Source organism: Bradyrhizobium ottawaense (genome assembly GCF_002278135.3).
GTDB classification, from domain to species: Bacteria; Pseudomonadota; Alphaproteobacteria; order Rhizobiales; family Xanthobacteraceae; genus Bradyrhizobium; species Bradyrhizobium ottawaense.
Genome location: NZ_CP029425.2, coordinates 8,211,895 through 8,267,671 on the forward strand (window position 1 = coordinate 8,211,895; position 55,777 = coordinate 8,267,671).

At 65.2% G+C, this 55,777-nt stretch carries 55 protein-coding genes and 1 other RNA gene (2 of these 56 running past the window's edge); 25 read left to right on the plus strand and 31 right to left on the minus strand.

Annotated features, from left to right (window positions below):
* The 3 genes from CIT37_RS38400 to ffs all read right to left on the minus strand — a co-directional run.
* Positions 1–157, minus strand: partial view of a YbaB/EbfC family nucleoid-associated protein gene (locus CIT37_RS38400; protein WP_028140843.1) — the 5' end (the start) only. The gene continues 164 nt to the left of window position 1, outside the view; only the first 157 of its 321 coding nucleotides appear in the window; the start codon lies at positions 155–157; its stop codon lies beyond the left edge, outside the window.
* A 28-nt stretch (positions 158–185) separates the two neighbouring features.
* A complete protein-coding gene (locus CIT37_RS38405; RefSeq protein ID WP_095425065.1) occupies positions 186–2,003 on the minus strand; it encodes a DNA polymerase III subunit gamma/tau in 1,818 nt (605 codons plus the stop codon).
* A gap of 95 nt (positions 2,004–2,098) precedes the next feature.
* Positions 2,099–2,195, minus strand: an RNA gene (gene ffs, locus CIT37_RS38410) — signal recognition particle sRNA small type.
* A gap of 182 nt (positions 2,196–2,377) precedes the next feature.
* Between ffs and CIT37_RS38415 the strand changes: the two genes are divergently transcribed.
* The 9 genes from CIT37_RS38415 (at position 2,378) to CIT37_RS38455 (ending at position 9,845) form a co-directional block, all read left to right on the plus strand.
* Complete coding sequence (locus tag CIT37_RS38415; RefSeq protein WP_028140845.1) at positions 2,378–3,223, plus strand: transporter substrate-binding domain-containing protein; 846 nt, start codon at positions 2,378–2,380, stop codon at positions 3,221–3,223.
* A 128-nt stretch (positions 3,224–3,351) separates the two neighbouring features.
* Positions 3,352–4,014 (plus strand): amino acid ABC transporter permease, encoded by a 663-nt coding sequence (locus tag CIT37_RS38420; protein ID WP_028140846.1) that lies wholly within the window; start codon positions 3,352–3,354, stop codon positions 4,012–4,014.
* Positions 4,011–4,805, plus strand: a complete 795-nt coding sequence (locus CIT37_RS38425) for an amino acid ABC transporter ATP-binding protein (protein ID WP_095425064.1) — start codon at positions 4,011–4,013, stop codon at positions 4,803–4,805. The genes CIT37_RS38420 and CIT37_RS38425 overlap by 4 nt, the downstream gene beginning before the upstream one ends.
* Positions 4,805–5,560: an SDR family NAD(P)-dependent oxidoreductase gene (locus CIT37_RS38430; protein ID WP_095425063.1), complete on the plus strand. Its 756-nt coding sequence runs from the start codon at positions 4,805–4,807 to the stop codon at positions 5,558–5,560. The genes CIT37_RS38425 and CIT37_RS38430 overlap by 1 nt, the downstream gene beginning before the upstream one ends.
* Positions 5,557–6,684, plus strand: a complete 1,128-nt coding sequence (locus tag CIT37_RS38435) for a muconate cycloisomerase family protein (RefSeq protein ID WP_095425062.1) — start codon at positions 5,557–5,559, stop codon at positions 6,682–6,684. The genes CIT37_RS38430 and CIT37_RS38435 overlap by 4 nt, the downstream gene beginning before the upstream one ends.
* Before the next feature lie 255 nt (positions 6,685–6,939).
* Complete coding sequence (locus tag CIT37_RS38440; protein WP_028140850.1) at positions 6,940–7,359, plus strand: HIT domain-containing protein; 420 nt, start codon at positions 6,940–6,942, stop codon at positions 7,357–7,359.
* Positions 7,360–7,369: 10 nt separating this feature from the next.
* Entirely contained in the window at positions 7,370–8,308 is a 939-nt protein-coding gene (nudC, locus tag CIT37_RS38445; protein ID WP_028140851.1) for an NAD(+) diphosphatase, read from the plus strand.
* A gap of 6 nt (positions 8,309–8,314) precedes the next feature.
* The gene (locus CIT37_RS38450) at positions 8,315–9,238 is read left to right on the plus strand and encodes a sugar kinase (protein ID WP_095425061.1); all 924 of its coding nucleotides are present in this window, start codon (positions 8,315–8,317) and stop codon (positions 9,236–9,238) included.
* A 97-nt stretch (positions 9,239–9,335) separates the two neighbouring features.
* Positions 9,336–9,845, plus strand: coding sequence for an Lrp/AsnC family transcriptional regulator (locus CIT37_RS38455; RefSeq protein ID WP_011090847.1), 510 nt, complete (start codon positions 9,336–9,338; stop codon positions 9,843–9,845).
* 158 nt (positions 9,846–10,003) lie between these two features.
* Here the strand turns inward: CIT37_RS38455 and CIT37_RS38460 are convergent, their stop codons facing one another.
* The 7 genes from CIT37_RS38460 to CIT37_RS38490 all read right to left on the minus strand — a co-directional run bounded on the left by CIT37_RS38460 (position 10,004) and on the right by CIT37_RS38490 (position 16,910).
* Positions 10,004–11,503 (minus strand): phosphomannomutase/phosphoglucomutase, encoded by a 1,500-nt coding sequence (locus CIT37_RS38460; protein WP_095425060.1) that lies wholly within the window; start codon positions 11,501–11,503, stop codon positions 10,004–10,006.
* Positions 11,504–11,660: 157 nt separating this feature from the next.
* On the minus strand, positions 11,661–11,795 hold the full coding sequence (locus CIT37_RS38465; RefSeq protein WP_259217911.1) for a HepT-like ribonuclease domain-containing protein: 135 nt from the start codon (positions 11,793–11,795) through the stop codon (positions 11,661–11,663).
* Between the two features lie 32 nt (positions 11,796–11,827).
* On the minus strand, positions 11,828–12,016 hold the full coding sequence (locus tag CIT37_RS38470) for a HepT-like ribonuclease domain-containing protein (RefSeq protein WP_333909149.1): 189 nt from the start codon (positions 12,014–12,016) through the stop codon (positions 11,828–11,830).
* Positions 11,997–12,275, minus strand: coding sequence for a nucleotidyltransferase family protein (locus CIT37_RS38475; RefSeq protein ID WP_312015374.1), 279 nt, complete (start codon positions 12,273–12,275; stop codon positions 11,997–11,999). The genes CIT37_RS38470 and CIT37_RS38475 overlap by 20 nt, the downstream gene beginning before the upstream one ends.
* Positions 12,276–12,356: 81 nt before the next feature.
* Complete coding sequence (locus tag CIT37_RS38480) at positions 12,357–12,869, minus strand: TIGR02281 family clan AA aspartic protease (RefSeq protein ID WP_028140855.1); 513 nt, start codon at positions 12,867–12,869, stop codon at positions 12,357–12,359.
* Between the two features lie 119 nt (positions 12,870–12,988).
* On the minus strand, positions 12,989–15,463 hold the full coding sequence (gene hrpB / locus CIT37_RS38485) for an ATP-dependent helicase HrpB (protein WP_038973190.1): 2,475 nt from the start codon (positions 15,461–15,463) through the stop codon (positions 12,989–12,991).
* Positions 15,464–15,593: 130 nt separating this feature from the next.
* Positions 15,594–16,910, minus strand: a complete 1,317-nt coding sequence (locus CIT37_RS38490) for a UDP-glucose dehydrogenase family protein (protein ID WP_028140857.1) — start codon at positions 16,908–16,910, stop codon at positions 15,594–15,596.
* A gap of 195 nt (positions 16,911–17,105) precedes the next feature.
* Here CIT37_RS38490 and CIT37_RS38495 point away from each other — a divergent pair, with 195 nt between their 5' ends.
* From CIT37_RS38495 to CIT37_RS38505, 3 genes are all read left to right on the plus strand, one after another.
* Entirely contained in the window at positions 17,106–18,173 is a 1,068-nt protein-coding gene (locus tag CIT37_RS38495) for an acyltransferase family protein (RefSeq protein ID WP_038973191.1), read from the plus strand.
* Between the two features lie 262 nt (positions 18,174–18,435).
* Entirely contained in the window at positions 18,436–21,483 is a 3,048-nt protein-coding gene (polA, locus tag CIT37_RS38500) for a DNA polymerase I (RefSeq protein WP_038973192.1), read from the plus strand.
* A gap of 275 nt (positions 21,484–21,758) precedes the next feature.
* A complete protein-coding gene (locus CIT37_RS38505; RefSeq protein WP_038947327.1) occupies positions 21,759–22,394 on the plus strand; it encodes a LysE family translocator in 636 nt (211 codons plus the stop codon).
* Between the two features lie 162 nt (positions 22,395–22,556).
* On the opposite strand, the gene CIT37_RS38510 is transcribed toward CIT37_RS38505, so the two are convergent.
* The gene (locus tag CIT37_RS38510; RefSeq protein WP_095425059.1) at positions 22,557–23,183 is read right to left on the minus strand and encodes a glutathione S-transferase family protein; all 627 of its coding nucleotides are present in this window, start codon (positions 23,181–23,183) and stop codon (positions 22,557–22,559) included.
* A gap of 173 nt (positions 23,184–23,356) precedes the next feature.
* Between CIT37_RS38510 and pyrE the strand changes: the two genes are divergently transcribed.
* Both pyrE and CIT37_RS38520 read left to right on the plus strand, forming a co-directional pair.
* On the plus strand, positions 23,357–23,920 hold the full coding sequence (gene pyrE / locus CIT37_RS38515; protein ID WP_008136514.1) for an orotate phosphoribosyltransferase: 564 nt from the start codon (positions 23,357–23,359) through the stop codon (positions 23,918–23,920).
* A gap of 249 nt (positions 23,921–24,169) precedes the next feature.
* Entirely contained in the window at positions 24,170–24,943 is a 774-nt protein-coding gene (locus CIT37_RS38520; RefSeq protein WP_161966515.1) for a DUF2865 domain-containing protein, read from the plus strand.
* 129 nt (positions 24,944–25,072) lie between these two features.
* Here the strand turns inward: CIT37_RS38520 and CIT37_RS38525 are convergent, their stop codons facing one another.
* The 7 genes from CIT37_RS38525 to CIT37_RS38555 form a co-directional block, all read right to left on the minus strand.
* Entirely contained in the window at positions 25,073–25,504 is a 432-nt protein-coding gene (locus tag CIT37_RS38525; protein ID WP_095425058.1) for a hypothetical protein, read from the minus strand.
* A gap of 290 nt (positions 25,505–25,794) precedes the next feature.
* A complete protein-coding gene (pdeM, locus tag CIT37_RS38530) occupies positions 25,795–26,466 on the minus strand; it encodes a ligase-associated DNA damage response endonuclease PdeM (protein ID WP_167456557.1) in 672 nt (223 codons plus the stop codon).
* Positions 26,467–26,519: 53 nt separating this feature from the next.
* The gene (locus tag CIT37_RS38535; RefSeq protein WP_038973196.1) at positions 26,520–29,096 is read right to left on the minus strand and encodes a ligase-associated DNA damage response DEXH box helicase; all 2,577 of its coding nucleotides are present in this window, start codon (positions 29,094–29,096) and stop codon (positions 26,520–26,522) included.
* A gap of 293 nt (positions 29,097–29,389) precedes the next feature.
* On the minus strand, positions 29,390–29,755 hold the full coding sequence (locus CIT37_RS38540) for a nuclear transport factor 2 family protein (RefSeq protein ID WP_038973207.1): 366 nt from the start codon (positions 29,753–29,755) through the stop codon (positions 29,390–29,392).
* Between the two features lie 156 nt (positions 29,756–29,911).
* On the minus strand, positions 29,912–30,262 hold the full coding sequence (locus CIT37_RS38545) for a RidA family protein (RefSeq protein ID WP_018320814.1): 351 nt from the start codon (positions 30,260–30,262) through the stop codon (positions 29,912–29,914).
* Between the two features lie 134 nt (positions 30,263–30,396).
* On the minus strand, positions 30,397–31,314 hold the full coding sequence (locus tag CIT37_RS38550) for a CE1 family esterase (RefSeq protein WP_028140867.1): 918 nt from the start codon (positions 31,312–31,314) through the stop codon (positions 30,397–30,399).
* 3 nt (positions 31,315–31,317) lie between these two features.
* Positions 31,318–32,976 (minus strand): FAD-binding dehydrogenase, encoded by a 1,659-nt coding sequence (locus tag CIT37_RS38555; protein ID WP_038973198.1) that lies wholly within the window; start codon positions 32,974–32,976, stop codon positions 31,318–31,320.
* Positions 32,977–33,255: 279 nt separating this feature from the next.
* On the opposite strand from CIT37_RS38555, the gene CIT37_RS38560 reads away from it, so the two are divergent.
* From CIT37_RS38560 to CIT37_RS38580, 5 genes are all read left to right on the plus strand, one after another.
* Positions 33,256–33,777: a hypothetical protein gene (locus tag CIT37_RS38560; RefSeq protein ID WP_028140869.1), complete on the plus strand. Its 522-nt coding sequence runs from the start codon at positions 33,256–33,258 to the stop codon at positions 33,775–33,777.
* 110 nt (positions 33,778–33,887) lie between these two features.
* Positions 33,888–34,082 carry a hypothetical protein gene (locus CIT37_RS38565; protein WP_028140870.1) on the plus strand — a complete coding sequence of 65 codons (195 nt, stop codon included), beginning with the start codon at positions 33,888–33,890 and terminating at the stop codon, positions 34,080–34,082.
* Positions 34,083–34,106: 24 nt separating this feature from the next.
* The gene (locus CIT37_RS38570) at positions 34,107–34,697 is read left to right on the plus strand and encodes an SCO family protein (protein ID WP_095425056.1); all 591 of its coding nucleotides are present in this window, start codon (positions 34,107–34,109) and stop codon (positions 34,695–34,697) included.
* A gap of 250 nt (positions 34,698–34,947) precedes the next feature.
* Positions 34,948–35,904 (plus strand): ABC transporter substrate-binding protein, encoded by a 957-nt coding sequence (locus tag CIT37_RS38575; RefSeq protein WP_095425089.1) that lies wholly within the window; start codon positions 34,948–34,950, stop codon positions 35,902–35,904.
* A gap of 206 nt (positions 35,905–36,110) precedes the next feature.
* Positions 36,111–37,754 carry a lysine--tRNA ligase gene (locus CIT37_RS38580; protein WP_095425055.1) on the plus strand — a complete coding sequence of 548 codons (1,644 nt, stop codon included), beginning with the start codon at positions 36,111–36,113 and terminating at the stop codon, positions 37,752–37,754.
* 177 nt (positions 37,755–37,931) lie between these two features.
* Here CIT37_RS38580 and CIT37_RS38585 read toward each other — a convergent pair whose 3' ends face one another.
* Positions 37,932–38,684: a carbonic anhydrase gene (locus CIT37_RS38585; protein WP_028140874.1), complete on the minus strand. Its 753-nt coding sequence runs from the start codon at positions 38,682–38,684 to the stop codon at positions 37,932–37,934.
* 107 nt (positions 38,685–38,791) lie between these two features.
* A complete protein-coding gene (locus CIT37_RS38590) occupies positions 38,792–39,403 on the minus strand; it encodes a TetR/AcrR family transcriptional regulator (RefSeq protein ID WP_049801938.1) in 612 nt (203 codons plus the stop codon).
* 93 nt (positions 39,404–39,496) lie between these two features.
* Between CIT37_RS38590 and CIT37_RS38595 the strand changes: the two genes are divergently transcribed.
* Both CIT37_RS38595 and CIT37_RS38600 read left to right on the plus strand, forming a co-directional pair.
* Positions 39,497–39,955 (plus strand): ester cyclase, encoded by a 459-nt coding sequence (locus CIT37_RS38595; RefSeq protein ID WP_095425053.1) that lies wholly within the window; start codon positions 39,497–39,499, stop codon positions 39,953–39,955.
* Between the two features lie 42 nt (positions 39,956–39,997).
* The gene (locus CIT37_RS38600; protein ID WP_095425052.1) at positions 39,998–40,489 is read left to right on the plus strand and encodes a DUF3237 domain-containing protein; all 492 of its coding nucleotides are present in this window, start codon (positions 39,998–40,000) and stop codon (positions 40,487–40,489) included.
* Between the two features lie 49 nt (positions 40,490–40,538).
* On the opposite strand, the gene CIT37_RS38605 is transcribed toward CIT37_RS38600, so the two are convergent.
* Complete coding sequence (locus tag CIT37_RS38605) at positions 40,539–41,189, minus strand: S24 family peptidase (RefSeq protein ID WP_028140877.1); 651 nt, start codon at positions 41,187–41,189, stop codon at positions 40,539–40,541.
* A gap of 308 nt (positions 41,190–41,497) precedes the next feature.
* On the opposite strand from CIT37_RS38605, the gene CIT37_RS38610 reads away from it, so the two are divergent.
* Together CIT37_RS38610 and CIT37_RS38615 are read left to right on the plus strand one after the other, a co-directional pair.
* Positions 41,498–41,842 (plus strand): DUF952 domain-containing protein, encoded by a 345-nt coding sequence (locus tag CIT37_RS38610; RefSeq protein WP_018320827.1) that lies wholly within the window; start codon positions 41,498–41,500, stop codon positions 41,840–41,842.
* Entirely contained in the window at positions 41,839–42,936 is a 1,098-nt protein-coding gene (locus tag CIT37_RS38615; protein WP_028140878.1) for a quinone-dependent dihydroorotate dehydrogenase, read from the plus strand. The genes CIT37_RS38610 and CIT37_RS38615 overlap by 4 nt, the downstream gene beginning before the upstream one ends.
* Before the next feature lie 150 nt (positions 42,937–43,086).
* On the opposite strand, the gene CIT37_RS38620 is transcribed toward CIT37_RS38615, so the two are convergent.
* From CIT37_RS38620 to CIT37_RS38640, 5 genes are all read right to left on the minus strand, one after another.
* Positions 43,087–44,412, minus strand: coding sequence for an MATE family efflux transporter (locus CIT37_RS38620; protein WP_095425051.1), 1,326 nt, complete (start codon positions 44,410–44,412; stop codon positions 43,087–43,089).
* Between the two features lie 2 nt (positions 44,413–44,414).
* Positions 44,415–45,149: an MBL fold metallo-hydrolase gene (locus CIT37_RS38625; protein WP_028140880.1), complete on the minus strand. Its 735-nt coding sequence runs from the start codon at positions 45,147–45,149 to the stop codon at positions 44,415–44,417.
* 21 nt (positions 45,150–45,170) lie between these two features.
* Entirely contained in the window at positions 45,171–45,473 is a 303-nt protein-coding gene (locus CIT37_RS38630; RefSeq protein WP_028140881.1) for a DUF6460 domain-containing protein, read from the minus strand.
* A 304-nt stretch (positions 45,474–45,777) separates the two neighbouring features.
* Complete coding sequence (locus CIT37_RS38635; RefSeq protein ID WP_095425050.1) at positions 45,778–47,652, minus strand: ATP-dependent DNA ligase; 1,875 nt, start codon at positions 47,650–47,652, stop codon at positions 45,778–45,780.
* Complete coding sequence (locus CIT37_RS38640; protein ID WP_049801937.1) at positions 47,649–48,686, minus strand: ligase-associated DNA damage response exonuclease; 1,038 nt, start codon at positions 48,684–48,686, stop codon at positions 47,649–47,651. The genes CIT37_RS38635 and CIT37_RS38640 overlap by 4 nt, the downstream gene beginning before the upstream one ends.
* Before the next feature lie 133 nt (positions 48,687–48,819).
* On the opposite strand from CIT37_RS38640, the gene CIT37_RS38645 reads away from it, so the two are divergent.
* Complete coding sequence (locus tag CIT37_RS38645; RefSeq protein ID WP_095425049.1) at positions 48,820–49,746, plus strand: class I SAM-dependent DNA methyltransferase; 927 nt, start codon at positions 48,820–48,822, stop codon at positions 49,744–49,746.
* Between the two features lie 115 nt (positions 49,747–49,861).
* Positions 49,862–51,091: an ABC transporter substrate-binding protein gene (locus CIT37_RS38650; protein WP_028140885.1), complete on the plus strand. Its 1,230-nt coding sequence runs from the start codon at positions 49,862–49,864 to the stop codon at positions 51,089–51,091.
* A 76-nt stretch (positions 51,092–51,167) separates the two neighbouring features.
* On the opposite strand, the gene CIT37_RS38655 is transcribed toward CIT37_RS38650, so the two are convergent.
* From CIT37_RS38655 to CIT37_RS38675, 5 genes are all read right to left on the minus strand, one after another.
* Positions 51,168–52,019: an amidohydrolase family protein gene (locus CIT37_RS38655; protein ID WP_095425047.1), complete on the minus strand. Its 852-nt coding sequence runs from the start codon at positions 52,017–52,019 to the stop codon at positions 51,168–51,170.
* 3 nt (positions 52,020–52,022) lie between these two features.
* The gene (locus CIT37_RS38660) at positions 52,023–53,000 is read right to left on the minus strand and encodes an aldo/keto reductase (RefSeq protein ID WP_095425046.1); all 978 of its coding nucleotides are present in this window, start codon (positions 52,998–53,000) and stop codon (positions 52,023–52,025) included.
* Between the two features lie 102 nt (positions 53,001–53,102).
* Positions 53,103–54,035 carry a sugar-binding protein gene (locus tag CIT37_RS38665; RefSeq protein WP_038973213.1) on the minus strand — a complete coding sequence of 311 codons (933 nt, stop codon included), beginning with the start codon at positions 54,033–54,035 and terminating at the stop codon, positions 53,103–53,105.
* Between the two features lie 94 nt (positions 54,036–54,129).
* Positions 54,130–55,212: an ABC transporter permease gene (locus tag CIT37_RS38670; protein WP_161966288.1), complete on the minus strand. Its 1,083-nt coding sequence runs from the start codon at positions 55,210–55,212 to the stop codon at positions 54,130–54,132.
* Positions 55,212–55,777 carry the 3' portion of an ATP-binding cassette domain-containing protein gene (locus CIT37_RS38675; protein WP_028140890.1) on the minus strand. 193 nt of this gene lie beyond the right edge of the window, so the window shows 566 of its 759 coding nt (coding positions 194–759); its start codon lies off the right edge, out of view — the gene reads right to left on this strand; the stop codon is at positions 55,212–55,214. Before CIT37_RS38675 ends, CIT37_RS38670 begins: the two co-directional genes overlap by 1 nt.

The following is a 55,777-nucleotide window of genomic DNA, read 5'->3' on the forward strand; positions in this document are numbered from 1 at the left end:
TGATACCCTTGACGTCCATTTTCGCGGTCATGCGCACCGCGACGAGGCCGCCGCCGGAGATGCCCTCGACTTCCACGTTGGCCAGCTGCTCCTGCATCTCCTGCATCTTGGATTGCAGCTGCGCCGCCTGCTTCATCATGCCGAGAAAATCAGCCATCGGTGCTCGTCCTTGGAAAAAGATGGGCTCAGAGATCGTCGCCGTCGGAACCGTCGGGCGGATCGTCACTGCCATAGTCAGCGTTTATATTGGCTTCCGGCGTCTCGGGGGCAAGCCTGCGGACCTCGACAACCTTCGCGCCGGGGAAACGCGACATCACCTCCCGCACGCGCGGATCGGCCTCTGCGGTACGGGCATGCTCCTGCTTCGCCGCCTGGTTCACCGAGCGCAGCGTCGGCTGGCCCTGCTCGTTGGAGACGATCACCGTCCAGCGGCGGCCGGTCCACAGCTCGAATTTCTTGGCAAGCTCGGAGATCATGGTCTTCGAGGCGTTCGGCTCGAGCGCGACCTCCAGCCGGCCCTCCTCGAAACGGACAAGGCGCATGTCGCCTTCGAGCGCGCTCTTGGTCATGATGTCGCGCTTCTGCCCGGCGAGCGCGACGAGCTGGGTGAAGCTCGTGACGCGCAGCTGAGGCACCGCCCCTTGCGGATCCGGCGCGGGCGCCGCCATCTGCGGCCGCGCGCCGCCACCGCCGAACGAAGGCGACGAGGTCGGCATGCGAACAGGCGCTGCGGAGGCCGTCGGCGCGGCCGGCGCGCTGCGTGTGGCACCGCCGCCGCTCGCGACCGGCGAGCCGCCGCCGTTCTGCTCCAGCATCCTGATCGCTTCGTCCGGCGTCGGCAGGTCGGCGACATAGGCGATGCGCACCAGCACCATCTCGGCGGCCGCAGCCGGGCGCGTCGCGGCCTGCACCTCGGCGATGCCCTTGAGCAGCATCTGCCACATCCGCGACAGCACGCGCATCGAGATCTTCGAGGCGAAATCCTTCGCACGCACGCGCTCGGTCTCGCCATAGGCGACGTTGTCGGCAGTCGCCGGCACGATCTTCACGCGGGTGACGAAATTGACGAATTCGGCAAGGTCCGAAAGCACGACGATGGGATCGGCGCCGACATCATACTGGTCGCGGAACTCCTTGAAGGCGGCGGCGATGTCGCCGCGCGCCAGCGAATCGAAGAGGTCGATGACGCGGGTGCGGTCGGCCAGCCCCAGCATCTGCCTGACGGCATCGGCCTTCACGGCGCCTGCCGCATGCGCGATCGCCTGGTCGAGCAGCGACAGCGAATCACGCACCGAGCCTTCGGCGGCACGCGCGATGATGCCGAGCGCTTCGGGCTCGATCTCGACGTTTTCCTTCCCCGCGATATTGGCGAGGTGCTTCATCAGCACGTCAGCCTCGACCCGGCGCAGGTCGAAACGCTGGCAGCGCGACAGCACGGTGACGGGAACCTTGCGGATCTCGGTGGTTGCGAACACGAACTTGGCGTGCTCCGGCGGCTCCTCAAGCGTCTTCAGGAAGGCGTTGAACGCCGCCGTCGACAGCATGTGGACTTCGTCGATGATGTAGACCTTGTAGCGCGCGCTGGCCGGCGCGTAGCGCACGCTGTCATTGATCTGGCGGACGTCGTCAACGCCAGTGTGCGAGGCCGCGTCCATCTCCAGCACGTCCATGTGCCGGCTTTCCATGATCGCCTGGCAATGCACGCCCAGGGTCGGCATGTGGATGGTCGGACCCTTTACCGAACCATCAGGCATCTCGTAGTTGAGTGCACGGGCCAGAATGCGCGCGGTGGTGGTCTTGCCGACGCCGCGGACGCCGGTGAGGATCCAGGCCTGCGGAATGCGCCCGGTCTCGAACGCATTGGAGACGGTGCGGACCACCGCTTCCTGGCCGATCAGATCGTCGAAACTGGAGGGACGGTATTTGCGCGCCAGCACCCGGTACGGCGCATTGCCGGCCTGGCCGGCGCTGTCGGGGTTGGAAGGGGCGCCAGCGTCGGTCATCGGTCGATCCGCAATGAAATGTCTCTTGGCCGGCTTTTGCGGAAAGGAGCGCGCTGGCGGCTGATGCCGCCGGCGCTGGTTCGCTCGAAAAACAGGTAGGAGACTGACGAGCGACCCGATCCGGACCTCGTTAGGGCTGCTTCCTTCCGGACCTGACCCGGTTGGCGAGTGGCTCGTCCACCGCCAATCTCCCGGTCCCTATTTGGGGCCAAAAGGGGCGGAAAGCAAGCGGCTATCGCCCCTGATCGACGGCGCCTGCCCAGCATCCGGGCAATTCCCGATCTGCCCAGCCGATAGGCTGTGCTTTCACTGAAAGTGCGACCTTGGTATGAACCTGACGGAACCTGTCCCAACCAGAAAAGCGATTGATCCCAATGGTTACACGTCGTGATGTTGCATCGATTGTCGGACTTGGCGCGATGACCGCGGCCGCGCTGGCTTCGCCGGCCGTGGCCCAGACCGCCGATCCGAACGAATCGACCTTCGCCCGCATCCGCCGCACCAAGAAGATGCGAATCGGCGCGGTCGGCGGCGGCGCGCCCTATTACATGAAGGATCTCTCCAGCGGCCAGTGGAAGGGCTTCTACATCGACATCGCCAAGGGGCTCGCCGACGACATGGAGGCCGAGCTCGAGATCACCGAGACGACCTGGGGCAATTCGGTGCTCGACCTGCAGGCCAACAAGATCGACATCTTCTTCGGCCTCAACCCGACCCCGAAGCGCGCGCTGGTGGTCGACTTCTCGGTGCCGGTCTTCAACAACGCCTTCGCCATCCTCTGCAAGAAGGACTTCAAGCCGAAGAGCTGGGCCGAGCTGAACTCGCCCGACATCAAGATCGCCGTCGACCAGGGCTCCTCGCACGATCAGGTCGTCAGCCGCCTGACGCCGAAGGCGCAGATCACGCGGCTGAAGACCGCGGACGACGCCACCGCGGCGCTGCAGACCGGCCGCGTCGACGCGCAGTGCCTGATCACCATGCTGTCGCTGACCGTGCTGAAGAAGAACCCCTCGCTCGGCCAGCTCGTGCTGCCGACGCCGATCTTCGCAACGACCTCGAATGCCGGCTTCCGCCGCGAGACCGACAAGACCTGGCGCGATTACGTCAACACCTGGATCGACTTCAACAAGGGCCTCGGCTTCATCCGCAACGCGATCATCACCAACATGGAGCTGGTGGGCGTGACCGAAGCGGACATTCCGCCGGGCGTTTCGTTGTAAGTTTCCACTTTCGTCATTCCGGGGCTCGCGAAGCGAGAACCCGGAATCTCGAGGATCCGGGTTCGATGCTTCGCATCGCCCCGGAACGACAACGCCAGCGGCCAAGGCGTACGACGAGTAACATACGCATGTATCAGTGGGACTTCGGCATCCTCTGGAGCTATCGCTGGCTGTTTCTCAACGGACTCGGCGTCACCGTCGGCTTCACCGTCGTCATCGTCGTGTGCGGGCTGCTGTTCGGCCTGTTCGGAGCGTTCGGGACCCTGTCGCGGTTCAAGGCGCTGCGTCTTCTCGCGCTCACCTTCATCGAGGCGTTCCGCTGCACGCCGATCCTCGTGCAGCTGATCTGGTTCTATTACGCGCTGCCGATCCTCGCCGGCGTCGAGATGACGCCGATCACGGCCTCGGCGCTGGCGCTCTCGCTCTATGGCGGCTCGTTCTATTCGGAGATCATCCGCGGCGGCATCATCTCGATCGACCGCGGCCAGTCCGAAGCCGGCGCCGCGCTGGGCATGACGCCGATCCAGACCATGCGGCGCATCGTGCTGCCGCAGGCGATCAAGCGCATGATCCCGGCGCTGATGAACCAGTCGATCATCCAGTTCAAGAACACCTCGCTGGTCTCGGTGCTGGCGGTGCCCGACCTCGTCTATCAGAGCCAGGTCGCCGCCCATGACAGCTACCGGCCGCTGGAGACCTACACCGCGGTCGCGGTCGCCTATGCGGCGATCCTGATCCCGCTCACCATCCTCGTCCGCCGCGGCGAGAAGCGACTGGCGGTCAGCGAATGAGCGAGACGCAAAAGATCGAGATCCGCAGCCTTCGCAAGAGCTTTGGCAGCAACGAGGTTTTGAAGAACATCAATCTCGAGGTCGCCAAGGGCGGCGTCGTGGCGTTGATCGGCCCGTCGGGCTCCGGCAAGTCGACTCTGCTCCGCTGCATCAATCTGCTGGTCGTGCCCGACGGCGGCAGCGTCCGCGTCGGCGACACGCGCTTTGCATTTGGTGAAGGTGCAAAACTGCCTGATGTGAAGACGCTGGCAAAATTCCGCGCTACCACCGGCATGGTGTTCCAGCATTTCAACCTGTTCCCGCACATGACGACGCTTGAGAACGTGATGGAGGGACCGGTTACGGTGCGGCGCATGGCCAAGGCGGACGCGGAGACGCTCGCGCGTGCCCAGCTCGCCAAGGTCGGCCTTGCCGAGAAGGCCGACCAATATCCGGCGACGCTGTCCGGCGGACAGAAGCAACGCGTCGCCATCGCCCGCGCGCTGGCGATGGAGCCCGATGTGATGCTGTTCGACGAGGCCACCTCTGCGCTCGATCCTGAATTGGTCGGCGAGGTGCTGAGCGTGATCCAGCAACTGGCCTCCGAAGGCATGACCATGGTGATCGTGACCCACGAGATCGCCTTTGCCCGTGAGGTCGCCGACCGCCTCATCTTCATGCGCGACGGTGTCGTGGTCGAGGAAGGCCCGGCGCGGCAGGTGATCGACAATCCCAGGGAAGCCGCCACGCGTGCCTTCCTCAGCCATTTCCACCGCACCGGCGCGCTGCCGACGGCCACAACGGCATCGTGATGTCCGATATCAACCGCGTCTATCTCGTCACCGGTGCCGCCAGCGGCATCGGCCGTGCCACCGCAAAGCTGCTCGCGGCGCCCGGCACCGCACTTCTGCTGCACACGCGATCGAACGCGGAAGGTCTTCAAGACACCGCAGTGGACATTGAAGCGAAGGGCGCCGTGGCCGCAAAATGCCTCGGCGACCTCGCCGAGGAGAGCGCGGCCACCGTCGCCATCGCCGCCGCGAAAGCCGCCTTCGGCCGGCTCGACGGATTGATCCTGGTCGGCGGCCATGCCCGCCGCGGCAGCGCGATCGGCACGCCGGCCGATCAGTTCCGGCAGGCGATGGACGAGTCGGCGCTGGCCTTCACGCGTCTTGTTGATGCCGCGCTCCCACTGCTGCGCGCGGGGCATGATGCACGGATCGTCGCCGTGTCCTCCTTCGTCGCACATGCGATCCGGCCCGAATTCGCACCGTTCGCGGCAACGGCCGCGAGCCGTTCCGCGCTGGAAGCCTTGGTGAGGCTGACCGCGATCGAGCTCGCCAGCGACGGCATCACCGTCAACGCGGTGTCGCCGGGCCTCATCATCAAGGACAAGCCGGGCGAGAGCCGGCTGTCGCCCGAGCAGATCGCGGCGACCGAAGCGCTGATCCCGATGCGCCGCCGCGGGCGACCGGAAGAGGTCGCCGAGATCATCGCCTTCCTGGCATCCCCCAAAGCATCCTACGTCACCGGCCAGGTCTGGCACGTCAATGGAGGCCTGACATGAGCGAAGCGACCGTCGAACGTCTCAGGCTGTTCCTGATCGAAAGCCCGATCAAGATGGCGCGCCTGCAGGGCGTCGGCAACGTCAAGGGCACGGTGAAGCGCGTGCTGATCGAGCTCACCGCGAGCGATGGCGTGATCGGCTGGGGTGAAGCCGCGCCATGGGAGGTGTTCACGGGAACGCCGGAAGCCGCGTTCGCCGCGCTCGACATCTATCTGCGTCCCATCGTGCTCGGCAAGCCGGTGCGCCGGATCCGCGCGCTGATGACAGAGCTCGACCGCGCGCTGGTCGGCCATGCCGAGGCCAAAGTTGCCATCGAGATGGCGCTGCTCGACATCGTCGGCAAATCGTCGGGGCTGTCGGTTGCCGACCTGCTCGGTGGCCGCGTGCGCGACACGATTCCCCTCTCCTTCTCCATCGCCGATCCGGATTTCGCCGCCGACCTCGAGCGCATGCGAAAGATGGTTCCGGACGGCAATGTCATCTACAAGGTCAAGACCGGCGTGAAACCGCACCGCGAGGATCTCGATCATCTCGAGGCGATCCGGAAAGAATTCGGCGACAAGGTCGATCTGCGCGTCGACTACAACCAGGCACTCGCGCCATTCGGCGCCATCAAGATCTTGCGCGATGTCGAAGAGTTTGCGCCAACCTTCATCGAGCAGCCGGTGCCGCGCAAATACCTCGACGTGATGGCGCAGCTCACCGCCGCGCTGGAAACGCCCGTGCTCGCCGACGAAAGCTGCTTCGACCGCCGCGACATGATGGAAGTGGTGCGCCGCGAAGCCGCCGATGCCGTTTCGATCAAGCTGATGAAGGCCGGCGGCCTGTTCGAGGCGCAGGCGATCATGGCGATCGCCGACATCGCCGGGCTGCCCGGCTATGGCGGCACGCTGTGGGAAGGCGGCATTGGGCTAGCCGCCGGCACGCAGCTGATCGCGGCGACGCCGGGCATCTCGCTCGGCTGCGAATTCTACATGCCGCACCACGTGCTGACCGAGGACGTGCTGGAAGAGCGCGTCGCCAACCGCGCCGGCCATGTCGTGGTGCCCGACGGGCCCGGCCTTGGCATTCGCGTCAGCGAAACCTCGGTCCGCGCCAATGCGCGGGTGCTGGCGGAGGCGTAGTTTCCGTCATTCCGGAGCGCGCGCAGCGCGAGCCCGGAATCCATAACCACAAGGCGAGGTTGGCGCGCGAGCCGGCAACCACGAGTCTTCGCCACACGACTGCCTGTGGTTATGGGTCCCGGATCTGCGCTTCGCTTGTCCGGGACGACGACCGCGTATGCGGTGACAGCGGGGCGCCATCCTTCCCCTCAGGGAATCCCTATCGTATGGTCGTGCCGAACACGCCCGAACCCACCGGGCCATCCGGAAACGCATATGCCCGAACCCGCCTGGTCGCTGCACTCCCGCCTGAAAGAGGACACCATCGACATCGGCGATCTGCCGCTGTCGAAGGTGCTGGTCATCAAGGATGCTCATTATCCCTGGCTCCTTCTGGTTCCTCGGCGCGCCGATGCGGTCGAGATCATCGATCTCGACGAGGTGCAGCAGGCGCAGCTGATGACGGAGATCTCCCGCGTCTCGCGCGCGCTGAAGGAGATCACCAGATGCGACAAGCTCAATGTCGCGGCGCTCGGCAACCTCGTGCCGCAGCTTCACGTTCACATCATCGCGCGCCGCACCAGTGACGCGGCCTGGCCGCGGCCGGTCTGGGGCGTGATGCCGCCATTGGCGCATGACGCCGCAGAGGTTCAGAATTTCATCAGCGCGCTTCGCCGCAAGATCTGGTTGGGTTGAAAGAACGATAATGTCAGCATTCAACGCATTTCCGCTGGGACAGCCGGCCTTCGTCACCAACATCCTCGATCGCGCCGCGCATCTGCGCCGCGACGACCAGAAGCTGTTCGCGATGGAGCAGAAGCCGACCTCGCGCGCCTATGTCGTTTATCGCGACTCGCTCCTGGTCAAGCGCGAGGGCGACAAAATTCGCGCGCTGCTCTCGATCGACGAGGCGCTGAAGTGCGGCGCCAATCCCGGCACGATCTTCCTGGGGCTGCGGGATGGCGCCGCGATGTTCGGCATGGGCCTGTCGCAGGCCGCCGCCGAGAAGCTGGTGGGACGCGAGGACTACACCGTGACCGAGCTGCGCGGCATGGCGATGCAGGGCGCGATTCCTCCCGACCAGCTGTCGGCGATCGCGATGGCGAAGTCGATGGTCGGCTGGCACCAGCGCCACGGCTATTGCGCCAATTGCGGCTCGCGCAGCGCGATGAAGGAAGGCGGCTGGAAGCGCGAGTGCCCGGCTTGCAAGGCCGAGCATTTTCCCCGGACCGACCCTGTCGTGATCATGCACGTCGCCTCCGGCGACAAGTGCCTGCTTGGCCGCCAGAAGCAGTTTCCGGCAGGGATGTATTCCTGCCTCGCCGGCTTCGTCGAGGCCGCCGAGACCATCGAGGACGCGGTGCGCCGCGAGATCCTGGAAGAATCCGGGATCCGCTGCACCGACGTGCAATATTACATGACGCAGCCCTGGCCCTATCCGTCGTCGCTGATGATCGGCTGCAGCGCGCGAGCTGTGAGCGAGGACATCATCGTCGATCACTCGGAGCTTGAGGATGCGCGCTGGTTCACGCGCGAGGAGGCAGCTCTGATGCTGACGCGGACGCATCCGGACGGGCTCGCCGGCCCGCATCCCTTCGCCATCGCCCATCATTTGCTCGGCCGCTGGGTGCACGACAAGAGCTGACCGCCGATGGCCGCACCCGGGATCGCGCCGCGAATCCTCTGCATCGGCATTCCGGTGCGCGACCTCACCTTTCGGGTCGAGTCCGTGCCGGCGCGCGGCAGCAAGGCCAACGCCAGCCACCTCGCCGAGATCTGCGGCGGCAACGCGCTCAATGCCTCGATCGCGATTGCGCGGCTTGGTGGTCACGTCTTCTTCGCTGGCCCCATGGGCGATGCGCGGGAGACATCGAGCGGCTTCATCCTCGACCAAATGGCGCAGGAGGGCATCGACACCACGCATATCGTGCGCATGCCTGATATGACCACGCCGGTCTCGGCGATCATGATCGATCCCTCGGGCGAGCGGACGCTCACGATCTATCGCGATCCCGGCCTGTGGCGCGTGAAGCTGCCCAATGCCGACGAATTGCTGGCCGATTGCCGTGCGGTCCTCGTCGAAAGCCGCTGTGCCTCATTCTGCGTTGATCTCTGCGCCGAGGCCCGGCGACGCGGCATTCCCGTCATCGTCGGCGTCGATCGCGCGATGTCGTTGCAGGACGGCCTGCTGACCGCCGCCTCGCATCTGCTGTTCGCCAGCGAGCAGGTGCAGGAGACCGCCGGCATCGCCGACGACGCCAAGGCGTTGCAACGCCTGGCCAGGCTGACGCCGGCCTTCCTTGCCGCGACCCGCGGTCCGCTCGGTACGATCTGGCTGAACGAGGCAGGCGAGCCGGAAGAGACGGCGGCCTTCCCGGTCCAGGCGGTCGATACGCTCGGCGCCGGCGACGTCTTTCATGGCGCCTTCGCGCTTGGCCTCGCCGAGGGTAAGGGGGTGCCGGAGGCGCTGCGATTCGCCGCGGCTGCTGCACCACTGAAATGCACCCGCCATGGCGGCGGCATGGCTGCACCCCAACGTATTGAAGTTGAAGGATTTTTGCGAGGGAGGCCCTAGAGCAATTCCATCGATGAGCCGAGATTATGGGCTTGCTGGGGAAAGATTTTCTCTATATCAGGGAAATCAGCCCCTGAAATGGAACAAAGTTCTTCAAATGACCGACCTCGCCGTCCAGATCCCCGAGACCAGCCGCCGCCTCGATGCCATCGACCGCAAGATCCTGATGGTGCTGCAGGAGGATGCCTCCCTGTCCGTCGCCGAGATCGGCGACCGCGTCGGCCTGTCCTCGACCCCCTGCTGGAAGCGCATCCAGCGCCTGGAGGCTGACGGCGTGATCCTGAAGCGGGTGGCCCTGGTCGACCAGAACAAGATCGGGCTCGGCATCTCCGTGTTCGTCTCGGTGGAGAGCTCCGACCATTCCGACGCCTGGCTGAAGAAATTCGCCGAAGCCGTCAGCGCGATGCCCGAGGTGATGGAGTTCTATCGCATGGCCGGCGACGTCGACTACATGCTGCGCGTCGTGGTCGCGGACATGCAGGCCTATGACGTGTTCTACAAGAAGCTGATCAGCGCCGTGCCGCTGAAGAACGTCACCTCGCGCTTCGCGATGGAGAAGATCAAGTCGGTGACAGCGCTGCCGATTCCGGCGGTGGTGGCGGCTTAGCTGCTCGACGGAGGACGACGCTCCTTCGGCAATCGTCATGGCCGGGCTTGTCCTGGCCATCCACGTCCTTGCATTCGCGCAAGAGGAGAGGCGTGGATGCCCGGGACAAGCCCGGGCATGACGGCGGAGATAGCGGCGTCCAGTATCTCTGAAACTGCTCAAATCGTCTGATTGTACTCGCCGACCTCGGGATGCGTACGCAGCACGCTGTTCACCATCTCGAACATGTCGTGCATGCGCTGCTCCGAGACCGGACTCTCGACCACGACGACGAGCTCGGGCTTGTTCGAGGAGGCGCGCACCAGGCCCCAGCTGCCGTCCTCGACCGTGACGCGCACGCCGTTGACGGTGACGAGGTCGCGGATCGCCTGTCCCCCGATCCTGGCGCCCTTGGCCTGCAAGCCCTCGAAATGCTTCACCACCTGGTCGATGACGCCGTACTTGGTCTCGTCGGCGCAATGCGGCGACATGGTCGGCGACGACCATGTCTTCGGCAGCGCGTTCTTCAGGTCCGCCATCGACTTGCCCGGCGCGCGGTCGAGCATGTCGCAGATCGCGATCGCCGACACCAGGCCGTCGTCATAGCCGCGTCCATACGGCTTGTTGAAGAAGAAATGGCCGGACTTCTCGAAGCCCGCCATCGCGCCGGTCTCGTTGGTGCGGCGCTTCATGTAGGAATGGCCGGTCTTCCAATAGGCGACCTTGGCGCCCTGCTTCTGCAGCACCGGATCGGTGACGAACAGGCCGGTCGACTTCACGTCGACGATGAACTGCGCGTCCTTGTGGATCGCCGACATGTCGCGCGCCAGCATCACGCCGACCTTGTCGGCAAAGATCTCCTCGCCGGTATTGTCGACGACGCCGCAGCGATCGCCGTCACCGTCGAAGCCGAGGCCGACATCGGCCTTGTGATGCAGCACCGCATCGCGGATCGCGTGCAGCATCTCCATGTCCTCGGGGTTCGGATTGTATTTCGGGAAGGTGTGGTCGAGCTCGGTGTCGAGCGGGATCACTTCGCAGCCGATCGCCTCCAGCACCTGCGGCGCGAAAGCGCCGGCGGTACCGTTGCCGCAGGCCGCGACGACCTTGAGCTTGCGCTTGAGCTTCGGACGATTGGTGAGATCGGCGATGTAGCGCGCCGGGTAGTTCTCGTGGAACTGGTAGGAGCCGCCGGCCTTGTTCTTGAACTCCGCGTTCAGGACGATCTCCTTCAGCCGCGTCATCTCGTCGGGGCCGAAAGTCAGCGGACGGTTGGCGCCCATCTTCACGCCGGTCCAGCCATTGTCGTTGTGCGAGGCGGTCACCATCGCAACAGCGGGCACGTCGAGATCGAACTGCGCGAAATACGCCATCGGCGTCACCGCAAGACCGATGTCATGCACCTTGCAACCCGCAGCCATCAGGCCGGAGATCAGCGCGTATTTGATCGAGGCCGAATAGCCACGGAAATCATGCCCGGTGACGATCTCCTGCTTGACGCCGAGCTCGGCGATCAGCGCGCCCAGCCCCATGCCGAGCGCCTGCACCCCCATCAGGTTGATTTCCTTCTGGAACAACCAGCGCGCGTCGTATTCGCGAAAGCCCGTAGGCTTCACCATCGGCTCGGATTCGAAGGCGTAGGTGTTGGGCAAAAGGACGGATTTCGGCTTCGGGAACATTGAGATGGTCTCGTGAAGGGCAGGAATTGAGGCAGCCTTAGCGAATGCAGGGCCGCAGCGGAAGGCGGGAATGAAGGCTTATGGCCGATAATTGCGGCAGTTTGGTAACGAAGAAACGTTACCGCGAGGGCAGTACCAAATGTATGACCGGAATGAGCTAACTCTGCAGTCGTGCAATCTCCTCTTCGACGACTGCCTTGAGAGCCGGCAGAGCCTGCTGAACAGTTTCCCACACAAGATGTGCAGCAACATCTTCATAGTTGTGGCGATAGACATTGCCCGCCGCCGCCATCTGTCTCCATGCAATGGCCGGGTGCCTGGTCTTCAGATCCTCTGGGGGCGGCGAGACGCTTCTGAAATGATCTCCAGACATCGCGTAACGGCATAGACCGCCCGGAGGTCCGCCGCGAACGCCTCGCGATCGAGACTTCCGACGAACTCGGTCGCCAAGTCGATGTGATGCAGGATGTCCCGCAGGGTCCCGTCGATGCGATCAGAAGGCATAGACGGCATCGGCCGTCGCGGCAGGAGCGACGTATGATTTCAGACCATCGCGATTGACGACGTCGACCGGGCCGTCAAACAGATTGGAAATGTATTCCTTGAGTTCGACGTAGTCGAACACAGTGATCCGCGCATCTGGATCAATCTCGACCATGATATCAACATCGCTGCCGGAGTGATTTTCACCCCGCGCCATCGAGCCGAACAACGCGGCATGCAAAACGCCCCGCTCGCGAAGGGCGCGTTCGGACTTTCGCAGGATCGCCATTGCATCGGGTCCATTCATGGACAGAATATAGCACCCTGTTCGGCCCGGCGGGAGCCCCCGCCAATGCCCCTCCGGGCGGGCCTACTGCTCCAGCACCATCTGGCCGTTGGAATATTCGAAACGCTTCAGGCGGGACAGGAAAGACAGGCCGAGCAGGTTCTCCGACAGCGCCTCGTCGGGCAGCACCATGGCGTCGACGTCGCGCACGACCAGACCGCCAACCTCGAGCATCGCGATGCGGGTGCGCGCGGCCTTGATGGTGCCGTTGGCGGTGGAGACGGTGGCGTTGTAATCGCTGCGCGAAGGACGCAGGCCAAAGCGGGCCGCCGAGGTCTCATTCAGCGCAACCACGGAGGCGCCGGTGTCGAGCATGAAGCCGATGCGCTGACCCTCGATCCGGCCTTCGGTCTGGAAATGACCCCGGCCATCGCGGGAAACGGCGAGGCTGCGGCCCCCGGCGGGCGCAGTGGCCGCGACGGCGACAGTGGTGCGCGGCGCCGAGCTTGCGGAGGCGGAGCTCATCCTGTCCGCCATCTGCGCCATGAAGGTGCCGAGGCCGATCATGACGGCTGCGATGATCATAATGTTACGCATCACACCACTTCCGAGCCGGAAAGCTCGATTTCAACACGCGGCACACCAAGCCGCGAGCATTGCTGCGGCCAGAGCGATGCTATTTTGACGAAAAGGATGAGCGGACGGTTAATGCGCCCTCACGTCCCGCGCGGCTTGGCCCGCCGGGTCGGCACGGCGCTGGCCGGATCGTCCGGCCAGGGATGACGGGGATAGCGGCCGCGCAGGTCGGAACGGACCGCGGCGTAGCTGCCGCGCCAGAAACCGGGAAGGTCGCGCGTCACCTGCACCGGGCGCTGCGCCGGCGACAGCAATTCCAGCACCAGCGGCACCTTGCCGGCGGCGATCGAGGGATGGCTGTTGAGGCCGAACAATTCCTGCAGCCGCACCGCGATGGTCGGCCCCTGCTCGGCCTCGTAGTCGATCGCGAGCATGCTTCCGGTCGGCGCCTCGAAATGCGTCGGCGCCTCGCGCTCGAGCCGCGCGCGCATCTCCCACGGCAGCAGCGCCATCAGCGCGTCGGAGAGATCGCCGGGCGAAATGTCCTTGAGCGCGATCTTGTCGTAGAGCGCCGGCACCAGCCAGTCGTCGCGGCGCGCGATCAATCCCTCGTCGGACAGGTCGGGCCAGCTGTCGCCCTCGGCCTTGCGCAGGAACATCACCCGGTCGCGCCATTGCTTTGCAGCCTTCGACCAGGGCAGCCGATCGAGGCCGGCGGCGATCAATCCATCCGCGAAAATGCGCGCGGTATCCTCGGAGGGCGAGACGGCAAGTGTGGCTTCGGACAGTGTGATCGCATGCAGCACGCGCTTGCGCCGCGCGCGCAACGCCATCGCGCCGCGGTCGAACGAAATCTCGTCGGCGCTCTCGATATGCTCGGCGAAATGCCGCTCGATCTCGCTCTCAGTGATCTGCGCGGCGAGCAGGATACGCCCGCTCGCCGCCGTCCCGGTCATCTCGCCGATCGCGATGTAGGGCGCGCGGGCGAGCGAGGAGGTCTGCTCGACGACGGCGCCACGGCCGTTGGCCAGCACGAAACTGCCATTGCCGCGATTGCGCGCGACGCGATCGGGGAAGGCATAGGCGAGCATCAAGCCGGTCGAGAGATCATCCTGCGGTCCCGCCTTCTCCGAAGCCGCCACTTGCGAGGCCCAGCGCCGCGCCAGATCGCGCGCGCTGGCGGCGCGCGGCGAACGGTCGCGGCGAAACTGATCGCGCCGATGCTCGAGATCGACGCTGTCGCCGCCAAGCCCGCGCTCGGTGATGATGGCCGCGATCTCGGCGGCGGCTTCGCCCTCGCCTGCGCGATGCGAATCCACGATCATGCGCGCCAGCCGCGGCGGCAGCGCCAGTGCACGCAGGCTTTTTCCCTCTGCGGTGATGCGGCCATCGCCATCGAGTGCGTTGAGCTCGGAGAGGAGGCTTTTTGCCTCTTTCCACGCGGGCGCCGGCGGCGGATCGAGGAACGACAGCGCGGCGGGATCGCTCACACCCCATTGCGCGAGATCGAGCACCAGCGAAGACAGGTCGGCGCTCAAAATTTCCGGCTGGGTGTAGGGCGCGAGCGAAGCCGTCTGCGGCTCGTCCCAGAGCCGGTAGCAGACACCCGGCTCGGTGCGGCCGGCGCGACCGCGGCGCTGATCCACTGCCGCACGCGCGGCGCGCACGGTCTCGAGCCGCGTCAGCCCGATGTCGGGCTCGTAGCGCGGCACGCGGGCAAGACCGGAATCGACCACGATGCGTACGCCTTCGATCGTCAGCGAGGTCTCCGCGATCGACGTCGCCAGCACCACCTTGCGCATGCCTTTGGGTGCAGGCGAAATGGCGCGATCCTGCACGGCGGCATCGAGCGCGCCGAACAGCGGCACGATCTCGATCGAGGCGTCCTGCACGCGCTCGCCGAGGAAATTCTGGGTGCGGCGGATTTCGGCGGCGCCCGGCAGGAACGCCAGCACCGAGCCGCTGTCGGCACGCAGCGCGGATGCGATCGCATCCGCCATCTGCCGCTCAATGGGCGCATCCGCCTTGCGGCCGAGATAGCGCGTCTCGACGGGGAAGGCCCGCCCCTCGCTCTCGACGACGGGCGCTTGCCCAAGCAGCCTTGCGACGCGCGCGCCATCGAGCGTCGCCGACATCACGAGGATGCGCAGGTCTTCGCGCAGACCGGTCTGCGCATCGCGCGCCAGCGCGAGGCCCATATCGGCATCGAGCGAGCGCTCGTGGAATTCGTCGAACAGGATGGCGGCAACGCCTGACAGCTCGGGATCGTCGAGGATCTGGCGGGTGAAGATGCCTTCTGTCACCACCTCGATGCGCGTGGTGCGCGAGATCTTCGAGCCGAACCGGACGCGATAGCCGACGGTCTCGCCGGCGCGCTCGCCCAGCGATTTGGCCATGCGGTCGGCGCTGGCGCGCGCCGCGATACGCCGCGGCTCCAGCACGATGATCTTCTTGCCCTTCGCCCAGGGCGCATCGAGCAAGGCCAGCGGCACGCGCGTGGTCTTGCCGGCCCCGGGCGGCGCCACCAGCACGGCGGCATTGCTGGCCTCCAGCGCGCGCGACAAGTCGTCGAGCACGGCATCGATCGGGAGGGGTGTGTCGAAACTGCGGGGCAAGATCTCGCATCCGTCATCACCCGCCTTGCGCGCCGGGCGGGTGATCCAGTCAACTCAGATCCCGATCATCACGAAGATCGGGATTACTGGATACCCCGCCTTCGCGGGGTATGACAATCGTGTGTGGCGATCAGCCCTGCACAGGCGGGCGGCCGATGCTGTCATAGGTGAAGCCGGCGGCTTCCATGTCTTCGGGGCGGTAGATGTTGCGCAGGTCGACGACCACGGGCTGCGCCATGACGCTCTTCAGCCGGTCGAGATCGAGCGCACGGAACTGCACCCATTCGGTGACGATGACGAGCGCGTCGGCACCTTGCGCACAGGAATAGGCGTCCTCGCAATAGGTGATATCGGGCAGCTCGCCCTTGGCCTGCTCCATGCCGACGGGATCGAACGCCTTGACCGTCGCGCCCATGTCGATCAGGCCTGTCACCAGCGGGATCGACGGCGCATCGCGCATGTCGTCGGTGTCGGGCTTGAAGGTGAGGCCGAGCACCGCAATGGTCTTGCCGCGCAGCGAGCCGCCGAGCGCCTGGCTGACCTTGCGCGCCATCGCGCGCTTGCGATTTTCGTTCACGGCCAGCACGGATTCGACGATGCGCAGGGAGACGTCGTAATCCTGCGCGATCTTGATCAGCGCCTTGGTGTCCTTCGGGAAGCACGAGCCGCCGAACCCGGGACCGGCATGCAGGAATTTGGTGCCGATGCGGTTGTCCAGGCCAATGCCGCGCGCGACCTCCTGGACGTTGGCGCCGGCCTTTTCCGAGAGATCGGCGATCTCGTTGATGAAGGTGATCTTGGTCGCGAGAAACGCGTTCGCGGCGTATTTGATCATCTCGGCGGTGCGACGCTCCGTGAACATCAGCGGCGCCTGGTTCAGCGACAGCGGACGGTAGATGTCGCCCATCACCTTGCGGCCGCGCTCGTCGGAGGTGCCGACCACGACCCGATCGGGAAATTTGAAGTCACGGATCGCCGCGCCCTCGCGCAGAAATTCTGGATTGGACGCGACCACGACGTCGGCTTTGGGATTGGTCTCGCGGATGATGCGCTCGACCTCGTCGCCGGTGCCCACCGGCACGGTCGACTTCGTCACCACGACGGTGAAACCGGTGAGCGACCGCGCGATCTCCTTCGCTGCGGCGTAGACATAGGAGAGGTCGGCGTGGCCGTCGCCGCGCCGCGACGGCGTGCCGACCGCGATGAACACGGCATCGGCATCGGCGACCGGCTTGGACAAATCGGTGGTGAAGTCGAGCCGCTTGGCCTTGACGTTGGTCGCGACCAACTCGTCGAGGCCGGGCTCGTAGATCGGGATCTCGCCGCGATGGAGCGCCGCGATCTTCTTCTCGTCCTTGTCGACGCAGGTGACGTCGTGACCGAAATCAGCAAAGCAGGCTCCGGACACCAGTCCCACGTAACCCGTGCCGATCATCGCGATGCGCATGAAAATCCCTGTTCTAGATTGGTTAACGAAACCCCGACACGAGGCGGTTTAGCATTTTCCCGAGGGGAGGGAACAGTCCGCAGGCAAAAAAGCGGCATGGGAATTGAACCGGTAAAGAAGTCGGAAACCGTGCAGGCCCCACACTGCCTCGCACCCGAACAGGACAGGGCGGAACGCGCCTCGAAAAGAGACACCATGGCACCATCTGGCACAATTGCAGGGAGCGGAGGCAGCCAATCCCCTTCTGCCGCGCGTGTCGACTGGATCGACTACGCCAAGGGCATCTGCATCATCATGGTCGTGATGATGCATTCGGTGCTGGGGGTCGAGCTCGCCGCCGGCGAGACCGGTTTCATGCATGTCGCCGTGGCCTTCGCAAAGCCGTTCCGGATGCCGGATTTCTTCCTGATCTCGGGCCTGTTCCTGCCGCTGGTGATCGATCGGGACTGGCGAACCTATCTCGACCGCAAGGTGGTGCATTTCGCCTATTTCTATGTCGTCTGGGTGACAATCCAATTCGGCTTCAAGGCGCCCGCTTTCGCGGCGGAGACGAGCTGGCATCACGTTGGTCTCTTGTATCTCGAATCCTTCATCGAGCCGTTCGGCACGCTGTGGTTCATCTATCTGCTGCCGGTCTTCTTCGTCGTCACAAAACTGACACGCAAATTCCCGCCGCTCGCGATCTGGCTGGTCGCCGCCGCCCTGGAGACAGCCCGGATCTCGACCGGCTGGACCGCGATCGACGAGTTCTGCTCACGCTTCGTCTATTTCTATTCGGGCTATCTGTTCGCGCCCTACGTGTTCGCGCTGTCGGATCGCGCGCGGAAGCATCCCGTCCTTGCGCTCGCAGCGCTCGCGACCTGGGCACTGGTCAATGCCGGCCTCGTCGCGTCGGGGGCCAGCGAATGGAAGGTCGTCTCGCTCGTGCTCGGCTTTGCCGGTGCCTGCGCCATCATCACGATGGGCACGCTGCTCGCGCGCGCGCAGTGGCTGAACTTCTTCCGCTTCTGCGGCGAGCATTCGATCGTGATCTATCTCGCCTTCTTCCTGCCGATGGCGGCAACGCGGACGCTGCTGCTGCGCACCGGCATCATTCCCGATATCGGCACGGTATCGCTGATCGTCACCGTCGCCGGCGTACTCGGCGCACTCGCGATCTGGCGGGGCGCGTTACGGCTCAATGCGCACTTCCTGTTCGAGCGGCCGGAGGCGTTCTGGATTGCGCCGAAGAAGGCTGGGCCGGTGTTGCAGGCGGCGGAGTAGCAATCTGTCGTCCCTGCGAAAGCAGGGACCCATACCGCGTGATCTATCGATGGATCGTGGCTTCCGTACCAGGGCCTCGTCACCACCAGCCTTCGCCAAACTCCTCCCTGTGGCTATGGGTCCCGGATCGACGCTCCGCTCCCGGCAACGCTACGCGTTGCCAAGAGCTGCGCTTGTCCGGGACGACAATTGAGTGTGGGCTGAGGGCAAAAATCCCCTTCCCAAGGCTGTCAAAGCCCGCAAAAATTCATACATTGCGGCCATGCCAAAGACCTCCCCGAAGACCTCCGCCAAAGCCGATCCCCCCACTGCCGCGACAGCTGCTGCCAAACCGGTTGCAGCAAAGGCGGCCGGCAAGGGCGACCACATCTTCCTGGTCGACGGTTCCGGCTACATCTTCCGCGCCTACCACGCGCTGCCGCCGCTGAACCGCAAGTCTGACGGCCTGCAGGTCAACGCCGTGCTCGGTTTCTGCAACATGCTGTGGAAGCTGCTCCGCGACATGCCGGAAGACAACCGGCCGACGCACCTCGCGATCATCTTCGACAAGTCGGAGGTCACGTTCCGCAACAAGATCTACCCGGAGTACAAGGCCCACCGGGCGCCGGCGCCTGACGATCTCATCCCGCAATTTGCGCTGATCCGCGAGGCGGTCCGCGCCTTCGACCTGCCCTGCCTGGAACAAGTGGGCTTCGAGGCCGACGACCTGATCGCAACCTATGTGCGGCAGGCCTGCGAGCGCGGCGCCAGCGCGACCATCGTGTCCTCCGACAAGGATTTGATGCAGCTCGTCACCGATTGCGTCACCATGTACGACACCATGAAGGATCGCCGCATCGGCATCCCAGAGGTGATCGAGAAATTCGGCGTGCCGCCGAACAAGGTCGTCGAGGTACAGGCTCTGGCCGGCGATTCCACCGACAACGTGCCCGGCGTGCCCGGCATCGGCATCAAGACCGCGGCGCAGCTGATCACCGAATATGGCGACCTCGATCAACTGTTGTTCCGCGCCGGCGAGATCAAGCAGCCCAAGCGGCGCGAGGCGCTGCTCGAGAATGCCGAGAAAGCGCGGATCTCGCGGCAGCTCGTGCTACTCGACGACAAGGTCGACCTCGATGTGCCGCTGGACGACCTCGCGGTCCACGAGCCCGACGCACGCAAGCTGATCGCCTTCCTGAAAGCCATGGAATTCACGACGCTGACGCGACGCGTCGCCGAATATTCGCAAATCGATCCCGCCAATGTCGATGCCGACCCTGGCTATGCCAGCGGCGCCAGCGTGTTCACGACGCTGCCGCCCTCCGATGTCGTGCCTGCGCCGGGCGGCGATACGTCGGCGCAAGCCCGGGCGAAAGAGCCCAACAAGTCAGCGGGCAAGGAGGACAAGGCTGCGAGCCCGAAGGGCGCGCCGATCTCGCTGGCCGCCGCGCGCGAAGAGGCGCTGCGCAAGCTTCCAGTCGATCGCGCCAAATATCAAACGATCAAGTCGCTCGAGGAGCTCAACGCCTTCATCGCCCGCATCCACGATACCGGTCATGTCGCGGTCGAGATCCGCGGAAACTCGATCGACCCGATGCAGGCCGATTTCTGCGGCATCGCGCTGGCGCTGGCGCCGAACGAGGCCTGCTATGTGCCGCTGGCGCACAAGCAAGCTGGCGGCGGGGCCGGCCTGTTCGACGCCGGCCTTGCACCTGATCAGGTCAAGCATGCCGATGCGATCGAGGCCCTGCGGCCGGTGCTGGAATCGGCGGGCATTCTCAAGATCGGCTTCGATCTCAAATTCACCGCCGTCATGCTGGCGCAGCACGGCATCACCTTGCGCAACACCGACGATGCGCAGTTGATCTCCTACGTGCTCGATGCCGGCCGCGGGTCGCACGCGATCGAATCGCTGTCCGAGCGCTGGTTCGGACACGCCATGCTGAAGGAGAACGAGCTGCTCGGCAGCGGCAAGGGCAAGATCACCTTCGACCAGGTGCCGATCGACAAGGCCGCGGCACTGTCGGCGGAAGGCGCCGACGTCGCCTTGCGCGCCTGGCGCGTGCTGAAGCCGCGCCTGGTCGCCGAGCATATGACCGCGGTCTACGAGACGCTGGAGCGGCCGCTGGTTGCGGTGCTTGCGCGCATGGAGCGGCGCGGCATCTCGATCGACCGCCAGGTGCTGTCGCGCCTGTCCGGCGACTTCGCCCAGACCGCGGCCCGCGTCGAGGCCGAGATCCAGGAGATCGCGGGCGAGCCGGTCAATGTCGGCAGCCCCAAGCAGATCGGCGACATCCTGTTCGGCAAGATGGGACTGTCCGGCGGCACCAAGACCAAGACCGGCGCCTGGTCGACCACCGCGCAGGTGCTCGACGAGCTCGCCGAGCAGGGCCATGACTTCCCGAAGAAGATCCTGGAGTGGCGCCAGGTCTCGAAGCTGAAATCGACCTACACCGACGCTCTGCCGACCTACGTCAATCCGCAGACCCATCGCGTGCACACGACCTACGCGCTGGCCGCGACCACGACGGGCCGGTTGTCGTCGAACGAGCCGAATTTGCAGAACATCCCGGTGCGCACCGAGGACGGCAGAAAAATCCGCCGCGCCTTCATCGCAACACCCGGACACAAGCTCGTCTCCGCGGACTATTCGCAGATCGAGCTCAGGCTGCTGGCGGAGATCGCCGACATTCCCGTGCTGAAGCAGGCGTTCCGCGACGGTCTCGACATTCACGCCATGACGGCGTCGGAAATGTTCGGCGTGCCGATCAAGGGCATGCCGAGCGAAATCCGCCGCCGCGCCAAGGCGATCAATTTCGGCATCATCTACGGCATCTCCGCGTTCGGCCTCGCCAACCAGCTCGGCATCGCCCGCGAGGAGGCCTCGGCCTACATCAAGAAATATTTCGAGCGCTTCCCCGGCATCCGCGCCTACATGGACGAGACGCGCGATTTCTGCCGGCAGAATGGCTATGTCACCACGCTGTTCGGCCGCAAATGCCACTACCCCGACATCAAGGCCTCCAACGCCTCGGTGCGTGCCTTCAACGAGCGCGCCGCGATCAACGCGCGGCTCCAGGGCACCGCGGCCGACATCATCCGCCGCGCCATGACGCGGGTGGAGGATGCCCTCGCCGAGAAGAAGCTGTCGGCGCAAATGCTGCTGCAGGTGCACGACGAATTGATCTTCGAGGTGCCCGACGCCGAGGTCGAGGCGACGCTCCCCGTCGTGCAGCACGTGATGCAGGACGCACCGTTCCCGGCCGTGCTGCTGTCGGTGCCGCTGCATGTCGATGCGCGCGCGGCGAACAACTGGGACGAGGCGCATTGAGGCTGCTCTTTACCTCTCCCGCTTGCACTCGCTGACGCCACACGGTCGGTGTCGTCCCCGCGAAAGCGGGGACCCATAGCCACTGGATCGGGTTTGGCGAAGATTGCCCATGACTATCGCGCGTCAAACTTCTCCCTGGGGGTATGGGTCCCCGCGTTCGCGGGGACGACGTTGGAGTGACATGCGAGAACCTGAATTGTCCTCCGAGCAATTGCGCGATGGCCCCACCTCGCCTCGCATATTAGAACCGTGCCATCTCCCGCACCGGTTCACCCATGCCCCACACCTCAGCCCTGCTCGGCTTCGCCCTCGTCTGCCTTGGCCTCGTGCTCACGCCGGGGCCGAACATGATCTATCTGATCTCGCGCTCGATCACGCAGGGGCCGGCGGCGGGCATCGTCTCGCTCGGCGGCGTGGCGCTCGGCTTCGTGTTCTATATGCTGTGCGCGGCGTTCGGCATCACGGCGCTCTTGCTCGCCATTCCCTTTGCCTATGACGCGCTGCGCTTTGCCGGCGCGGGCTATCTGCTCTGGCTCGCCTGGCAGGCGATGAAGCCGGGCGGACGTTCGCCATTCCAGGTGAAACAGCTCGCCATCGACAGTCCGCGCAAATTGTTCGCGATGGGTTTCGTCACCAACCTGCTCAACCCGAAGATCGCGATGCTGTATCTCGCGCTGCTGCCGCAGTTCATCGATCCCACCGCCGGCAGCGTGCTGACGCAGTCGGTAGTGCTCGGCGCAATCCAGATCGCGATCAGCGTCAGCGTCAACGCGATGATCGCGCTCGCGGCGGGATCGATCGCGCAATTCCTGGCGAACCGGCCGAGCTGGATGCTGGTGCAGCGCTGGCTGATGGGCACGGTGCTGGCCGGGCTCGCGGTACGGATGGCGGTGGAAGCGAAGAAGGTGTGAGGCACTTTCTTCCTTCTCCCCTTGTGGGAGAAGGTGGCGCGAAGCGCCGGATGAGGGGTTCTCTCCGCTCGCAAGACTGTTCGTGAGGATGGAGACCCCTCACCCGTCTCGCCGCTTCGCGTCGATCCACCCTCTCCCACAGGGGGAGAGGGCAAGACCCCATCAATCCAGCTTCGCCTCCATGCCCCGCTTCACCGCCGGGCGCGCCATCAAGGCTTCGTACCAGCGCTTGACGTTGGGGAAGTCGGTCAGCTCAACCTTGTGGCGAGGGTGACGCCAGGCCCAGCCCAGGATGGCAAAATCGGCAATCGAGAGGTCGCCGGCGACGAAGTCGCGGCCGTCCAGGCGATGGTCTAGCACGCCGTAGAGCCGGCGGGTCTCGGCCATATAGCGCTTCAGGCCGTAGGCGCGATCCTGCTCGTTCTCGAGCGCGATGAAATGGTGCACCTGGCCCGGCATCGGGCCGAAGCCGCCCATCTGCCACATCAGCCATTCATAGACCGGGATCCGAGCACCCAGCGATTTCGGCAGGAATTTGCCGGTCTTTTCACCGAGATAGAGCAGGATCGCGCCTGATTCGAAGATGCTGACGGGCTTGCCGTCCGGGCCCTCGGGGTCGACGATCGCGGGAATCTTGTTGTTCGGGGAGAGCTTGAGGAACCCCGGTGCCATCTGCTCGCCCTTGGTGATGTTCACCGGAATCACCTTGTAGGGCAGCCCCATTTCCTCCAGCGCGACCGAGATCTTGCGGCCGTTCGGCGTGTTCCAGGTGTGCAGCTCGATGGTCATTCCTTGCTTCCTTCCCCAACAGGTTTGGCATCCCACCTACTCCAGAACGTCGCGCCCCCACAACCGGCGGCCGGGGATGGCCGATCCCTGTTGACGAGGGACGCCCCCTCTGGAATGTCGCGGCTGTCGCGGATAAATTCCGCCTCCTCTAAAAACGCTCCCGAGGGACCGCCGTGTCGAAATCAGCCTCCCGCGCCCGCCTGTTCGAAATCATCCGCCGGCGCTCATTCGGCCGCGGCGAGGTGACGCTCGCGTCGGGCCGCAAGAGCGATTTCTACTTCAACCTCAAGCCGACCATGCTCGACCCAGAGGGGGCGACCCTGCTCGCCGAGCTGACCTATGAGGCGCTGAAGGACGACAATCTCGATTTCATCGGCGGCCTCGAGATGGGCGCGGTGCCGCTCGCCGGTGCGCTGGCGCAGATCTCCTGGATCAAGGGCCATCCGATCGCGGCGTTCTTCGTGCGCAAGAAGCCGAAGGAGCACGGCGCCAAGCTCGCGATCGAAGGCCTGCCAAGAGGCGAGACGCTCGAGGGCAAGCGCGTCGTGATCGTCGAGGACGTCACCACGACAGGCGGCTCGGCGATGAAGGCGGTGGAATCGGTGCGCGAGACCGGCGCCGAGGTGGTGCTGGTGCTGACCATGGTCGACCGCGAGGAAGGCGCCACCGACACGTTCGGTGCGGCCGGCCTGCCATTCCGCTCGCTGTACAAGGCCTCGGAATTCTTGAAGGCCTGACGCGGCGAAACATCCCTCGCCGTCATGCCTCAGTGTGCCCCGGAAGCAACCATCCGTCCAAAGCTGCGCCCGGCCCTAAAGAGGCCACCGCCTCGTCTTGAAACCGCCTCCGCTCAACTGCTCATTTACCATCGCGCCTTATGGTGAATCATGTGCTGAGACCCCTTGGGGTCCCGGCCGGTTCAGTAGCGTCGGGTGGAGTGAGCGTTGCGTACAGTCCTGTCCCATGCGCGCCGGCGGCGTCGCGCGATGCTCGTGGCCGCCACCCTTGGAGCACCGCTGCTTGCGGCTCCGGCCCCGGTTTCGGCCGAAGGCCTGTTCGACTTCTTCTTCGGCGGCATGCAGCAGCAGCGGCCGCAGCGCGAGGTGCCGCAACAGGCGAGCTCCTACGCCGATCCCTTCACCGGGCAGCAAAATGCCGCAACCCCGCAATATGTGCCGCCGACCCGTTCGGCGGCGGCTGGCGGCTCGGGCCCGGCCTTCTGCGTGCGCAGTTGCGATGGCAAATATTTTCCGCTGATGCGCGGCCTCACCTCGCCGGCCCAGATGTGTCAGGCGTTCTGTCCTGCCAGCGCGACCAAGGTCTATTTCGGCTCCTCGATCGACGGCGCCGCGTCGCAGACCGGCGAACGTTACGCCGACAGCGAGAACGCGTTCGCCTATCGCAAGGCGCTGCGCGCCGACTGCACCTGCAACGGCCGCGAGCCGGTCGGCCTTGCCCCGGTCGATCTCGCGCTGGACTCCTCGCTGAAAGCCGGCGACGTGATCGCCACCACTGACGGCCTCGTCGCCTATACCGGCATCCGCGTCGGCAACGACCAGGCCGCCGACTTCACCCCGGTTGCCTCCTATCCCGGCCTCACCGCGCAAGTCCGCGCCCGCCTCGGCGAGATGAAGGTGGCCCCGGTGCGGGCAGAGACGGTGTCGGCAGATGCGCCCGCTGCGGAGATCGTGCGGGAGACGTTGCCCGACGTGACGGTGCCGAAGACGGCAAAGCCGGCGAAGCGGGCGGGGCTGGATTGATCTCGTGTCCCGGACGGCGGCGCAGCGCGAAGCGATGCGACGCAGAGCCGGGACCCAGAATGCCGCGAGGTGGGCCCCGGCTCTGCAGCGCATCGCTTGGCGCGCTGCGCTTTGTCCGGGGCACGGCGATCACCTCCCGATAATCACCCCGATCACGTTCGGCGCCGCCAGGTATTTTTCCTCGATCGCCGCGCGCGCGGCGGCGCGGTTGTCCGGCGTCAGCAAGCCGCGCTTCTCGGCCAGGATCATCCAGCAGAAGCCCCACCAATCCGTCAGCATGCCCTGATCGCCGACGAGATCGTAGCCCTGCTCGGCCGCGAAGATGCGCGCATGGGCTTCGTCGAGCGTGTCCAGGAACAGATGATCCTCGGTCGAGAACAGATCGTCGCTGACGTCGTCGATGGTGTAACCCCAGATCGACTGGCACACCGCGTTGAATTCGCGGTCGAACTGGTCGTCATCGATCCTCTGGCGCCGGGCCGCCTGATGCAGCCGCGACAGCGAGCGCGCGAAATCGGCGATGCGGGTGAGGGCAAATTGATCGAAGGCGATGGGGGACATGTAGTCCTCGCAAGTCTGACAGACGCTAGATATTGTGCCGGCAACGTGCCGAATCACAATGATATATCAAAGACTTGCTAAAGTGTTCTTAATTTGTTCCGAACCCGGCAACGGTCCGCGAAAGTTTTGATGGCCGGAAATGAAAGGGGCCGCCTCGCAGCGGCCCCTTGCCGGTTACAATCTTGTTCGGGATCAGAAATTCCAGCCCCGGCAAGCCTAACGTTAGAACCGGCGACGGGCTTGTGCGATTCCGGAAAACTACTGAACGTAGTGCTGTCCCAATTTTCGCCTCAGGAGCAGCGCGAGGCCGCGATGGCGTGGACACGGCGGTCGCCGAGCAGATGGGCGACCAAACCGTTGGCGGGAAAGATCTTTGCGAAGGCGGCGTCGCGGATGCTGAGGCCGCCGGCATAGGCGCCGAACGCCGGCATCACCGCACGCATCCCGTCGGAGGCGAAGCAGCGACGCTCCATCGAGCGGCCGCGCGCGGAGACGCGCGCCTTGGGATGGAGATGGCCGGCGATTTCGCCGCGCGCCCCGGTGGGCTCATGACGGAAGGTGATCGGGCCGATCGCGACCTCGTCGGCGATGGTGCCGCCGAGATCGCGCGGCAGCATCGGATCGTGATTGCCGGAGATCCAGATCCAGTCGCGGCCGGTCTGGAGCGCTGTGACCGCATCGCGATTATCCGGCGACAACCGCTCATGCGCGGTGCGATCGTGAAAGCTGTCGCCGAGGGCGATGACCACGCCGGGATCATGGCGGGAGATGACAGCGGCGAGACGGCTCAGCGTTGCCAGCGTATCGTAGGGCGGCAGCAGCACGCCGCGGGCGGCGAAGCTGGAGCCTTTTTCCAGATGCAGGTCGGAGACGACGAGCAGGCGCTGCTCTTCCCAGAACAGCGCGCCGGAGAGATCGGCAGCGAACGTCACATCGCTGATGGTGACTGTGGACACGCGCATGTCGTCGACGTCTCCTGAAACCTGCGCGCCAATCGTCACGTCAAAACCTGCTGCTATCCCATCGCCTCTTTGACGAGCTCAACGGCGGCTTCGGCCAAAAGCTCGTCTGCAGCTTCGCCATAAACTGACTCGCGACCGATTTCCAGCATCACGGGCACCGCCAGTGGGGAGACGCGGTCGAGTTCCCGGTGCGTGATGCGGCCGTGGATGCGGGCGAGCATGTCGCCCAAGCGGCGCAAATCGAGCAGGCCGGTGGCGGCATCGGCGCGCGCGGCGCGCAGCAGGACGTGATCGGCCTGATGCTTGCGCAGCACGTCGTAGACGAGATCGGTCGAGAACAACACCTGACGACGGCTCTTCTCTTCGCCGGTGTGCCGGCGCGTGATCAGGCCGGAGATGATCGCGCAATTGCGGAAGGTGCGCTTCATCAGGGCGGATTCGGCGAGCCAGGCCTCCAGATCGTCGCCGAGCATATCAGGGTCGAACAGCGCATTGAGGTCGATCCGGCCGTCGCGGATCATGAAGGAGAGATCGCCGAGCGCCCAGATCGCCACCGCATATTCGTTGGCGACGAAGCCGAGCGGCCGGGCGCGGGCGCGCTCCAGCCGGCGCGTCAGTAGCATGCCGAGGGTCTGATGCGCGAGGCGGCCCTCGAAGGGATAGCAAACGATGTAGTGCTTGTTTGCGCGCGGAAAGCTCTCGACCAGGAGTTCGCGCACCGCCGGCACGCGCGAGACGTCCTTTTGCAGCGACAGCCAGTCGCGCACCTGCTCCGGCAAGCCGCCCCAGGCGCGGCCGTCATCGAGCAACCGGCGCACGCGCTCGGCGAGATAGGTCGAGAGCGGAAACTTGCCGCCCATATAGGACGGCACTTTCGGGTCCTTGTCGTTGGCGCGGGAGACATAGACCTGGTCCTCGACCAGGGTTTCATAGCGCACCACCTCGCCTGAGAACACGAAGGTGTCACCGGGGCTCAAGCCCTCGATGAAGGCTTCCTCGATCTCGCCGAGCAACCGCCCCCCGCGCGCGATCACGCCGGTCGACCCCGCTCCGCCACGGCGCGAACGCACCAGGCGCACCTTCAGCATGTCGTCCTCGACGATGGTGCCGACATTCATCCGGTAGCTCTGCCGCACCTTGGGATTGGCGACGCGCCAGCGGCCCTGCTTGTCCTGCTTGATGCGGGCAAAGCGTTCATAGGTCTTCAGCGCGTAGCCGCCGGAGGCGACGAAATCGACGACGTCATCGAAATCCGTCCGCGACAAGTCTGCGTAAGGCGCGGCGGTGCAGACCTCGCCATACAGATCATCGCTGAGGAACGGCTCGCCGCAGGCGCAGCCGAGCACGTGCTGGGCCAGCACGTCGAGCGCACCGGTGCGCAGGGGTGGCGTGTCCTGCGCGTTCTCGGCAATGGCATCGATGGCGACGCGGCACTCCAGCACTTCGAAACGGTTGGCCGGCACCAGCACCGCGCGCGAGGCTTCGTCGAGGCGGTGGTTGGCGCGGCCGATCCGCTGCATCAGGCGCGAGGAGCCCTTGGGCGCGCCGATATTGACGACGAGATCGACATCGCCCCAGTCGACGCCGAGGTCGAGCGAAGAGGTGCAGACCACGCCGCGCAGGCGTCCCGCCGACATGGCGTCCTCGACCTTGCGGCGCTGCGCGACATCGAGCGAGCCGTGATGCAGCGCGATCGCGAGCCCGTCGTCATTCATGCTCCAGAGATTCTGGAACAGCATCTCGGCCTGGCTGCGGGTGTTGACGAAGACCAGCGTGGTCTTGTTCGCCTTGATCAGCTCGTAAATCTCAGGGAGCGCGTGGCGCGCGCTGTGGCCGGCCCAGGGCAGTCGCTCGCGCGTATCCAGCATCTCGACCAGAGGTGGCGCCGCGCCGCCGGCGATGACGATGTCGGCGGCAGCTTCCTTGCCACCGGGCTGCGGCACCAGGAAGCGCGCGAGCTGATCCGGCTCGGCCACCGTTGCCGACAGGCCGATCGCGCGCATCTGCGGCGCCAGCCGCCACAGCCGCGCCAACCCGAGCGAGAGCAGATCGCCGCGCTTGGACGTCACCAGCGCGTGCAGCTCGTCGAGCACGATGCGCTTCAGGGAGGAGAACAGGAACGGCGCATCATCCGAGGACAGCAGCAGTGCGAGCTGCTCGGGCGTCGTCAGCAACACATCAGGCGGATAACGCCGTTGCCGCTGCCGCCGCGACACCGGCGTGTCGCCAGTGCGGGTCTCGACCTTGATCGGCAGCGCCATCTCCGCAATCGGCCGCTCCAGATTGCGCGCGATGTCGACGGCGAGCGCCTTCAGCGGCGAGATATAGAGCGTGTGCAGGCCGCCGGTACGCTGCAGCGTGCGGCCGGTGGAGACGAGGCTCTGTTTCTCACCCGCCTTCCGTTCGGCTGCCTCGGTCGAAAGCTCCACCAGCGTCGGCAGAAATCCCGCCAGCGTCTTGCCGGCGCCGGTCGGTGCGATCAGCAGCGCGCTAGCGTCCTCGCGCGCCTTCTCCAGCAGCGCCAATTGATGCGCGCGCGGCGACCAGCCGCGGGCTGCGAACCATTGCTGGAAGCGGCTCGGCAGCAGCGCGGCCGGCTCGGCCGATGTTTGGAGGATACGGGGCGGCACGGCATGACAGGTAAGCCGTAGGGATGGCTTCGTCGAGGGGTGCTGCCCTCCTCTATACGAGGAGGACAATCACATATGGCATTTTGCGCGACTTGAGCGCGCGCCTCGTCCTTCGAGACGACCGCTTCGCGGTCTCCTCAGGATGAGGCTAAGCAGCATCGGTGCTCGTTGAAACCGCAGCCGCGCACTCGACCCTCATCCTGAGGGCCCGCCAACGGCGGGCGTCTCGAAGGATGGCCTCAGGAACCGCTCTCAGATGCGATTACCCGCCCGAGCCAGGGGGACCAGCGGTCTCACGCCCCGGCCGGCACCTGATCGAGAAATCCGGTCACGCTTCGGATGCGGCCGTCCTTCAGCACGGCAAAATCCGTGCCCTTGATCGGGCTGTCGGCGCCATCGGGACCAAGTCCCCACGAAAAGCGGATGTGATCGCCGTAGCCGTTGGGCTCGCCGATCAGCTTGAACTTGAAATCGGGAAAGCGCTGCTGCACGCCTGCGATCAGCGCCTCGATGCCGTCGCGGCCGTCGCCCTTCATCAGGGGATCGACATAGCTCGCATCGCTCGTCCAGTTGTCGCTGAGCAGCTCGCGGCGCCGGCCGGCCGTGCGTTCGTTCCAGAGCTCGATGTAGCGGCGGGCGATGGTGACGGGGTCGGTCATGGTGCTCTCCTTCGATGACGCCGTATTCGGCTGTCCCTGACTATCGAAGGATCGCGCGCGCCGATCGATTACCTCGCAGGTCATCGTTGCGCGAAATAAATGGAGCGCGATGATGTTGTCATCGCGCTCCATTCGCATGCGAATTGGTCGTGAGGATTACTTCGCGGCCGTGACCATGATCTCGACGGTGTATTGCGGCGCCGCCAGCTTGGCTTCGACGGTGGCGCGGGCGGGGGTATTGCCGGCCGAGACCCAGGCGTCCCACACTGCGTTCATCTCGCCGAACGTCTTCATGTCGGTGATGTAGATCGTGGCCGAGAGCAGCTTCGACTTGTCGGTGCCGGCCTTGGCGAGATGGCCGTCGATGGTGGCCAGGATGTCCTGGGTCTGCTTGGTCACGCTTTCGCCGGCGGCCTTGTTGGCGACGACACCGGCGAGATAGACGGTGTTGCCGTGCACGACGACCTGACTCATACGCGGGCCGGTTTCGAAACGCTGAATGCTCATTTGCGGATCTCCTCACTGGAATGGCGGCCCTGTCTAGCCCAGCACCTCGCGCCGTGCCACCCCGGGCACGCATGCGTTGCCTGCGGCGCATGCGTTGCCCCGCACGCATGCCGTCACCGCCGAGCATGTGCGCCTCACGGAAACTGACTGAAAAAAGCCCAGATCGTCTCGGCGCCATCGATGTCGCCGTTCTGCGGCCCGAGCAGGCCGGCTGCGACCCTCGGGAAGCGGGCATCCGGAGAAAATCCAGGCATGCGGTGGCCGCCATGGTTGATGCGATAGAGCACGACGTCGTGTCCCCTCGGGCAGCGCGATGAGATCCGGGTCACTGTCGATTGGTCTGCGGGCGCCTTGTCGGGCATGTCAGTCACGCTGGCATCGTCGGTCTCACAGCCATTGAGCTTGCGCCAGAACGCCAGCGTCTCCTCGGTCGACCAGAACCCGTCCGCGGCAAAATAGCTCGATCCGCGACCGCCCTCGTAGGGGACCAGCAGGTCGGCCGTGCCGTTCATGAGCAGCATCGGCAGCGGCCTTGACGGATGGCAGGTGACGGCGGCCTCGTCGGTGAGGTTCATGATCACGCTCGCGCCTGCCGCAAACAGATCGGCGCGGGCGCAGGCCATGGTCATCGCCATGGCGCCGCCATTGGAGACGCCCGCGATGAAGACGCGCTTTGCATCGGCCGTGCCGTCGGCCACGAGCTTCTCGACGAGCTTTGCGAGGAAGGCGACGTCGTCGGTGCCCGCCGGCGGTCCACGCAGGGCAGGCCCCGCCTTGGTTCGCGCATCCGCCCATGCATTGTTGAGCCCGTCCGGAAAGACCACGGCCAGGCCCTCGCGCTTCGCGACCTGCGGCCACGCCGTCCGCGCGACCATGTCGGCGCCGCGCTGGGTCTTGCCGTGCAGCACGATCACGAGCGGTGCCGGCTTCCTGGCCGGCAATTGCGCGGTGTAGGAGCGCTTTGCGCCGTTGACGTCGATCGTCTCGGCGGATGCGACCGACGCGGCGGCCAATGCCGCGACCACCGCCCCGATGCGCATCCACAGCCGCACGATCTAGCCCACCGCTTTTGCCGCGGCCCGGCCCGCATTGCGGCCCGAGAACAGGCAGCCGCCGAGGAAGGTGCCTTCCAGTGAGCGATAACCGTGCACGCCGCCGCCGCCGAAGCCGGCGGCTTCGCCGACCGCATAGAGGCCGGGAATGACGCTGCCCTCGGCGCCGAACACACGCGAGTCGAGATCGGTCTCGAAGCCGCCCAGCGTCTTGCGGGTGAGGATGTTGAGCTTGACCGCGATCAGGGGCCCCTGCGCGGGATCCAGGATCCTGTGTGGGGAGGCAGTGCGGATCAACCTGTCGCCAATATAGCGGCGCGCATTGTGAATGTTCATCACCTGCGCATCCTTGACGTAAGCGTTGGCGATCTCGCGGTCGCGCGCCTCGATCTGCATCCTGATGTGCTCGAGCTTGAGGAGGTCGCTGCCGGCAAGCTTGTTCATCTCCGCAACAAGGTCCTCGATCTTGTCGCGTACGATGAAGTCGACACCATGGCTTTTGAATGCCTCGACCGGCGCCGGCGCGCCCTTGTTGGTGGCGCGGCGCAAGGTCATGCGCCAGCTCTTGCCGGTCAGGTCCGGGTTCTGCTCCGAACCCGACAGCGCAAACTCCTTCTTGATGATGCTCTGGGTCAGGATGAACCAGGAATAATCATAGCCCGTCGACATGATGTATTTGAGCTGGCCGAGCGTGTCGGAGCCCGGGAATAGCGGCGCAGGCAATCGTGTGCCGGTTGCGTCGAACCACATCGAGGAGGGGCCGGGCAGGATGCGGATGCCGTGGCGCGGCCAGATGGGATTCCAGTTCTGGATGCCCTCGACATAATGCCACATGCGGTCGCGATTGATCAGCCGCGCGCCTGATTTCTCGGTGATGCCGATCATACGGCCGTCGACATGTTCGGGCACGCCGGAGATCATGAATTTGGGAGGATCACCGAGCCGCTTCGGCCAGTTCTGCCGCACCAGTTCGTGATTGCCGCCGATGCCGCCGGACGCCACGATCACGGCCTGCGCCTTCAGCGCAAATTCGCCGACAACGTTCCGCGAGGAGCTCTTGCCGCGCTCGATCGTGTCGGGGGCGAGCACGGCGCCGCTGACGCCATCCACCGTGCCATTGGTGATCGAAAGCGCATCGACGCAGTGGCGGAACCTGAAGCTCAGCCGGCCGCTTTTCATCGCCTCGCGCGCCCGGCGCTCGAACGGCTCGACGATGCCGGGACCGGTGCCCCAGGTGACGTGAAAGCGCGGCACGGAATTGCCGTGGCCCATCGCGTCATAGCCGCCGCGTTCGGCCCAGCCGACCACGGGGAAGATGCGATGGCCCATCGCTCGCAACCAGGCCCGCTTCTCGCCGGCTGCGAACGCCACATAGGCCTCGGCCCATTGCCGCGGCCAGAAGTCCTCGTCGCGGTCGAAGCCCGCGGCACCGATCCAGTCCTGCATGGCCAGGTCGAAGGAATCCTTGATGCCGAGCCGGCGCTGCTCCGGCGAATCGACCAGGAACAATCCGCCGAACGACCAGAACGCCTGGCCGCCAAGCGACTGCTCGCCTTCCTGGTCGACCACGATCACGCGCTTGCCCGCATCCGCGATCTCGGTTGCGGCAACCAGTCCCGATAGTCCCGCGCCGACAACGATGACGTCAGTTTCTTCAGCCATGTGTTTCCCCCTCCATGTTTCCCCCTCCACAGGTTCCCCCCTGTAGTCGCCCGGATTGAAGCCAACGGTTGTAACTGAGATCAAGGGTGTGACGCATAAGACATCATTAACTTGTTCCACTTTGGGATAGAGACCCATCGGGTGCAGCGCGGACGCAACACTGGATTTGAATTTGTTTTGAGCGAGCCGGCCTGCCTAGACAAAACCTTGGTTACGACAGACGCTAGTCGCGCATCACCACCGAACACGCAGATTCGAATTCGACTGGGGCGGGGGACAATGAAGTTTCTGACGGGGTTGGTTGCGGCGGTCCTCCTGATCGCTGGCATGGGGGCCTCTCACGCGGTGGTTCGGATCGCGGATGACCGCGGTGGCCGGATCGGAACCTATGTCGACAAATACCAGGACCTGCGGCAGTCCGGTGACACCGTCATCATCGACGGCCTCTGCGCCTCCGCCTGCACCATCGTCCTCGGCGCCATCCCGCATGACCGCATCTGCGTGACCTCGAGCGCGACGCTCGGCTTCCACGCCGCCTGGGATTTTGGCAGCAATGGCCGCGCCGTCACCAATACTGAGGCGACCCAGATGCTCTACGCGATGTATCCCTCGCAGGTGAAGCGCTGGATCAGCCAGCGGGGCGGCCTCACCCCGCACATGCTCTTCCTGAAGGGCAAGCAGCTCCAGGCCATGTACAAGCCCTGCTACCTGGACGCGCAAGCCTCGGCCAACAAGCCGTCGCGCAGGCCCCTCCCGCAAACGGACCAGATCGAATCCGCCCGCGGCCAGCTCCTGCGCTGACGCTTCTAGCCTGACGAGATCGTTCCGGCCCGCCGGCGGCGCCTTGCCCGCAGGCGGGCTAAAGCTTATCTGAGGGCTGGGAACCGGGCCCTTCGCCCCCGATCGTTGTCATGGCTCAACCGCTGCACCCGTCGCATCCGCTACAGGACAATTCGCCCACTGCCGGCCGGACGCCGTTCGTGCTGCTGTTGGCAGGCGCGGGGATCGGCGGATTGCTGGTGCTCGGCGCGCTGGCGCTGTGGTTCCACTACGGCACGCAGATGTTCTTCGAGATGATCAGGACCGGCTTCGCCGCCTGCTTCTGATCCACGACAGGAAGTTTTCCGCTCATGAGTTCCGCCGCCCGTCCGCTGGTGATCGCGACCGCCTTCGCCGCAAGCCTCGTTATCGGCCTCCTGATCATGTTCTGGGCCATGGGCGGGGTCAGCAAGGTGGCGCAGCCGGCCGCGGTCGGCGGTTCGTTCCAGCTGACCGATCAGAACGGCAAGGCCGTCACCGACAAGAGCCTTAAGGGGAAGCCGACCCTGATCTTCTTCGGCTACACCCATTGCCCCGACGTCTGCCCGACCTCGCTGTTCGAGATCTCGGAAGTGCTGCGCGCGCTGGGCAAGGACGCCGACAAGGTCAATGCCGTCTTCATCTCGGTCGATCCCGAGCGCGATACGCCGGCGACCATGAAGGAGTATCTGTCGAGCTTCGATCCGCATCTCGAAGGTCTGTCCGGCGATCCCGCCGAGACGGCCAAGGTCATCACCTCCTACCGGGTCTACGCCAAGAAGGTCCCGACCAAGGACGGCGACTACACCATGGACCACACCGCGCTGATCTATCTGATGGACCGCGACGGCCGCTTCGTGTCGCCGTTCAACCTGAAGCGCACACCGGAAGAGGCTGCAGCGGATTTGAAGAAGTATCTCTAGTTCGGCGGATCAATCGCGCCTCGTGCGCGGTGCACTTCGCCCGCTTGCGGGAGAGGTCGGCGCGCACAGCGCGCCGGGAGAGGGCTCTCTCCCCCTGGGGGCTCTCGCCCAGAGGAGACACCCTCTCCCCGACCCTCCCCCGTAAGCGGGGGGAGCAGACCTTCACCTTGCCCGCATTCCGCACTCGCGTTCCCGCCGGGATGGTCTATAACGCCCTCCGATCCCAATGAAATTCGTTCATTTCCGGCCGATGGCTCCATCGCAACAGGCGAAATCGTCCAAATCTGCCCGTATCTTGCTGGCGGGGCTGGCCGTCGGCGCCTGCCTGCTCGCAGGCCTTCCCGGCGCCGAGGCGCAGGCCCCGGCCCAGCAGCCTCCAGCGGCGCCCCAAGGAACACAACAGGGGACGCCACAAGCCGCACCTCGGGCGGTGCAGGCCGCCCCGCAAGCCGTACCCGGCTTCTGGGATCCGCGGCGGCGACCGGAGCGGCCGGACCTGTCGCGCCTGACCGTGATCCGCTTCCTGACCGAGACCGACTATCCGCCGTTCAATTTCACCGGCGCCGACGGCAACCCGGCCGGCTTCAACGTCGATCTGGCCCGCGCGCTGTGCGAGGAGATCAAGGTCACTTGCACCGTGCAGATGCGCCGCTTCGAGACGCTGGTCGATGCGCTCTCCTCCAACCGGGGCGATGCCATCATCGCCTCGATGGCGGTCAGCCCGCAGCTGCGCGCCCGGGTCGACTTCACCGATCCCTATTACCGCGTGCCGGCGCGCTTCGCCTCGCGCAAGGACGCGGTGATGCCGGAGATCCGCCCGGAATATCTCGAGGGCAAGAAAGTCGGCGTCATCGCCGGCTCCGCGCACGAGGCCTATCTCAAGGCGATGTTCACCGACGCCGAGCTGCACGGCTATCCCAATGACGACGCGCTCCGCAGCGCTTTGCGCAAGGGCGAGGTCGATTTCATTTTCGGCGACGCCATCTCGCTGGCGTTCTGGATCAACGGCACCGATTCCGGCGATTGCTGCGCCTTCTCCGGCGGTCCCTTCGTCGAGAGCCGTTTCTTCGGCGAAGGCATCGGCATCGCCGTCCGCAAGGGCAACGACGTGCTGCGCCAGGCCCTGAATTGGGCCCTATTCCGCGTCTGGGAAAAAGGCCGCTACACCGATCTGTGGCTGCGGTATTTCTCGGTGAGCCCGTTTTAGCCATCGATCGTCATTCCGGGGCGCGCGAAGTGCGAACCCGGAATCTCGAGATCGTTGAATTGTCATTCCGGGATGGTCCGCAGGACCAGACCCGGAATCTCGGGATTCCGGGTTCGATGCTGGCGCATCGCCCCGGAATGACAACAACCGTTCTTTTGCATTCTGCCCGGAAATCGCTATTTTCCGCGGCCCGGAGGCCCTTCTGAATGTCCGTTATCGATCCCAACATGAGCCCGAGCGATCTTCGTGCGCTCGCCGAACAATCCAACGCCTGGCCGTTCGAGCAGGCGAAGGCCATTGTCGCGCGGCTGAAGAAGAGTCCGAAGGCCGAGGTGCTGTTCGAGACCGGCTACGGACCGTCGGGCCTGCCTCATATCGGCACGTTCGGCGAGGTCGCGCGCACCTCGATGGTGCGCCATGCCTTCCGTGTTCTGACCGAGGACAAGGTCAAGACGCGCCTCCTGGCGTTCTCCGACGACATGGACGGGTTTCGGAAAGTGCCCGACAACGTCCCCAACAAGGAGATGCTGGCCGCGCATCTCGGCAAGCCGCTGACGCGGGTGCCGGATCCGTTCTCCAACGAGTACCCCTCGTTCGGTGCGCACAACAACGCGCGCCTGCGCGCGTTTCTGGATCATTTCGGCTTCGACTACGAGTTCGCGAGCTCGACGGACTACTACACATCAGGCCGCTTCGACGCGACGCTGCTCAAGATGTTAGCTGCCTACGACAAGGTGATGGCGATCATCCTGCCGACGCTCGGCCCCGATCGCCGCGCCACCTACTCACCGTTCCTGCCGATCAGCAAGACCACGGGCGTGGTGCTCCAGGTGCCGATGATCCGCCGCGATGTCGTGGCCGGTACGGTGACCTATGTCGATCCTGATACGAACCAGGAAGTGGAGACGCCCGTCACCGGCGGAAATGTAAAATGCCAGTGGAAGGCCGACTGGGCGATGCGCTGGGTCGCGCTCGGCGTCGACTACGAGATGGCCGGCAAGGATTTGATCGATTCGGTGAAGCTATCCGGTGCAATCGCCAAGGCGCTCGGCGGCACGCCGCCCGAGGGCTTCAACTACGAGCTCTTCCTCGACGAGCAGGGCCAGAAGATCTCGAAGTCGAAGGGCAACGGCCTCACTATCGACGAATGGCTGCGCTACGCCTCACCGGAATCGCTGTCGCTGTTCATGTATCGCGAGCCCAAGGCGGCCAAGCGGCTGTATTTCGACGTCATCCCGCGCAACGTCGACGACTATCAGCAGTTCATCGACGGCTTTGCCCGGCAGGATGACAAGCAGCAGCTCGGCAATCCGGTCTGGCACATCCACAACGGCAAGCCGCCGCAGGGCGATATGCCCGTCACCTTCCAGCTCCTGCTGACGCTGGTGTCGTCGTCGAACGCGGAGAATGCCGAGACGCTGTGGGGCTTCATTGGCCGTTATCGTCCGGGCGTTTCGCCGCAGACGCATCCGAAGCTCGATGCGATGGTCGGCTACGCCATCAATTACTACCGCGACTTCGTCGCGCCGACGAAGCAGTTCCGCGTGCCCTCGGACACCGAGCGCAGCGCACTGCAGGATCTGCGCGATGCGCTGTCACAGCTTGCGCAGGACGCATCTGCCGAGGACATCCAGAACGTCGTCTACGAGATCGGCCGCCGCGAGCCCTTCCTCGATCAGGTCAAGAAGGGCAAGGACGGCCGTCCCGGCGTCACGCTGGACTGGTTCAACATGCTCTACCAGGTCCTGCTCGGCCAGGAGAAGGGCCCACGCTTCGGCTCCTTCGTCGCGGTGTACGGCGTGCAGAACGCAGTCAACATGATCGACGGCGCGCTGGCGCGGAGCGCGTGAGGCCACGGCTTTCTCCATCGTCGTCCCCGCGAAAGCGGGGCCGCATAACCACAGGGAGAAGTTGGGCGAAGATTCGTAGTTGCGCCTGCGTTGGTACGAAGACCGCCACTCTCCGAGAGATCACGCGGTATGGGTCCCGGCGTTCGCCGGGACGACAGCGCTCATTGGAGCGCTCGCTCAGGCCGAGCGCAATACGTAGCGCCTGTTATCCTTCTGCACCGGGCGCGCGTTCATCGGATAGAGCTTTGCGAACGCGGCGACCTCGGCGGCCGACACCTGAATCGGGGTGGTCAGCAGCAGCCATTCGACCACTTCCGAACAGGGCGGCGTCGTCAGCGAGCCGGGATAGCGGAAGTAGCTGAGCCTCGGTGGCAGCATGGCGTGAGGATCGATGCCCGCATCCGCTTTCACCGCGGGGCCTTCCGCCGCCGGCATGGTCTTGACGATCTTGCCGAAGGCCGGGTTCGGCCTGCCCTCGGCCATCAGCACGCCGACCACGGCGAGGCCGCCGGCTTCGTTGCGATGGACGAAATGCGCCTCCATCGGGAAATTCTTGCCGCCGATCATGTGCTCGCTCGGCCGGTGGAAGTGCACCTGGAGCAGCTTGTACTTGACGTCGCCGAGCATCAACGTGCTGCCTTCGGCGAAGTTGAGCTGGATCGTGTGTCCGTTGTTGACGATGGTGTCGGCGCTCTTGCCCCAGTTCAGCTTCAGAACCGGCAATTGCGACTTGATCGTCCCCTCGATGTCGATCGGCGATTGCTGCAGGCCGACCGCGCAGGCCTTGTTGGCCGCATCGAGATCGCCCCATTTGGCCGGGCCGCCGACGCCCTCATAGCTCCAATGCGCGCCTTCGGCGGCGAAGGCCGGCTTGCAGAGCGGACAAAGCGCAAGACCCGCCAGAGCCTTCAATGCGTGACGGCGATTCATCATATTCCCCCTAAGATGAATTGGATCGGCAATATCGGCCGCAACCTATGCGAGAGCGGCGGTGAGTCGCAATGGCGATGCAGGGCGATCGCGGGCCGGGAGCGGATTCAGACCTTCTGGCGAAAGGTCTCCAGCACGGCGGCGACGATCTTCTGTCCGTTTCTGCGCAGCTTCCTGGAATCGTCGGCGTGGGGCAGCAGCAATCCGATCTTGCAGATCATGGCGTCGATCATCCGGCTGAGCAGATCGACATCGTCCGCGTGCAACTCGCCATCGCGCTTCAGCGCCCGCAGGGTCGCGATCAGGAGCGCGGTCGGATAGGTCTCCTCGATCTCGCGATAGCGCGGCTCGCCGAGCACGGCTTGCGCTTCCTGGATGACGATGCGCGCGTAGTCCGGCTCTTCGCAGGCGTCGAGATAGGCGTCGATGCCGGCGCTGAGACGATCCCAGATCTTGCGCTCATTGCGCGCCGCGGCCTCGATTCTGGCGGCCGCGTCGCGCTGCATGGCGACTACGACGGCGTCAAACAGCGCCTTCTTGTCCGCGAAGTGATGGTAGAACGCGCCGCGCGTGACCCGCGCCGCCCGCGAGATCGCCTCCATGCCCGCCGCCTGAAATCCATTGGCGGCAAACGCCTCGCGGCCGGCATCGAGCAGCGCCTGCCTGGTGGCCTCGCTGTACTCTTCCCGACGACTTCTCGGAGGATCCTTTGCCCGCATCGCGCACAACCTAACGCTTGACGCGTTGGTATCAAACCGCATATAACATACATGATGTATGTATTAGACATTTAGAATGTTGCGAGACGAGCCGTGGACGGCAGGTGCATGTTCGAGCTGGCGGAAAGGCTGGCAATCGCGAAGAGCCGGCAGGACATCCCAGCGGCGCTGGAGGTTCTGCATCCCGACATGGTGCTGGAGACGCCGGCCTTCGGCACCAGGGCGCGAGGCCTCGCCGAAAACCAGCGCATCCTGACGCGCTTCTTCAAGTCCTTCCCGGACTATCACGTCACCCTCGACGGCCACGCCAATTCCGCCGACACGCTGGTCTGCTGGGGCACCGCGCGGATGACGATGACGGGGGATCGCTTCGGGGCCGAGCCCAACGGGCGCCGCGCGGAGCTGCCCGTGTTCATCGCCTTCGCCTTTCGCGACGACAAGATCGCTAATGAGCGCTTCGTCTTCGATCTCTCCGAGCTCTGCGCCCAATCCGGCGTTTCGACCGACGTGGTCAGGCGCAAGCTGTTCGGCGAAGCCACGCAGGCAGCGTAGCTCGCCGACGCAACACCATCCACGAAACAGGAGCGTCAGACCATGGCCGATCCCCGCATCAAGCCCGTCGGTGACGTGGCGACCAGGCTTCTCTTCGACATCGTCGTCGACCTCGATCCGCGCATCAATTTCGGCGCCGGGCCGATCGGGCAGCGCGTGCTGTTCGGGGCGGCCAAGGGTTCGTTCGAAGGGCCGCGCCTGCGCGGTGAGGTGCTGCGGGGCGGTGGTGACTGGGCGTTATTCCGCGCCGATGGTACCATGACCCTCGATGTGCGCCTGTCGTTGCGGACGCATGATGGCGAGTTGATCTACATGACCTATGGCGGCCGCTGGGTGACGCCGCAGTCTTTGCGCGCCGAGATGGCGGATCCCGCGCGACGTACCAAGGTCGATCCCGCCGGATACTACTTCCGCACCAATCCGCTGTTCGAGACCGGCTCGCAAACCTATGCCTGGCTCAACGACGTCGTCTGCGTCGGCAAGGGCTACCTCGTCGAAGGTGCCGTCGCCTACAAGATCTTCGAAGTGCTGTGAGAGCTCCGTGGATGCGTTGAGTGCGCTGCATGTGAGCGTCCCCTCGCCCTCACTGCCTCGCCCACATGATGCGCGCGATCCACGCTACGTCGCTCGCCGCCATCGTGCGCCCGGCCTGCGACGCATCGAACGACTGAAGCTCCAGCGCCTTCGCGGTGCGGCGCCCGAGCGTCGCGACCACCACCTCGCCCCCTTTGGTCTTCACCACCACGCGGTCGCCTTTGCGGATCGGTGCGCCGGGTGAGACCAGGATGAGGTCGCCGTCGCGATAGGCAGGGAGCAGCGCATCGCCGGAAATCTCCAGCGCAAAGGTGTGGCTGTCCTCGGTGGGAAGCGCGGTTTCGGTCCAGCCCTTGCCGGATGGAAGGCCGGCCTCATCGAAAGCGCCGCTCGCGCCGGCCAGCGCGAAGCCGAGCAGCGGTACCGAGCGACCGTCGCCGGCCTCATCGTCGATCAGCCGCGCAAAGCTCTCGATCGAGGAGTCGGCTGCGGCCAGTGCCTTTGCGATCGATTCGGTCGAGGGCCAGCGCTCGCGGCCGTCGGAGGTGACGCGCTTGGACCTGTTGAAGGTGGTGGGATCGAGCCCGGCGCGCTTGGCAAGGCCGGACGGCGACAGACCGGCGCGCGCCGCCAGCCGATCCAGGGCGACCCAGATCTGGTCGTGCGTCAGTATCCTCTGCGCTTTGGCCTGTCTGACCATGCAAGGTCCAGCCCGTCGCAACTCAGGAAAACTATCCTCAAATCAACCGGTTTTCCGTTTTTCGCGCAAGAGGCGGTGGGCAGGCGCGCCTTCAAGCGATGTGGATAGCGGTTCGCCTCTGGAAAAACGCGCCAAAATAGGAATCTAGAGCCCCGTTCCGATTTCATCGGAACGGAATAGGCTCTAAGCCTTGAGTTCGGAAGGGGCGGCCTTTACGGTCGCGCCCGGGTTTCGGGGACCCGCACGCGGCGAAAAAACCCAAGAAACTCAAAGAGCTGACTCAAAGAGCAAACAGGGCTGCGCAAGCGGTGGTCAAGATCTACAAAATCTGTCCGGCCTCGGCCTGGCGCGAGGCGGAACGGCAAGGTGTCTACCGGGGCAGCGCGGACGATGCGCGCGACGGCTTCATCCATTTCTCCACCGCTGCCCAGGTTCCCGAGACCTTGCGCAAGCACTATGTCGGACAGCGCGCGCTGTTCCTGGTCGAGGTCGATGGCGACGCACTCGGCAGCGAGTTGCGCTGGGAGCGCTCGCGCAATGACGAGCTGTTTCCACATCTCTATGGCGAGCTCGACCTCGGCGCGGTGCTGTCGGTGATGAACCTCAACATCCGCTCGGACGGTGGCCACGACACTCCGGAGCTGCTACCGTGATCCGCGCTTTCGACGCCTTTTCGCTGCCGGTGCTGCGCTGGCTCGATCCGGAAGACGCCCATCGCCTCGCGATCCAGGGCCTGCGCTTCCTGCCGCCGGTCAAGCCGCGCGCTGACGATCCCAAGCTCGCGATGCGCGCCTTCGGGCTCAACTTTCCCAATCCGATCGGCATGGCCGCGGGCTTCGACAAGAGCGCCGAGGTGCCGGACGCATTGCTGCGGCTCGGCTTCGGCTTCGTCGAGATCGGCTCGGTGACGCCGAAGCCGCAGAGCGGCAATCCGCGGCCGCGGCTGTTTCGTTTGGAGCGCGACGAGGCCGTCATCAACCGCATGGGGTTCAACAATGACGGCGCCGACGTCGCCTTGCGCCGGCTGGCCGCGCGCGCGCAGCACGGCGGCATCGTCGGCGTCAATGTCGGCGCCAACAAGGATTCGCCGGACCGCGTCGCCGATTACGTCAAGCTGATCGAGACCTTTGCGCCGGTCGCGAGCTATTTCACCGTCAACGTCTCCTCGCCGAACACGCCAGGCCTGCGCAATTTGCAGGAAGGCGCCCTGCTCGACGATCTCCTCGCAAGGGTGATCGACGCGCGCGAGCGTGTCAGGCAGAAGGCCGGCGACACGCCGGTGCTGCTCAAGATCGCGCCGGATCTGAGCCTCGCCCAGCTCGACGACGTCGTGCAGGTGGCGCGTTCGCGCCGGGTCGACGGCATGATCGTGTCGAACACGACGATCGCGCGGCCGAGCACGCTGCGGGAGGAGATGCGCGCCAAGGAGCAAGGCGGCCTGTCCGGCCGGCCGCTGTTCCGCCTGTCGACGCGCATGGTCGCGGAAACCTATGTGCGCGTCGAGGGCGCGTTCCCGCTGATCGGCGTCGGCGGCGTGGATTCGGGCGGTGCCGCGCTGACGAAGATCCGCGCCGGCGCGAGCCTGATCCAGCTCTATTCGTCGCTGATCTACAAGGGCCTCGGCCTCGTCGACGAGATCAAGCGTGACCTCACCTCGACGCTGCTTCGCACCGGGCGGGATTCCCTGTCCGAGATCGTCGGCGCGGATGCGGCGACCCTCACGGCGGAAGACTGGCCGGGGATGTAAGGCGCTCTCGTGCCCCGGACGCAGCGCAGCGCGCCGCCTTCGGCGCGGTGCGCTGCAGAGCCGGGGCCCATGTGACGGCGAGTTCGAGAGGAATGGGTCCCGGCTCTGCGCAGCAGCGTTTCACGCTGCAGCGCGTCGGGGACACGAGAGCTATGATTTCGAGAACGTCGCCCGGAACTGCGCCGGATAGCGTGCGGCCTGCAAGCCACCGCGCGAGAGGTAGGAAGCCATCAGCGCGCACCACAGTCCGGCATTGCCGAGCGGCTGCAGCGCCCACCAGGCGGCGAGGAAGATCAGCAGCGAAGCCAGCATCAGGTTGCGCATCTCGCGCGCCCAGGTCGCGCCGATATAGATGCCGTCGAAGCCGAAGGCGAATACCCCGGGGATCGGCGCGAGCACGACGAACGGCAGGAATTCGCGCGCGGCACGGCGGACGTCGTCACTCGCCGTCATGAAATCGATCAAATGCGGCCCGAGCAGCGCGAACAGTCCCGACACCACCAGCGCGAAGCCGAGGCCCCATAGCAGCACCAGCCGGGTCGAATCCGCAAAGCCCCTTGCATCGCGCGCGCCAACAGCGCGGCCGCAGAGCTGCTGCGCTGCGTTGGCGAGACCGTCGAGGAAGAAAGCGCTGACAAGCAGGAAATTGTTGAGTACCGAGTTGGCGGCCAGCGTGACGTCGCCGGCCTGCGCGCCCTTGGCGGTGAAGAACAGGAATACGGCGATCAGCGCCGCGGTGCGGATCAGGATGTCGATGTTCACCGCCAGCAACCGCAACAGCTTGTCGCGGTCGAGCAGGGTCGCGTACGGCACGGAGAAGCCGCCATCGGCATAATGGCGGCAGACGATCACGCCGAGGGCGAACCCGACCGCTTCCGACAACAGCGCGGCGATCGCGGCACCGGCGATGCCGGTGTCGTAGACCAGCACCAGCAGGATCGTCGCCGCCATGTTGACGAGGTTGATGACGACCTGAAGCATCAAGGCTGAATTGGCGCGGGCCTGGCCGATCAGCCAACCGAGGATGACGTAATTGGCGAGCGCGAACGGCGACGACCAGATCCGGATCTTGAAGTAGGTCTTCGCCGCCTGCGTCACACCTTCGCTGCCGCCCATGAGGTCGAACAGCAAAGCGGCCAGCGGCAGTTGCAGCACGATCAGCGCGGCGCCGATCAGGCCGGCAACGATGAAGCCGCGCGCCAGGATCGCGGTCGGCTCGCGCGTGTCACCCGCGCCCAGCGATTGCGCGGTGAAGGCGAGCGTGCTCATCCGCAGGAAGCCGAACAGCCAGAACAGGCAGTCGAAGATCACCGAGGCCATCGCCACGCCGCCAAGCAGCGCGGCATCGTCGAGACGGCCGATCGCCGTGGTCGAGACGATGCCGATCAGCGGTGTGGTCAGGTTCGCGACCATCGCCGGACCGGCGATGGCGAACACTTCGCGTGTGCCGACTTTGGGATGGACGGGCGCGTGCATGGTCAGAACACGACGACCATGCCGTCCTCGGCCGCCATATGAGGCAGAGCCTCGAGGCGCGACAGCATGTCGTCGCTCATATGGGTGAGGACGAGCCGCTTGGCGCCGATCGCGGGCAGATGCTGTTCCAAGGTCTTCAGGCTGAGATGGTTCTTCACCACCTTCTCGTACATATAGGCCTCGGCGATGAAAAGGTCCGCGCCATGCGCCAGCGGAATGAGCGTCTCCGTCCATTCGGTATCGGCGCTGTAGGCGAGCGTGCGGCCCTCGGCCTCGATGCGGTAGGCGAGGAAGGGGCCACCGGATTCGCCGTGCACGACCGGATAGGGCGTCACCGTCACGGCACCGAAAGTCCGGCTTTGCTCGGGCGCGAGCTCGACGACATTTAGCTCGAAGCGCTGCTGTGTCTTCGAGGAGTGCTCGAACAGCACCTCCATCACCTCACGCAGCCGCGTCTCGATACCTTGCGGGCCGGCGATCGTCAGCGGCCGCGTCCGCCGCGAGAATTGGGCGTCGAGCAGGACAAACGGCAGCCCGGCAAAATGATCACCGTGGAAATGCGTGATCAGGATGAGATCGATGTCCTCGCACGCGATCTCAAGCCGCTTCAGCGCCGGCAGAGCCGACGCGCCGCAATCGATCAGGAAGTTGGCCTCGCGCCCCGAGACGTGGAAGCAGGTGTTGAGCCTGCCGCCGGAGCCGAAAGCATCGCCGCAGCCGACAAAGCGCAATTGCATCGGCTGCGGGCTCCCAAAACTCTACCGGCGCGGCGTGCCGAACACGCGCGAGAGCAGCCAGATCGGGATCACGATGACTGCGCCGAGCAGGAAGTAGCGCCACAGCCAGTTGATGGTGTCGAAGCCGAGATCCCACAGACGCTGGAACAACAGGCGAATGCTGGTGAGGATGTTCCAGGGATCGAAGCCGATCGCGGCCAGCACGACACCGACCAGGATCGAGAGCAGGACCAGGCGAAACGCGACCGCCAGCGGCGAGCCGCCGAGAAAGCGGTTCAGCCCGTCGTTGCGGCCGGCCGGCAAATCTCTGACGTCTTGGACCATCTCAAACTCCTGTAGGCGGATTCGACCCATTATAGGGCACGGCGAGGCAGATGGGGAACCCGCAACAGGGCGTCAATCGGGTTACGGGAGTTTAATTCGACGGTCGGTTTGTCTCTCCCGCAGCCCAATGAGAGTTTTTCGCGGCCGCCATCCTTCGAGACGCCCGCTTTAGGCGGGCTCCTCAGGATGAGGACGGAGTGCGCGGCAGCAGTTTCAACGCGCACCGATGCCGATTAGCCTCATCCTGAGGAGACCGCGAAGCGGTCGTCTCGAAGGACGAGGCGTGCGCTCAGGATCACGCGCCTCACACCTCGACCTCCGCCGCGTCCGCCTTCAGCATCCTCTCCAGCGTCTCCAGCCGATCGGCCTCGCGCGGCGGCTTGTCCCAGCGCAGGCGGCTGATGCGGGGGAAGCGCATGGCGACACCGGATTTGTGTCGCGGCGAGCGCTGCAGGCCCTCGAACGCCACCTCCAGCACCAAGCCCTTGTCGCCCTCGTGCACGACATGGCGGACGGGGCCGAACTTCTCCGTGGTGTTGCGGCGGACGAAGCGGTCGATCTGCAGCAGCTCCTCGTCGGTGAAGCCGAAATAGGCCTTGCCGACCGGCACCAGTTCGTCGCCGCCCTCGCCCGCGGTCCAGACGCCGAACGTGTAGTCGGAATAAAAGGACGAGCGCTTGCCGTGACCGCGCTGCGCATACATCAGCACGGCATCGATGATGTGCGGATCGCGTTTCCACTTCCACCACTGGCCCTTGGGACGTCCGGGCAGATAAGGCGCATCGCGTCGCTTCAGCATCACGCCTTCGACGGCGTCCGCGTCTTCGCCGGCACCGGCACTTGCGGGATCGGCGCGTGCGGCAGTCAAAGCTTCCCAGCTGGCGAAGGCAACGGTGGGCGACAGATCGATGCGGGGATCGTCGAGCTTCTTGATGAAGGTCTCCAACCGTTCGCGCCGTTCCGCGAACGGCAGCTCGCGCAAATCGTTCTCGTCGTCGCCGAGCAGATCGTAAGCGCGCAGGTGAATCGGAAATTCCTTGATCAGCTTGGGCGAGACGACCTTGCGGTTGAGCCGCTGCTGCAGGACGTTGAAACTCTGCACACGGCCCTCACGCAGGATCAGAAGCTCGCCGTCGATCGCGCCGGGCAGGCGCAGCGACGGCACGAGATCGGGAAAGCTCCCCGTGATGTCCTCGCCAGTACGCGAATAGAGCCGCGCCGTGACGTGACCGCGCTCGTCGCGCCCTGCCACCGCCTGCACGCGGATGCCGTCCCATTTCCACTCGGCGATGTAGTCGGCGGGATCGAGCGCGGCGAAATCGCTGTCCTCGATCGCATGCGCCAGCATCACCGGGCGGAACGGTGCGGGATCGCGGTTGACCGGCTTTTCGCCGCGGCCCTCCAGCCAGGCGAACAGGTCGAGATAGGGCGGCGCGAGCCCCGGCCAGATCAGCTCGACCTCGTGCGGGTCCTTGTCGCCGAGCGCGGCCGCCGCGGTCTTGGCGAGCCGTGCCGAGATGCCGATGCGAAGCGCGCCGGTGACGAGTTTCAGCAGCGCCCAGCGCCCGGTCTCATCGAGCTCGTCGAGCCAGCGCTCGAGCTGCTTCGGCAGCTCGGTCTTGCCGAGGGTGCGAAGCGTGGTCACGACCTCGGTGAGAGTTGGGGGCGGCGGGTCGTTGTGGTTGCGGGCGTGAGGGGACTCATCAGCATCTCGCCCGGAGTACCCCCCTCCCTGCCCCTCCCCCACAAGGGGGGAGGGAACGGAGAAGCTCGTGCGTCCCTCACCTTGGGAATCACTAAAAAATGTTGTGGTCGCTGACAGCGCCGCACTCCGCTGCGCTCCCTCCCCCCTTGTGGGGGAGGGCGGGGGAGAGGGGGGGCCCGGAAAAGACTGCGCATTGTCTTGCGTCTTCGGCCACATCAACGCCACCGTCTCCGAGAGATCGCCGACGTAATCGTAACTCAACCCGAACAGCACGGGATCAGTACGCGATGCGATGAGATCGCGGATCAGGGCCGGCTTGGCGTGCTTGAAGCTGAGCGCGCCGGTGAGCGCAGCCAGCGCGTAGCCGCGGTCGGGGTCACCGACCTCGCGGAAATAGCCGGTGAGCAGCCGCAGCTTGTTGTTGCGGCCGGGCTCGTAGGCGAGACGGTCCAGCAGCTCGGCGAAGCGGTTCATGCTTCGGCCTCGTCTTGAAGCGCCGTCTCGCTCTCCTCCTCGTCGCCATAGCCGACGAGGTCGAGCGGCTGCGCTTTCAGGCCTTTGCTCTGGCACCAATGCACCAGTGCATCTTCCTGGCCGTGCGTGACCCAGATCTCGCCGGCACCGGTCGCGGCGATGGTGGCGGTGAGGCCGTCCCAGTCGGCGTGGTCGGAGATCACCAGCGGCAGCTCGATGCCACGCTGCCGCGCCCGGGCGCGCACGCGCATCCAGCCCGAGGCAAACGCCGTGACCGGATCGGGAAAGCGCCGCGTCCAGAGATCGGAAGTGGCCGAGGGTGGCGCCAGCGTGATGGTGCCGGCGAGCGCCGCCTTCTTCACGCCCTTCACCGGCCTGAGCTCGCCGAGATCGATGCCCCGGCTCTGATAGTACTCGGTGATCTTCTCCATCGCGCCATGCAGATAGATCGGGGCGTCATAGCCGGCCGCGCGCAGCAGCGCGATCACGCGCTGGGCCTTGCCGAGCGAATAGGCGCCGACCAGATGCGCGCGCTCGGGAAACAGCGCGACGGAGGCGAGCAGCTTCTTGACCTCATCGCTCGCATCGCCATGTCGGAATACCGGCAGCCCGAACGTCGCCTCGGTGATGAAGACGTCGCATTGCACCAGCTCGAACGGCGTGCAGGTCGGATCGGGCGCGTCCTTGTAGTCGCCGGAGGCGACGATGCAGGTGTCCTTGCAGGTCACCGCGATCTGCGCCGATCCCAGCACATGGCCGGCCGGGTGGAATTTCACGCAGACATCGCCGAGCCGGATCTCCTCGCCATAGCTGATGGCTTGCGTCGACCCGGCGAAATTCTCGCCATAGCGCAGCCGCATCATGTCCAGCGTTTCCTGCGTCGCCAGCACCGCACCATGGCCGGCGCGGGCATGGTCGGAATGGCCGTGGGTGATCACGGCCCGCTCGACCGGGCGGACGGGATCGATATGGAAGCCGCCGGGCTTGCAGCACAGGCCGGCAGCAACTGGCAGCAGGATGTCTTGCGGACGCATGTGAGACATATAGGAAGGGGCTGCTCCAAATTAAGCCGTCATGCGCGGGCTTGACCCGCGCATCCATCCTCTTAAAGAGTCCTCTTTTTGATGGATTGCCGGGTCAAGCCCGGCAATGACGAGATGGTTCCCAATGCCGCTCCGCCTGTTCCAGACTTCCGGCGATCTCATCGCCGACCGCCGCTTCGAGTTCGCACGCGACCTCCAGCTCAAGGGCGATCTGCCCGCCGCCGCTGACCTCATAGAGCAGGCGATCGAGCTCGCGCCGAACTTCACCTCGGCCTGGTTCACGCTCGGCGAAATCCGTCAGCAACTCGGCGAGCGCGACAAGGCGATCGCCGCATTTCGAGAAGCGCGGCGGTCCGATCCCGAGGACCAGCACGGCGCTGGCCTGCATCTGATGCGGCTCGGCGACGCCGAAATGTCGGAGATGCCCAAGGCCTATGTGCAGGCGCTGTTCGACCAGTACGCCCCGCGCTTCGAGCACACGCTGGTCAACGATCTCGACTATCGCGCCCCGGCGCTGATCTTCAAGGCGGTGGTGGCCGCGCGGGTCGCCGCGAAGAAGCCGGCCTTCTTCAAACGCACCATCGATCTCGGCTGCGGCACCGGGCTTGCGGCCGCCGCATTCTCGAAGCAGGTCGATCATTTCATCGGCATTGACCTGTCGCCCGGCATGATCAAGGAGGCGCGCGCCACCAACCTCTACGCCGAGCTCGAAGTCGCCGACATGATCGAAGGCCTGCGGAGCAAGGACGACGGATGCGCGAACCTCGTCGTCGCCGCGGATGCGTTCGTCTATCTCTCCGATCTCGCGCCGGTGCTGAGCGAAGCCAGGCGCGTGCTCGTATCCGGCGGCGTGCTCGCCTTCACGCTGGAGACGCATGATGGCAGCGGCATCGTGCTCGGCGAAGGCCTGCGTTATGCCCATTCCGCGGAATATGTGCGCGGCGCCCTCGCCAAGGCGGGCCTCAAGCTGCTGACGTTGGAGCCGGCCTCGCCGCGCATCGAGAATAACGAGCCGGTGCGTGGCCTCGTGATCGTGGCCGAGAAAACTTGAGTCTAGGCGCTAACGCCTTGCGATTTGAGCGTCATTGCGTCGCAAAGCCGTGACTTCCCACTTGCGAGCCGTGCTGCGTTCCCAGCACAATGCGCATGCCAGGGAGAAACAGATAATGACGAAGAATCCATCGCGGCGCGATTTCAGCGCCGCCGCGCTCGCCACCATCGCCGCATCCACATTGCCCGCCCCTTACGTCTGGGCTGCGGAGAAGAAATACGATGCGGGCGCCAGCGACACCGAGATCAAGATCGGCCAGACCGTGCCGCATTCCGGCCCCGGCTCGCTCTACGGCGTGTTGGGACGCATCGGCGAGGCCTATTTCCAGATGCTGAACGAGAAGGGCGGCATCAACGGACGCAAGGTCAAGTTTCTCACCATGGACGATGCCTACAGCGCGCCGAAATGCGTCGAGGCGACGCGGCGCCTGGTCGAGCAGGAGGAAGTGCTCGCGCTCTACGGCTCGCTCGGCACCGCGCCGCAGACCGCCGTGCACAAATATCTGAACTCCAAGGGCGTGCCGCAGCTGCTGCTCAACACCGGCGCGTCGAAGTGGAACAATCCGAAAGAGTTCAAATGGACGATGGCGGGCCTGCCGCTCTATCCGACCGAGGCGCGCATCCTGGCCCGTCACGTCGTCAGCGTGAAGCCGAACGCCAAGATCGGCATCCTCTACCAGAACGACGATTTCGGCCGCGACTTCCTCGGTCCCTTCAAGAAGGTTTTGGAGGACGCCGGCGGCACCGCAAAGGTGATCATGGAGCAGACCTACGATCTCACCGAGCCGACCGTCGATTCCCAGCTCATCAATCTCTCGAAGTCGGGCGCCGACGTCTTCTACAACATCTCGACCGGCAAGGCCTCGTCGCAGTCGATCCGGAAGGTCGCCGAGCTCGGCTGGAAGCCGCTGCAGCTTCTTTCCGCCGGCTCGACCGGCCGCTCGATCCTCAATGCCGCGGGCCTCGAGAACGCCACCGGCATCGTCGCCATCCGCTATAACAAGGAGGTCGGCCTGCCCAAATGGGAGAAGGACCCCGACGTGATGGCGTTCGAGGAATTGCGCAAGAAGTACACCCCGGCCATCGACCCCGACAACACCATCGCCTTCGCCGGCTACGGCCAGGCCGTGACCATGGGCGAGATCCTGCGCCGCTGCGGCGACGACCTCACCCGCGCCAACGTGCTGAAGCAGGCTTCGACGCTGGCGGGCTTCCACTCGCCCTACTTCCTCGACGGCGTCACCTATAGCTACACGCCCGAGGACTACACGCCGATGAAGACGCTCTTCATCTCCACCTTCACCGGCAAGGACTGGGACATCTCCGACAAGCCGATGTCCGAGTAGACAAGAGCGCACGCCGCCGCTGCTTCCCCTCTTCTGCTTTGCCAGGAGAGGCAGGAAGCATGAGCGCGCTCAGACGCTAACTTGCGATAGCCAGCCGATACGCCCGCGTCGCATTCACACCAAACGCTTTGTCCCGCAGCTGCGGGCCAAGCTTCGCCAGACAGGCCTCCAGCGCGCTCTTGATCTCGCCGTAGCTTCCCGCGAGCAGGCACACCGGCCAGTCCGAGCCGAAGATCAGCCTGTCTTCGCCGAAACACCTTGCGGCGTGCGCGACGAACGGAAACAGGCGTTCCGCATCCCAATCATTCCAGACCGCTTCGGTCGCAAGCCCGGAGATCTTGCACCAGACATTGTCGCAAGCCCCGAGCGCGGCGATGCGATCGGCCCACACCTCGCTGCCGCCGTCGGCGATCGGCGGCTTGGCGGCATGGTCGAGCACGAAGCGCGCTTGCGGAAAGGCCTGCGCGGATGCGATCGCCGACGGCAGCTCGCGGGCGCGGACGAGGAAATCGTAGGCGAGATCGTGGGCGAACACAGCGGTGAGGCCGCGCTGAACGTCCTCGCGCAGCAGCCAATCGGGATCGGCTTCGTCGTGGACCTGGTGGCGGATTCCGACCAGCTTGTCGCCGCCGGGTGAAGCACGAAGCCGATCGAGCGTTTCTCCGAGCGCACCATCCGTCAGATCAGCCCAGCCGACCACGCCGACGACGAAGGGATTTTCGTGCGCAATGCGCAAGAATTCCTCGGTCTCCTCGAGAGAGGAGCGGCATTGCACCAGGATGCTGGCATCGATGCCGTTCGCTTTCAGAAGCGGCGCGAGGTCGGCGGGACCGAAGGCGCGGCGGATCGGCGTCAGCTCGTCCGCTGCCATCCAGGGATAGTCCGCGCGCGCCGGGTCCCAGAAATGCTGATGCGCGTCGATGATCATGGCCTACGCCCCACCCGGCAGCGGCGCGCGCGCATCGACGAGGTTTCGTGCCCGCAGCTCCTGCCAAAAGGCCGCCGGCACCGCTGTCTCCGACATCGCGATGTTGTCGGAAACCTCCGCGGCGTTGCGCGCGCCCATCACGGCGACCGTGACGGCCGGATGCGCCATGCAGAACTGGAGCGAGGCGGCTTTCAGCTCGGTGCCATGCTTGCGGCAGAGCGCGTCGAGTTCGAGCGCCCGCGCAACCAGCGAAGCATCGGCGTCCTGATAGTTGAACTTCGCGCTGGTGTGCGGATTGGCGAGGATGCCGCTGTTGTAGATGCCGCCGAGCAGGATGCCGATGCCTTTCGCCGCGCAGCGCGGAAACAGCGCATCCAGCGCGCCCTGGTCGAGCAGCGTGTAGCGCCCGGCCAGCAGGAAGCAATCGACGGGCACGGCCTCGGCGAAACGGACCAGCATGCCTGACTGGTTCATGCCGGCGCCGATCGCCTTCACCGTGCCCTCGCTGCGCAGGCGCTGGAGTGCGCGGAAGGCCCCGGCGACGGCGTCGTCATAGTGATCATCAGGGTCGTGCACCAGCAGGACATCGACGCGGTCGAGCCCGAGGCGCGCAAGACTCTCCTCCACCGAGCGCAGCACACCGTCATGGCTGAAATCGAACATCGGCCGCTCGCGCGGCGTGCCCTTATAGTGTTCGTCCTCGGCGGCGCCGCCATCGGGCGCGCGCAGCAGGCGGCCGACCTTGGTCGAGATGGCGTAGGAGTCGCGCGGCTGTTGCCGCAGGAAGGCCCCCAATCGCCGCTCCGCGAGGCCAAAGCCGTAGAGCGGCGCCGTATCGAAGAAGCGCACCCCGAGCGACCAGGCGCGCGCGATCGTGGCTTCCGCATCGGCATCGCTCACGGGGGTGAACAATCCCCCCAGCGGGGCGGAACCGAGACCGATTGAAGTGACGTCGAGCGAACCGAGCCGCGAACGTTTCATTCCCATTGCCTTGTCTTCATTCCAACAGTCCAGATCATCTCCCCCGCTTGCAAAAACCGCAAGCGGGGGAGGCACGCAGGAGCGCGGGGCTGGCGGACGCTCCTACTTCAACATCTGCGCGACGTTGTCCTTGGTGACGAGATCGAGGCCGGTGTAGACGATCTCCGGCACCTTCTCGCCCTTCTTGATGGCGAGCAGCGTGTCCATCGCCTTCTCGCCCATCTCGAACGGACGCTGGCCGACCAGCGCGTTGGCATAGCCGTCGCGCAGCAGCTCGAGCTGCATCTTCAGCGTATCGGCGACGACGAGCGTGAACTTGCCGGAATCGATGTCCTTCTTGTTCCTGCTGGCGAAGGCCTTGAAGCCTTCGGGCGCGAACATCGGCCAGCCCCCGATGGGAACGATGGCGGCGAGATCAGGTGTCGCGGTGCGCATATCCGTCATCTGCTGGACCGCGAGTGCCGGATCGTCGTTGCAGAAGGTCGGGGAGCCCGCGACCTCCGTCCATTTCGAGCCCTTCAGCGCCTCGCGCACGCCGTCGACGCGCTCGGCGAGGTTCTTGGCGCCGGGGCCGCCCGAGACCATGGCGTATTTGCCGCCGTCGGGGCGCATCTTCACCAGCTGCTTGCCGAGCGCGACGCCGAACTCCTTGTTGTTGGTGCCGATATAGGCGATACGCTTGGAGCCGGGCGCGTCGGCATCGAAGGTAATGACGGGGATGCCGGCCGCCGTCGCCGCCTCGATCGACTTGGTCATGGCCGCGACGTCGGCGACCGAGATGGCGAGGCCGTCGACCTTCTGGGTGACGAAGTCCTGGATGATCTGGGCTTGCGTCGCCGGCTCATGCTCGACCGGCCCCTTGTAGATGCACTCGATATTGCCGAGCTCCTTGGCTCGCTTAAGGCAGCCGTCGCGCGCGAAGTCGAAGAACGGATTGTTCATCGCCTTGGGCACGATGACGAAGCGGTAGTTCGCGGCCAACGCCGGCGTTGCCATCATTGCGACGGCGATGCCGGCAAGAAGAAGTTTCCTCATTGTCTCCTCCACCCTTGTTTGGTGCCTATCCTCTCGAAAGCGCCCGGGAAGCGGACAGGCAAAATTTTATTTGTCTTCCCGAAGCGACGTTACGTCAGCTCATCCGCGAGCGGATGCGGTCGACCAGCACGGCCAGGATGATGATCACGCCCACCAGCGTCTGCTGCCAGTAGGAGGAGACCTGCGCCAGCACGAGGCCATTGCGGATCACTTCCAGCAGCACGCAGCCGACGATGGCCCCGAGCGGACCGCCGATGCCGCCGGCGAGATTGGCGCCGCCGATCACAGCCGCCGCGATCACGTTGAGCTCGTAGGACGTCGCCATGTTGGCCGGCGCCGATCCGAGCCAGCCGGAGATGATGATGCCCTGCAGGCCGGCTGCGAGCGCGCAGATCACATAGACCTCTATCTTCACCCGCACGACCGGGATGCCGGTGAGTTCAGCCGCCCTCTCGTTGCCGCCGAGCGCGAAGACGTGGCGGCCGAACGCGCTGTGATGCAGCACCACGGCCATCGTCAATGCGAGGATCACGAGATAAATGAAAGGCACGGGCACGCCGAGCACATCGCCCGAGGTGAGCGCGTAGAAACGATCGGCGTCGGGCCCACCCGGAAAGCTGCCGCGGCCGTTGGAGACGACATAACCGAGCCCGCGCACGATCGAGAGCATGCCGAGCGTGGTCACGAAGGGCGACAGGCCGAGCACCGCGATGCAGAAGCCGTTGACCAGCCCGGCGATCAGCGCGACGCCGAGGCCGGCGAGGATCGAGATCAGCAGGATCAGGCCGGGCACGTTGGCAATTACGGTCTTGCCGTCGGCCGCCATGTGCACGAACAAGGCGCCTGCTGGCGAGCCGGGCGCCGACAGTTCGGTCATTACCATCGAGGTGATCATGGCGGAGAAGCACATCATCGATCCCACCGACAGATCGATGCCGCCGGTGATGATGACGAAGGTGACGCCGAGCGTCGCGATGGCGATGAACGAGAAGTTCTTCGCCACGTTCTGCATGTTGCCTTCGGTGAAGAAATAGGGGCTGGCGAAATGCATGATCACCAGCAGCACCGCCAGCGCGAGCAGAACGTAACCAGTCTGCGAGGCGAAGATGCCGCGCTGCCACCATCTGATCTTGCCGACATTGGTGAAGCTGATCGGAGATTCCATGGGCATGGCCATCACGCCGCCTCCTTAGCGCCGGTGATGAGGGCGGTGACTTCCTCCGGTGAGGTCTGGTGGATCGGCTTATCGGCCCGCTTCTCGCCGCGACGCATGACGATGACGCGGTCGCACACCGCGAACACATCCGGCATGCGGTGCGAGATCAGCATCACCGCGACACCCTGCTCCTTCAGCCGGTGGATCAGGCCGAGCACCTGCTCGACCTGGCGCACCGAGATCGCGGCGGTCGGCTCGTCCATCATCACCAGCCGGGCATTGGAGAGCCGCGTCCGCGCGATCGCGACCGCCTGGCGCTGGCCGCCCGACATCTGCTTGACGAGATCGTCGGGGCGCGTCTCCGAGCGCAGCTCGCCGAAAAGCTCCAGCGCGCGCGCTGCCATCGCCTTGTGGTCGAGCAATGCGATGGGCCCGAACCTGCGCTTCAGCTCGCGGCCGAGGAACACGTTGGCCGCCGCCGTGAGATTGTCCGACAGCGCGAGGTCCTGGTAGACGACCTCGATGCCGACGGCGCGGGCATCGACCGGCCGGCTGAAATGGACCGCATTGCCGGCAAAGCGGATCT

What these genes read in the sequence shown, in the direction of transcription:
- CIT37_RS38405 (WP_095425065.1), bottom strand. Translation starts at nt 2,003, where the DNA reads ATGACCGACGCTGGCGCCCCTTCCAACCCCGACAGCGCCGGCCAGGCC.
- CIT37_RS38415 (WP_028140845.1), top strand. Translation starts at nt 2,378, where the DNA reads ATGGTTACACGTCGTGATGTTGCATCGATTGTCGGACTTGGCGCGATG.
- CIT37_RS38420 (WP_028140846.1), top strand. Translation starts at nt 3,352, where the DNA reads ATGTATCAGTGGGACTTCGGCATCCTCTGGAGCTATCGCTGGCTGTTT.
- CIT37_RS38425 (WP_095425064.1), top strand. Translation starts at nt 4,011, where the DNA reads ATGAGCGAGACGCAAAAGATCGAGATCCGCAGCCTTCGCAAGAGCTTT.
- CIT37_RS38430 (WP_095425063.1), top strand. Translation starts at nt 4,805, where the DNA reads ATGTCCGATATCAACCGCGTCTATCTCGTCACCGGTGCCGCCAGCGGC.
- CIT37_RS38435 (WP_095425062.1), top strand. Translation starts at nt 5,557, where the DNA reads ATGAGCGAAGCGACCGTCGAACGTCTCAGGCTGTTCCTGATCGAAAGC.
- CIT37_RS38440 (WP_028140850.1), top strand. Translation starts at nt 6,940, where the DNA reads ATGCCCGAACCCGCCTGGTCGCTGCACTCCCGCCTGAAAGAGGACACC.
- nudC (WP_028140851.1), top strand. Translation starts at nt 7,370, where the DNA reads ATGTCAGCATTCAACGCATTTCCGCTGGGACAGCCGGCCTTCGTCACC.
- CIT37_RS38450 (WP_095425061.1), top strand. Translation starts at nt 8,315, where the DNA reads ATGGCCGCACCCGGGATCGCGCCGCGAATCCTCTGCATCGGCATTCCG.
- CIT37_RS38455 (WP_011090847.1), top strand. Translation starts at nt 9,336, where the DNA reads ATGACCGACCTCGCCGTCCAGATCCCCGAGACCAGCCGCCGCCTCGAT.
- CIT37_RS38460 (WP_095425060.1), bottom strand. Translation starts at nt 11,503, where the DNA reads ATGTTCCCGAAGCCGAAATCCGTCCTTTTGCCCAACACCTACGCCTTC.
- CIT37_RS38465 (WP_259217911.1), bottom strand. Translation starts at nt 11,795, where the DNA reads ATGGCGGCGGCGGGCAATGTCTATCGCCACAACTATGAAGATGTTGCT.
- CIT37_RS38470 (WP_333909149.1), bottom strand. Translation starts at nt 12,016, where the DNA reads ATGCCGTCTATGCCTTCTGATCGCATCGACGGGACCCTGCGGGACATC.
- CIT37_RS38475 (WP_312015374.1), bottom strand. Translation starts at nt 12,275, where the DNA reads ATGGCGATCCTGCGAAAGTCCGAACGCGCCCTTCGCGAGCGGGGCGTT.
- CIT37_RS38480 (WP_028140855.1), bottom strand. Translation starts at nt 12,869, where the DNA reads ATGCGTAACATTATGATCATCGCAGCCGTCATGATCGGCCTCGGCACC.
- CIT37_RS38490 (WP_028140857.1), bottom strand. Translation starts at nt 16,910, where the DNA reads ATGCGCATCGCGATGATCGGCACGGGTTACGTGGGACTGGTGTCCGGA.
- CIT37_RS38495 (WP_038973191.1), top strand. Translation starts at nt 17,106, where the DNA reads ATGGCACCATCTGGCACAATTGCAGGGAGCGGAGGCAGCCAATCCCCT.
- polA (WP_038973192.1), top strand. Translation starts at nt 18,436, where the DNA reads ATGCCAAAGACCTCCCCGAAGACCTCCGCCAAAGCCGATCCCCCCACT.
- CIT37_RS38505 (WP_038947327.1), top strand. Translation starts at nt 21,759, where the DNA reads ATGCCCCACACCTCAGCCCTGCTCGGCTTCGCCCTCGTCTGCCTTGGC.
- CIT37_RS38510 (WP_095425059.1), bottom strand. Translation starts at nt 23,183, where the DNA reads ATGACCATCGAGCTGCACACCTGGAACACGCCGAACGGCCGCAAGATC.
- CIT37_RS38520 (WP_161966515.1), top strand. Translation starts at nt 24,170, where the DNA reads ATGCTCGTGGCCGCCACCCTTGGAGCACCGCTGCTTGCGGCTCCGGCC.
- CIT37_RS38525 (WP_095425058.1), bottom strand. Translation starts at nt 25,504, where the DNA reads ATGTCCCCCATCGCCTTCGATCAATTTGCCCTCACCCGCATCGCCGAT.
- pdeM (WP_167456557.1), bottom strand. Translation starts at nt 26,466, where the DNA reads ATGCGCGTGTCCACAGTCACCATCAGCGATGTGACGTTCGCTGCCGAT.
- CIT37_RS38540 (WP_038973207.1), bottom strand. Translation starts at nt 29,755, where the DNA reads ATGACCGACCCCGTCACCATCGCCCGCCGCTACATCGAGCTCTGGAAC.
- CIT37_RS38545 (WP_018320814.1), bottom strand. Translation starts at nt 30,262, where the DNA reads ATGAGCATTCAGCGTTTCGAAACCGGCCCGCGTATGAGTCAGGTCGTC.
- CIT37_RS38555 (WP_038973198.1), bottom strand. Translation starts at nt 32,976, where the DNA reads ATGGCTGAAGAAACTGACGTCATCGTTGTCGGCGCGGGACTATCGGGA.
- CIT37_RS38560 (WP_028140869.1), top strand. Translation starts at nt 33,256, where the DNA reads ATGAAGTTTCTGACGGGGTTGGTTGCGGCGGTCCTCCTGATCGCTGGC.
- CIT37_RS38565 (WP_028140870.1), top strand. Translation starts at nt 33,888, where the DNA reads ATGGCTCAACCGCTGCACCCGTCGCATCCGCTACAGGACAATTCGCCC.
- CIT37_RS38570 (WP_095425056.1), top strand. Translation starts at nt 34,107, where the DNA reads ATGAGTTCCGCCGCCCGTCCGCTGGTGATCGCGACCGCCTTCGCCGCA.
- CIT37_RS38575 (WP_095425089.1), top strand. Translation starts at nt 34,948, where the DNA reads ATGGCTCCATCGCAACAGGCGAAATCGTCCAAATCTGCCCGTATCTTG.
- CIT37_RS38580 (WP_095425055.1), top strand. Translation starts at nt 36,111, where the DNA reads ATGTCCGTTATCGATCCCAACATGAGCCCGAGCGATCTTCGTGCGCTC.
- CIT37_RS38585 (WP_028140874.1), bottom strand. Translation starts at nt 38,684, where the DNA reads ATGAATCGCCGTCACGCATTGAAGGCTCTGGCGGGTCTTGCGCTTTGT.
- CIT37_RS38590 (WP_049801938.1), bottom strand. Translation starts at nt 39,403, where the DNA reads ATGCGGGCAAAGGATCCTCCGAGAAGTCGTCGGGAAGAGTACAGCGAG.
- CIT37_RS38600 (WP_095425052.1), top strand. Translation starts at nt 39,998, where the DNA reads ATGGCCGATCCCCGCATCAAGCCCGTCGGTGACGTGGCGACCAGGCTT.
- CIT37_RS38605 (WP_028140877.1), bottom strand. Translation starts at nt 41,189, where the DNA reads ATGGTCAGACAGGCCAAAGCGCAGAGGATACTGACGCACGACCAGATC.
- CIT37_RS38620 (WP_095425051.1), bottom strand. Translation starts at nt 44,412, where the DNA reads ATGCACGCGCCCGTCCATCCCAAAGTCGGCACACGCGAAGTGTTCGCC.
- CIT37_RS38625 (WP_028140880.1), bottom strand. Translation starts at nt 45,149, where the DNA reads ATGCAATTGCGCTTTGTCGGCTGCGGCGATGCTTTCGGCTCCGGCGGC.
- CIT37_RS38630 (WP_028140881.1), bottom strand. Translation starts at nt 45,473, where the DNA reads ATGGTCCAAGACGTCAGAGATTTGCCGGCCGGCCGCAACGACGGGCTG.
- CIT37_RS38635 (WP_095425050.1), bottom strand. Translation starts at nt 47,652, where the DNA reads ATGAACCGCTTCGCCGAGCTGCTGGACCGTCTCGCCTACGAGCCCGGC.
- CIT37_RS38640 (WP_049801937.1), bottom strand. Translation starts at nt 48,686, where the DNA reads ATGCGTCCGCAAGACATCCTGCTGCCAGTTGCTGCCGGCCTGTGCTGC.
- CIT37_RS38645 (WP_095425049.1), top strand. Translation starts at nt 48,820, where the DNA reads ATGCCGCTCCGCCTGTTCCAGACTTCCGGCGATCTCATCGCCGACCGC.
- CIT37_RS38650 (WP_028140885.1), top strand. Translation starts at nt 49,862, where the DNA reads ATGACGAAGAATCCATCGCGGCGCGATTTCAGCGCCGCCGCGCTCGCC.
- CIT37_RS38655 (WP_095425047.1), bottom strand. Translation starts at nt 52,019, where the DNA reads ATGATCATCGACGCGCATCAGCATTTCTGGGACCCGGCGCGCGCGGAC.
- CIT37_RS38660 (WP_095425046.1), bottom strand. Translation starts at nt 53,000, where the DNA reads ATGAAACGTTCGCGGCTCGGTTCGCTCGACGTCACTTCAATCGGTCTC.
- CIT37_RS38665 (WP_038973213.1), bottom strand. Translation starts at nt 54,035, where the DNA reads ATGAGGAAACTTCTTCTTGCCGGCATCGCCGTCGCAATGATGGCAACG.
- CIT37_RS38670 (WP_161966288.1), bottom strand. Translation starts at nt 55,212, where the DNA reads ATGGCCATGCCCATGGAATCTCCGATCAGCTTCACCAATGTCGGCAAG.